The sequence below is a fragment of the Deinococcus aerolatus genome, assembly GCF_014647055.1.
Classification (GTDB): domain Bacteria; phylum Deinococcota; class Deinococci; order Deinococcales; family Deinococcaceae; genus Deinococcus; species Deinococcus aerolatus.
On sequence record NZ_BMOL01000001.1, the window covers coordinates 161,584 to 217,178 of the forward strand.

At 68.2% G+C, this 55,595-nt stretch carries 54 protein-coding genes, 1 tRNA gene and 1 pseudogene (1 of these 56 running past the window's edge); 35 read left to right on the top strand and 21 right to left on the bottom strand.

Translation table 11 applies throughout. The features are described 5' to 3' along the window. Positions 1–94: 94 nt before the first annotated feature. The 5 genes from IEY31_RS00815 to IEY31_RS00835 all read left to right on the top strand — a co-directional run bounded on the left by IEY31_RS00815 (position 95) and on the right by IEY31_RS00835 (position 5,808). Positions 95–1,114 (top strand): D-alanine--D-alanine ligase family protein, encoded by a 1,020-nt coding sequence (locus IEY31_RS00815; protein ID WP_188968056.1) that lies wholly within the window; start codon positions 95–97, stop codon positions 1,112–1,114. A 93-nt stretch (positions 1,115–1,207) separates the two neighbouring features. Beyond that, complete coding sequence (locus tag IEY31_RS00820; protein ID WP_188968058.1) at positions 1,208–2,941, top strand: sensor histidine kinase; 1,734 nt, start codon at positions 1,208–1,210, stop codon at positions 2,939–2,941. After that, positions 2,938–3,972 carry a DUF4097 family beta strand repeat-containing protein gene (locus IEY31_RS00825; protein WP_229723229.1) on the top strand — a complete coding sequence of 345 codons (1,035 nt, stop codon included), beginning with the start codon at positions 2,938–2,940 and terminating at the stop codon, positions 3,970–3,972. The genes IEY31_RS00820 and IEY31_RS00825 overlap by 4 nt, the downstream gene beginning before the upstream one ends. Before the next feature lie 77 nt (positions 3,973–4,049). After that, on the top strand, positions 4,050–4,703 hold the full coding sequence (locus tag IEY31_RS00830; RefSeq protein WP_188968060.1) for a response regulator: 654 nt from the start codon (positions 4,050–4,052) through the stop codon (positions 4,701–4,703). Positions 4,704–5,019: 316 nt separating this feature from the next. Then, positions 5,020–5,808, top strand: a complete 789-nt coding sequence (locus IEY31_RS00835) for a cytochrome C (protein ID WP_188968062.1) — start codon at positions 5,020–5,022, stop codon at positions 5,806–5,808. A 99-nt stretch (positions 5,809–5,907) separates the two neighbouring features. Here IEY31_RS00835 and IEY31_RS00840 read toward each other — a convergent pair whose 3' ends face one another. Then, on the bottom strand, positions 5,908–6,654 hold the full coding sequence (locus IEY31_RS00840; RefSeq protein ID WP_188968767.1) for a chlorite dismutase family protein: 747 nt from the start codon (positions 6,652–6,654) through the stop codon (positions 5,908–5,910). Positions 6,655–6,743: 89 nt separating this feature from the next. Then, entirely contained in the window at positions 6,744–7,763 is a 1,020-nt protein-coding gene (locus IEY31_RS00845; protein WP_188968064.1) for an aldo/keto reductase, read from the bottom strand. A gap of 202 nt (positions 7,764–7,965) precedes the next feature. On the opposite strand from IEY31_RS00845, the gene IEY31_RS00850 reads away from it, so the two are divergent. Both IEY31_RS00850 and IEY31_RS00855 read left to right on the top strand, forming a co-directional pair. Next, positions 7,966–10,302: an NPCBM/NEW2 domain-containing protein gene (locus tag IEY31_RS00850; RefSeq protein WP_188968066.1), complete on the top strand. Its 2,337-nt coding sequence runs from the start codon at positions 7,966–7,968 to the stop codon at positions 10,300–10,302. Positions 10,303–10,357: 55 nt separating this feature from the next. Beyond that, positions 10,358–10,729, top strand: coding sequence for a VOC family protein (locus tag IEY31_RS00855; protein WP_188968068.1), 372 nt, complete (start codon positions 10,358–10,360; stop codon positions 10,727–10,729). A gap of 131 nt (positions 10,730–10,860) precedes the next feature. Here IEY31_RS00855 and IEY31_RS00860 read toward each other — a convergent pair whose 3' ends face one another. Together IEY31_RS00860 and ndk are read right to left on the bottom strand one after the other, a co-directional pair. Further along, positions 10,861–11,934 (bottom strand): GGDEF domain-containing protein, encoded by a 1,074-nt coding sequence (locus tag IEY31_RS00860; protein ID WP_229723230.1) that lies wholly within the window; start codon positions 11,932–11,934, stop codon positions 10,861–10,863. Between the two features lie 239 nt (positions 11,935–12,173). Next, positions 12,174–12,590, bottom strand: coding sequence for a nucleoside-diphosphate kinase (gene ndk, locus IEY31_RS00865; protein WP_188968070.1), 417 nt, complete (start codon positions 12,588–12,590; stop codon positions 12,174–12,176). Positions 12,591–12,735: 145 nt separating this feature from the next. Here ndk and IEY31_RS00870 point away from each other — a divergent pair, with 145 nt between their 5' ends. The 4 genes from IEY31_RS00870 to dnaG all read left to right on the top strand — a co-directional run bounded on the left by IEY31_RS00870 (position 12,736) and on the right by dnaG (position 18,738). Next, entirely contained in the window at positions 12,736–14,715 is a 1,980-nt protein-coding gene (locus IEY31_RS00870; RefSeq protein WP_188968072.1) for an ABC transporter permease, read from the top strand. Continuing rightward, positions 14,715–15,629 (top strand): ABC transporter permease, encoded by a 915-nt coding sequence (locus IEY31_RS00875; protein ID WP_188968074.1) that lies wholly within the window; start codon positions 14,715–14,717, stop codon positions 15,627–15,629. Before IEY31_RS00870 ends, IEY31_RS00875 begins: the two co-directional genes overlap by 1 nt. Positions 15,630–15,659: 30 nt before the next feature. Beyond that, positions 15,660–16,748, top strand: a complete 1,089-nt coding sequence (locus IEY31_RS00880) for a RodZ domain-containing protein (protein ID WP_229723231.1) — start codon at positions 15,660–15,662, stop codon at positions 16,746–16,748. A gap of 199 nt (positions 16,749–16,947) precedes the next feature. Further along, positions 16,948–18,738, top strand: coding sequence for a DNA primase (dnaG, locus tag IEY31_RS00885; RefSeq protein ID WP_188968076.1), 1,791 nt, complete (start codon positions 16,948–16,950; stop codon positions 18,736–18,738). A 114-nt stretch (positions 18,739–18,852) separates the two neighbouring features. On the opposite strand, the gene IEY31_RS00890 is transcribed toward dnaG, so the two are convergent. After that, on the bottom strand, positions 18,853–19,986 hold the full coding sequence (locus IEY31_RS00890; protein ID WP_188968078.1) for a citrate/2-methylcitrate synthase: 1,134 nt from the start codon (positions 19,984–19,986) through the stop codon (positions 18,853–18,855). 96 nt (positions 19,987–20,082) lie between these two features. Between IEY31_RS00890 and tsaB the strand changes: the two genes are divergently transcribed. Further along, a complete protein-coding gene (tsaB, locus tag IEY31_RS00895) occupies positions 20,083–20,637 on the top strand; it encodes a tRNA (adenosine(37)-N6)-threonylcarbamoyltransferase complex dimerization subunit type 1 TsaB (protein ID WP_188968080.1) in 555 nt (184 codons plus the stop codon). A 19-nt stretch (positions 20,638–20,656) separates the two neighbouring features. Here tsaB and IEY31_RS00900 read toward each other — a convergent pair whose 3' ends face one another. From IEY31_RS00900 to fba, 4 genes are all read right to left on the bottom strand, one after another. After that, complete coding sequence (locus IEY31_RS00900) at positions 20,657–21,073, bottom strand: CBS domain-containing protein (RefSeq protein ID WP_188968082.1); 417 nt, start codon at positions 21,071–21,073, stop codon at positions 20,657–20,659. 104 nt (positions 21,074–21,177) lie between these two features. Then, positions 21,178–23,853, bottom strand: a complete 2,676-nt coding sequence (locus IEY31_RS00905) for a S8 family peptidase (RefSeq protein WP_188968773.1) — start codon at positions 23,851–23,853, stop codon at positions 21,178–21,180. Positions 23,854–24,057: 204 nt separating this feature from the next. Then, positions 24,058–24,783, bottom strand: coding sequence for a hypothetical protein (locus IEY31_RS00910; protein ID WP_188968084.1), 726 nt, complete (start codon positions 24,781–24,783; stop codon positions 24,058–24,060). Between the two features lie 178 nt (positions 24,784–24,961). Beyond that, on the bottom strand, positions 24,962–25,879 hold the full coding sequence (fba, locus tag IEY31_RS00915) for a class II fructose-1,6-bisphosphate aldolase (protein ID WP_188968086.1): 918 nt from the start codon (positions 25,877–25,879) through the stop codon (positions 24,962–24,964). A gap of 163 nt (positions 25,880–26,042) precedes the next feature. Here fba and IEY31_RS00920 point away from each other — a divergent pair, with 163 nt between their 5' ends. The 7 genes from IEY31_RS00920 to dusA all read left to right on the top strand — a co-directional run bounded on the left by IEY31_RS00920 (position 26,043) and on the right by dusA (position 30,979). Beyond that, positions 26,043–27,254 carry an aminotransferase-like domain-containing protein gene (locus IEY31_RS00920; protein WP_229723232.1) on the top strand — a complete coding sequence of 404 codons (1,212 nt, stop codon included), beginning with the start codon at positions 26,043–26,045 and terminating at the stop codon, positions 27,252–27,254. Further along, positions 27,254–27,520: a hypothetical protein gene (locus tag IEY31_RS00925; protein ID WP_188968088.1), complete on the top strand. Its 267-nt coding sequence runs from the start codon at positions 27,254–27,256 to the stop codon at positions 27,518–27,520. Before IEY31_RS00920 ends, IEY31_RS00925 begins: the two co-directional genes overlap by 1 nt. Then, the gene (murI, locus tag IEY31_RS00930; RefSeq protein ID WP_188968090.1) at positions 27,517–28,326 is read left to right on the top strand and encodes a glutamate racemase; all 810 of its coding nucleotides are present in this window, start codon (positions 27,517–27,519) and stop codon (positions 28,324–28,326) included. Before IEY31_RS00925 ends, murI begins: the two co-directional genes overlap by 4 nt. Before the next feature lie 10 nt (positions 28,327–28,336). Beyond that, positions 28,337–29,086 carry a ribonuclease PH gene (rph, locus tag IEY31_RS00935; RefSeq protein ID WP_188968092.1) on the top strand — a complete coding sequence of 250 codons (750 nt, stop codon included), beginning with the start codon at positions 28,337–28,339 and terminating at the stop codon, positions 29,084–29,086. Positions 29,087–29,180: 94 nt separating this feature from the next. Beyond that, on the top strand, positions 29,181–29,540 hold the full coding sequence (locus tag IEY31_RS00940) for a DoxX family protein (protein WP_188968094.1): 360 nt from the start codon (positions 29,181–29,183) through the stop codon (positions 29,538–29,540). A gap of 79 nt (positions 29,541–29,619) precedes the next feature. Then, positions 29,620–29,868, top strand: coding sequence for a hypothetical protein (locus IEY31_RS00945; RefSeq protein WP_188968096.1), 249 nt, complete (start codon positions 29,620–29,622; stop codon positions 29,866–29,868). 70 nt (positions 29,869–29,938) lie between these two features. Beyond that, positions 29,939–30,979, top strand: a complete 1,041-nt coding sequence (dusA, locus tag IEY31_RS00950) for a tRNA dihydrouridine(20/20a) synthase DusA (RefSeq protein ID WP_188968098.1) — start codon at positions 29,939–29,941, stop codon at positions 30,977–30,979. A gap of 8 nt (positions 30,980–30,987) precedes the next feature. Here dusA and IEY31_RS00955 read toward each other — a convergent pair whose 3' ends face one another. The 3 genes from IEY31_RS00955 to IEY31_RS00965 all read right to left on the bottom strand — a co-directional run bounded on the left by IEY31_RS00955 (position 30,988) and on the right by IEY31_RS00965 (position 33,927). Continuing rightward, positions 30,988–31,995 (bottom strand): hypothetical protein, encoded by a 1,008-nt coding sequence (locus IEY31_RS00955; protein ID WP_188968100.1) that lies wholly within the window; start codon positions 31,993–31,995, stop codon positions 30,988–30,990. A gap of 191 nt (positions 31,996–32,186) precedes the next feature. Continuing rightward, entirely contained in the window at positions 32,187–33,539 is a 1,353-nt protein-coding gene (gene sufD / locus IEY31_RS00960) for a Fe-S cluster assembly protein SufD (protein WP_188968102.1), read from the bottom strand. 28 nt (positions 33,540–33,567) lie between these two features. After that, positions 33,568–33,927, bottom strand: coding sequence for a VOC family protein (locus IEY31_RS00965; protein ID WP_188968103.1), 360 nt, complete (start codon positions 33,925–33,927; stop codon positions 33,568–33,570). Positions 33,928–34,072: 145 nt separating this feature from the next. Here IEY31_RS00965 and IEY31_RS00970 point away from each other — a divergent pair, with 145 nt between their 5' ends. Further along, positions 34,073–34,405, top strand: a complete 333-nt coding sequence (locus tag IEY31_RS00970; RefSeq protein ID WP_188968104.1) for a hypothetical protein — start codon at positions 34,073–34,075, stop codon at positions 34,403–34,405. A 62-nt stretch (positions 34,406–34,467) separates the two neighbouring features. Here the strand turns inward: IEY31_RS00970 and sufB are convergent, their stop codons facing one another. Together sufB and sufC are read right to left on the bottom strand one after the other, a co-directional pair. After that, a complete protein-coding gene (gene sufB / locus IEY31_RS00975; RefSeq protein WP_188968105.1) occupies positions 34,468–35,874 on the bottom strand; it encodes a Fe-S cluster assembly protein SufB in 1,407 nt (468 codons plus the stop codon). 72 nt (positions 35,875–35,946) lie between these two features. Continuing rightward, entirely contained in the window at positions 35,947–36,717 is a 771-nt protein-coding gene (sufC, locus tag IEY31_RS00980; RefSeq protein WP_188968106.1) for a Fe-S cluster assembly ATPase SufC, read from the bottom strand. Positions 36,718–36,998: 281 nt separating this feature from the next. Between sufC and IEY31_RS00985 the strand changes: the two are divergent. The 6 genes and pseudogenes from IEY31_RS00985 to IEY31_RS01010 form a co-directional block, all read left to right on the top strand. Beyond that, a pseudogene (locus tag IEY31_RS00985) lies at positions 36,999–37,610 on the top strand (MotA/TolQ/ExbB proton channel family protein); the annotation flags it as partial. A 299-nt stretch (positions 37,611–37,909) separates the two neighbouring features. Further along, on the top strand, positions 37,910–38,329 hold the full coding sequence (locus IEY31_RS00990; RefSeq protein ID WP_229723233.1) for an ExbD/TolR family protein: 420 nt from the start codon (positions 37,910–37,912) through the stop codon (positions 38,327–38,329). Between the two features lies 1 nt (position 38,330). Then, positions 38,331–40,427 carry a hypothetical protein gene (locus IEY31_RS18875; protein ID WP_188968107.1) on the top strand — a complete coding sequence of 699 codons (2,097 nt, stop codon included), beginning with the start codon at positions 38,331–38,333 and terminating at the stop codon, positions 40,425–40,427. Positions 40,428–40,527: 100 nt separating this feature from the next. Next, the gene (locus IEY31_RS01000) at positions 40,528–41,358 is read left to right on the top strand and encodes a hypothetical protein (RefSeq protein ID WP_188968108.1); all 831 of its coding nucleotides are present in this window, start codon (positions 40,528–40,530) and stop codon (positions 41,356–41,358) included. A 114-nt stretch (positions 41,359–41,472) separates the two neighbouring features. After that, complete coding sequence (locus IEY31_RS01005) at positions 41,473–42,249, top strand: type III pantothenate kinase (protein WP_229723234.1); 777 nt, start codon at positions 41,473–41,475, stop codon at positions 42,247–42,249. 37 nt (positions 42,250–42,286) lie between these two features. Further along, a complete protein-coding gene (locus IEY31_RS01010) occupies positions 42,287–43,210 on the top strand; it encodes a cobalamin-binding protein (RefSeq protein ID WP_188968112.1) in 924 nt (307 codons plus the stop codon). Positions 43,211–43,284: 74 nt separating this feature from the next. Here the strand turns inward: IEY31_RS01010 and IEY31_RS01015 are convergent, their stop codons facing one another. Both IEY31_RS01015 and IEY31_RS01020 read right to left on the bottom strand, forming a co-directional pair. Next, positions 43,285–44,283: an inorganic phosphate transporter gene (locus IEY31_RS01015; protein WP_188968114.1), complete on the bottom strand. Its 999-nt coding sequence runs from the start codon at positions 44,281–44,283 to the stop codon at positions 43,285–43,287. Between the two features lie 10 nt (positions 44,284–44,293). Then, on the bottom strand, positions 44,294–44,932 hold the full coding sequence (locus IEY31_RS01020; protein ID WP_188968116.1) for a DUF47 domain-containing protein: 639 nt from the start codon (positions 44,930–44,932) through the stop codon (positions 44,294–44,296). A gap of 159 nt (positions 44,933–45,091) precedes the next feature. Here IEY31_RS01020 and IEY31_RS01025 point away from each other — a divergent pair, with 159 nt between their 5' ends. Beyond that, the gene (locus IEY31_RS01025) at positions 45,092–45,376 is read left to right on the top strand and encodes a DUF427 domain-containing protein (RefSeq protein ID WP_188968118.1); all 285 of its coding nucleotides are present in this window, start codon (positions 45,092–45,094) and stop codon (positions 45,374–45,376) included. 27 nt (positions 45,377–45,403) lie between these two features. Here the strand turns inward: IEY31_RS01025 and IEY31_RS01030 are convergent, their stop codons facing one another. Then, a complete protein-coding gene (locus tag IEY31_RS01030) occupies positions 45,404–47,083 on the bottom strand; it encodes a PEGA domain-containing protein (RefSeq protein WP_188968120.1) in 1,680 nt (559 codons plus the stop codon). A 165-nt stretch (positions 47,084–47,248) separates the two neighbouring features. On the opposite strand from IEY31_RS01030, the gene IEY31_RS01035 reads away from it, so the two are divergent. The 4 genes from IEY31_RS01035 to IEY31_RS01050 all read left to right on the top strand — a co-directional run bounded on the left by IEY31_RS01035 (position 47,249) and on the right by IEY31_RS01050 (position 49,925). After that, positions 47,249–48,325: an Mrp/NBP35 family ATP-binding protein gene (locus tag IEY31_RS01035; protein ID WP_188968122.1), complete on the top strand. Its 1,077-nt coding sequence runs from the start codon at positions 47,249–47,251 to the stop codon at positions 48,323–48,325. Next, on the top strand, positions 48,322–48,987 hold the full coding sequence (locus IEY31_RS01040) for a helix-turn-helix transcriptional regulator (RefSeq protein ID WP_188968124.1): 666 nt from the start codon (positions 48,322–48,324) through the stop codon (positions 48,985–48,987). Before IEY31_RS01035 ends, IEY31_RS01040 begins: the two co-directional genes overlap by 4 nt. Positions 48,988–49,070: 83 nt before the next feature. Beyond that, entirely contained in the window at positions 49,071–49,658 is a 588-nt protein-coding gene (locus tag IEY31_RS01045; RefSeq protein WP_188968126.1) for a 2'-5' RNA ligase family protein, read from the top strand. A gap of 191 nt (positions 49,659–49,849) precedes the next feature. Continuing rightward, positions 49,850–49,925: transfer RNA gene (locus IEY31_RS01050), tRNA-Trp, on the top strand. A 71-nt stretch (positions 49,926–49,996) separates the two neighbouring features. Here the strand turns inward: IEY31_RS01050 and IEY31_RS01055 are convergent. The 3 genes from IEY31_RS01055 to IEY31_RS01065 all read right to left on the bottom strand — a co-directional run bounded on the left by IEY31_RS01055 (position 49,997) and on the right by IEY31_RS01065 (position 52,749). Next, positions 49,997–51,352, bottom strand: coding sequence for a sensor histidine kinase (locus IEY31_RS01055; protein WP_188968779.1), 1,356 nt, complete (start codon positions 51,350–51,352; stop codon positions 49,997–49,999). Positions 51,353–51,449: 97 nt separating this feature from the next. Then, positions 51,450–52,112, bottom strand: a complete 663-nt coding sequence (locus IEY31_RS01060; protein WP_188968128.1) for a response regulator transcription factor — start codon at positions 52,110–52,112, stop codon at positions 51,450–51,452. A gap of 274 nt (positions 52,113–52,386) precedes the next feature. Continuing rightward, entirely contained in the window at positions 52,387–52,749 is a 363-nt protein-coding gene (locus IEY31_RS01065; protein ID WP_188968130.1) for a YkvA family protein, read from the bottom strand. 395 nt (positions 52,750–53,144) lie between these two features. On the opposite strand from IEY31_RS01065, the gene rplU reads away from it, so the two are divergent. The 4 genes from rplU (at position 53,145) to IEY31_RS01085 (ending at position 55,038) form a co-directional block, all read left to right on the top strand. Next, positions 53,145–53,447 carry a 50S ribosomal protein L21 gene (rplU, locus tag IEY31_RS01070; protein WP_188968132.1) on the top strand — a complete coding sequence of 101 codons (303 nt, stop codon included), beginning with the start codon at positions 53,145–53,147 and terminating at the stop codon, positions 53,445–53,447. A 16-nt stretch (positions 53,448–53,463) separates the two neighbouring features. Beyond that, the gene (rpmA, locus tag IEY31_RS01075; protein WP_188968134.1) at positions 53,464–53,748 is read left to right on the top strand and encodes a 50S ribosomal protein L27; all 285 of its coding nucleotides are present in this window, start codon (positions 53,464–53,466) and stop codon (positions 53,746–53,748) included. Positions 53,749–53,971: 223 nt separating this feature from the next. Then, on the top strand, positions 53,972–54,190 hold the full coding sequence (gene rpmE, locus IEY31_RS01080) for a 50S ribosomal protein L31 (protein WP_151847630.1): 219 nt from the start codon (positions 53,972–53,974) through the stop codon (positions 54,188–54,190). 185 nt (positions 54,191–54,375) lie between these two features. Next, entirely contained in the window at positions 54,376–55,038 is a 663-nt protein-coding gene (locus tag IEY31_RS01085; protein ID WP_188968155.1) for a thymidine kinase, read from the top strand. Positions 55,039–55,180: 142 nt separating this feature from the next. On the opposite strand, the gene glgC is transcribed toward IEY31_RS01085, so the two are convergent. Next, positions 55,181–55,595, bottom strand: the end of a protein-coding gene (gene glgC, locus IEY31_RS01090) for a glucose-1-phosphate adenylyltransferase (protein WP_188968157.1). 827 nt of this gene lie beyond the right edge of the window; only the last 415 of its 1,242 coding nucleotides appear in the window; the start codon falls outside the window, past its right edge — the gene reads right to left on this strand; its stop codon occupies positions 55,181–55,183.

The window sequence follows — 55,595 nt, forward strand, 5'->3', positions numbered from 1 at the left end:
TCACGGCCTGTCTGCCCTCCCGTCCCGACTCCCGGTAGACCTGTCTTGCATGGCCGCAGGGCAGCGCACCGTCCCCATGACATACTGCGCCCCGATGAAGAAGCGCATTCTGCTGCTGGCAGGCGGCCAGTCCGGGGAACACGAGGTCAGCCTGAGTAGTGCCCGCAGCGTCCTGGCGGCCCTACCGCGTGACCAGTTTGACGTGACGCCGGTGGCGATCAGCAAGCAGGGGCGCTGGCTGCCGCCCACCGACACCCGGCAGGCGCTGGAAAACGGTGCGGCAGAGTCGGGCGGTGACCTGGTGCTGCACCGCGTCGCCAGCGCCGAGGGCTACGACGCCGTGTTTCCCCTGCTGCACGGCCCGATGGGCGAGGACGGCACGGTTCAGGGCCTGCTGACGCTGGCGGGCATCCCGTTTGTGGGCAGCGGCGTGCTGGGCTCGGCCGTCAGCATGGACAAGGTAATGACCAAGCAGGTGCTGGCCTCGGCGGGCATTCCGCAGGTGGACTGGCGGCTGGCCGTGCGCCGCGAGTGGCAGCGTGACGCCCAGACGGTGCGTGCCCGCGCCGCCGAACTGGACTTTCCGCTGTTCGTCAAGCCGGCCAACCTGGGGTCCAGCGTGGGCATCAGCAAGGTGGGTGGCCCGCACGAACTCGACGCCGCCCTGGACCTGGCCTTCAGCCTGGACCGCCGCGTAATCCTGGAGGCCATGACCACCCACAAGCCCCGTGAGCTGGAGGTGGGCGTGCTGGGCAACGACGCCCCCACCGCCAGCCCGGTGGGCGAGCTGCGCTTCGCGTCCGAGTTCTACGACTACGAGACCAAGTACACCGAGGGTCTGGCCGAGATTCACATTCCCGCTCCCATCAGTGGGGACGTGGCCCGGCGCGTGCGCGAACTGGCCCTGAGCGCCTTTCTTGCCCTGGACTGCGCCGGGCTGGCCCGCGTGGATTTCTTCTACGTTGAGGAAACCGGCGAGCTGCTGCTCAATGAGGTCAACACCATGCCGGGGTTCACCCAGACCAGCATGTACCCCAAGCTGTGGGAGGCGGCGGGCATCGGCTACAGCGAGCTGGTCACGCGGCTGGTGGAGCTGGCCCTGGAACAGCGCTAGGCGGCCCACCGCCGCCCTGTCCTGTCCACCCACCACCCCCGGTTCCCCCTTTCGGCGGACGCGCCCGTGCCGTGGGGGCCGTAGCTTCGTCGCATGATGGTGCGTGTGAGGGCACACCCGGACAGACAGGGGCGGCGCGAGGGCGTGCTGTCCGATCTGCTGGACCCCCACACCTACCGCGCGGCGCTGTACATCCTGCTGGCGCTGCCGATGGGCACGTTCACGGCGGGCCTGATCACCGGGGGCGTGGTGGGCGGGCTGCTGACGCTGGCGCTGCTGGTGGGCGCAGCCTTCCTGCTGGCCTCGCTGTGGCTGGTGGGCGGCCTGGGCGACGTGCAGCGGGCGCTGGCCGGGGTGCTGGGCGTGAGCTTCGCGCCGCCGCCGCTGACGCCCGTCCCACGCGGCACGCTGGCGTGGCTGCGCGCCACGCTGGCGGACCCGCTGACCTACCGCACGCTGCTGTTCCACGTGGTGCAGTTGCCGCTGGCGGTGGTGTGCTGGCTGGTGCTGGCCGCGCTGCTGGGGCTGACGCTGCTGGGGCTGCTGTCGCCGGTGTGGGCGCTGTACCCGCAGACCTTTCCAGTGGTCTGGGGCGAGCAGACGCTGCTGCCCGGCTCGCTGTCCACCGCCGGGCTGATGGTGCTGGGCGTGGGCGGCCTGCTGATCTCCGCGGGTGTACTGAACCTGATGGGCCGGATGTGGACCCGCCTGGCCGTGGCCCTGCTGTCGCGCGATCCCGGCTACGAGGCGGCGCGGCGCGAGGTGGTGGCCCTGCGCCGCGCCGCTGGCCGGGTGGCCCTGGGCGACGATCTGGACACCACCCTGGCAGACCTGACGGCCCAGGCGCGGGCGGCCAGCACCGCGCTGGCAGTGGCGCTGACCGCGCCTGACGGCACGCTGCGCGCCGTCAGCGGGCCACTGGGGCCGGGGCTGTCGGGGGCCCTGGACCGCCTGCCGTCCCAGGGCGAGGCGGACGTGCGGCTGATTCAGGGCGGCGGCGCCCTGGCCACCCTGCCCGTCACGCTGCCGGCCTCGGCAGGCGCCCTGGAGGGCGGCACCCTGCGCGCCCTGTACCCGGCAGGCGTGCGCCCCGGCGCCGACGAGCTGGCCTTTCTCCTGAGCATTGCCGATCACGCCGGAACCGCCCAGCACGCCGCCCAGCTGATCGAGCGGGCCGGGGCACGGGCCGGGGAGCTGGAACGCGCCCGGCTGGCCCGTGAGCTGCACGACAGCGTGGCGCAGGCGCTGTACGGCATCTCGCTGGGTGCCAAGACCGCCCGCGCCACCCTGGACCGAGACGCTGAACGCACCCGCGCCAGCCTGGACTACACCATCCGGCTGGCCGAGGGCGGCGTCTCGGAGATGAAGGCGCTGCTCTTTAGCCTGCGCCCCGACGCGCTGGAAGAGGGCGGGCTGGTGGCGGCCCTGGCGCAGCACGCCCACGCGCTGGAGGCCCGCCACGGCCTGACGGTCCACGCCCGTCTGGACTTTGAACCGCCGCTGTCCCCCGACGCCCAGGCCGCCGCCTACCGCGTGGCGCAGGAGGCGCTGCACAACGTGGTCAAGCACGCCCGCGCGCAGAACGTCTGGCTGGAGGTGGCGCAGGACGGACCGGCGGTAACGGTCAGCATCCGCGACGACGGGCGCGGCTTCGACCCCTCGGCAGCCGGGCGCGGCACGCTGGGCCAGCGCAGCATGCGTGAGCGTGCGGCGGGTGCCGGAGGCACGCTGGAGGTCAGGAGTGGGGCGGGCGAGGGCACCGCCGTCACCCTGCGCCTGCCCGCCGCTCCAGTCGCCCTGCCCAGACCGGCGGGGGTGGGGGCGTGACCGTCAGTCCCGAGACCCGCCCGCTGCTCCCGGTGCTGGCCCGTATGGCGCTAGGCCTGCTGCTGGCCGGTGCGGGCGCGCTGCTGGCGTGGCAGGGCGTGACGGTCAGGCCCACCCCCGGCATGGGCACCGTGACCACCCCGGTCCGGGCGGCGCTGGACGGCCCCCTGCCCAACGATCTGGCGCGGACGGCGAAGCTGAAGATCGACGGGGACCGCACCAATCTCAGCGTGGGAGCGCTGCCCGCCGGCAGTGCGCTGGTGGTGGGCGGTCAGGTCACCCACCGCGCCCGCAACCCGGTGCAGCTCAGCACGGGCCGCAGCGCCGGGCAGACCGGCACTCAGCTGAACTTTGGCCTGACCCTGCGGGTGCAGGCGCTGCAGCGGAACGGCGTAACCGTCGCGTCGCCCGAACCCGTGCAGCACGTGATCGACCTCCGCGCCAGCCGCAGCCTGCCACTGACGCTGGGCATCCATACCCTGAGCGGGAACCAGACGCTGGACCTGACGCCGCTGCGGCTCCAGGCACTGAATGCCCGCAGCGTCAGCGGAGGGCTGCGGGTCACGCTGCCCGCGCAGACGGGCGGGCCGGTCGCCCTGGTCAGCACGTCGGGCAACATCCGGGTTCTGGCCCCTTCTGGCGCAGCGCCCGAGGCCCTGCGCGTCAACACGGTCAGCGGTGACCTAGACTTGGACCTGGCCGGGGCCACCACAGGCACGCTGGGGGCCGGAACGGCCAGCGGCAACGTGCGCCTGACCCTGCCCGCCGCCTTCTCGCGCGGCACCCTCACCACGGCCAGCGGCGATGTGGCGGTCACTGCCCTCGCGGGCACGCGCGGCAATCTGGACATCCGCAGTCAGAGCGGCGACGTGACCCTGCGCGCCGCCCCCGACCTGACCCTGCGCGTGCGCTTCACAGACCGTGACACGCTCAGCCTGCCTGCCGGACAGCCGCCCGCCAGTGCCCCCGATCTGGACGTGTTCATCGACGCGCCGGGCGACAGGTTCACCCTCGAGCCCCTCTCCCCGTAAGTCCTGTCCCGTCACCACCCTGTCCCGGTCGATTTCCGGTCAATACAGCGCCACCACGGCAGCCCTAGGAGGCCCCCATGTCCACCCCAACCACGCCCACCGTTCGCGTTCTGCTTGTAGATGACCACGCCGTCGTGCGTCAGGGCCTGCGCCTGTTTCTGGGCCTGGACCCCGACATCGAGGTGGTGGGTGAGGCGGGCAACGGCGAGGAAGCCCTGGCCGAGGCGCAGCGGCTGACCCCGGACGTGGTGGTCATGGACCTGATGATGCCCGTGATGGACGGCATCACCGCCACCAGGGCGCTGCGCCGCGCCCTGCCCGACACCGAGGTAATCGCCCTGACCAGCACCCTGGAGGAGCACAAGGTCAACGGCGCCATTGAGGCTGGGGCCATTTCGTACATGCTCAAGGACGCGTCGAGCGACACGCTGGCCGAGGCCATCCACGCCGCCGCACGCGGCGAGGTCCGGCTGCACCCCGAGGCCGCCCGCCGACTGGTGCGCGACTTCCGCAGCGCGGAGATGCGTGAGACGCTGACGCCCAAGGAAACCATTGTGCTGCAGCTGATTGCGCGTGGCCGCAGCAACCGCGACATCGCCGCCGATCAGGGCGTCAGCGAGGCCACCGTGAAAACGCACGTGTCGCGCCTGCTGAGCAAGCTGGAACTGGACAGCCGCACACAGGCGGCACTGTATGCCCTGAAGCATGGAATCGCCACGCTGGAGGGCTAGGTACGGCCGGAGTCAGAGCCGCCGCGCGTGGACATAGGCGACGACGATAGCGGAGGTACCTATTGAGAACCGGGAACACATATTACGTGTTCATGAAGTGTTCTCAGGTACTTTGGCAACGGTTCGTAAAGTATAATTTGTTACAAAGCTCAGGCCAGGTGTTGCCACGGCCTGTCTGCAGAACTGCTGGGCTCTGGCCCGCTTCATCTGGGAGCGGCCCCGCCACAGCCACGTCGCACACTCTGCTGACCCTGCCTGCCGTCCCGCCCGACACATGCCTGGGCTTGAGGCCCACGTTTGGGCCGGGGGGGAACGTATGGACCGTCACGACCTTTGGCACGCCGCCGCCCGCACTGGAATGCTCCTGGGGACCGCGCTGCTGGGCGGCTGCAGCATGCTGGGCGGGGGACCGCAGACCCTCAAGGGCGAGAGCGGAAGTTTTAATGGGGCCACCGTCAGCACCTGGGCCAGGATGGGTCCGGATGGACAGGTGAGCACCCTGGGCTTTACGCTGCCCATGTCAGCGGTGAACCACGAGCCCATGGCCGGTCACCACCAGTCCGTCACCTTGAATTTTCCCAAGGTGGCGCAGGACAGCACGTTCATCAACTTTCTGGCGCTGGACTTCATGCCGCAGGGACACGACCCGCTGGGGCGTTACGGCACCCCGCATTTCGACGTTCACTACCATCACCTCACCAAGGCGCAGGTGCAGGCCATCGATTGCAAGGACGCCACCCAGGGCGACCCGTCGAAGGTGCCGGCCGGCTGGCTGCCCCCGGTCCCGCCGGGCGTCCCGCCTCAGGACGTCTGCGTTCCCACCATGGGCTACCACGCCCTGCCCCTCACCGAGTTCAAGGCTCCTGGCGAGATGAAGGACGGGGTGTTCGATCAGGTCATGATCGCCGGGTATTACGGTGGCAAGTTCATCTTCGTGGAACCGATGGTGAGCCGGGCCGCGCTGCAACGTCAGGCCTCGTTCAGCCTGCCCGTGCCCGCCGGGCCAGCCCAGGCCACCCTGTACCCCACGACTTTTGAGGCCACCTACAACGCATCCACGCAGGCCTACGACTTTGTTCTGGGCGGCTTCAAGCCTGTTCAGTAGACGCCCGTAACGCGTGAGCGTGCCGGGCAGGGCTGGAGAAAGAGGCTCCCCCTGACCCAGCCCGGCACGCTCAATTTGGATGTACCCAGTGTTGTCGGCTCAGCCCAGATCGTCCAGCACGCCCGCCAGTTCCTTTTTCACGCACGTGAACATCGGCGTGTCCTGCAGGGTGTACATGCTGGCCTCGGTGTAGCGCAGGCGGTGAACGAGGTCCACGAACTCCTGCGGGTAGTCGCTGTCGAAGGACACCACGAACTCCTGGTCATCGATGCCGTAGCTGTAGCTGGTGTTGATCCGCACGCCCTTAAACGGCACCGAGGCGTGGATATGCTCGTCCATCATCCCCTGGCGGCTGTGCGGCGTCAGGTCATACCATGCCCGCGTCTTGACGAAGGGGTAGATAAAGAGGAACTGCCCCTGCCCCGGCAGCACCTCCAGCCCGTGCCCGCTACCGTCCACGCGGTTGACATACTGGCTGCGCTTGTTCATGGAGACGAAGTTGTACGGCTGCGTCAGGTAGCCCATCAGGCGGGTGCGGTTCAGCCGGGCCTGCGCCTCGGTGAACTCACGCACGTCGAAGGCGATGCGCCACAGCATGAAATCCACGTCGCCGCGCACGCCCACCAGCGAGTACGGGCGCAGGATCAGGCCCTTGGGGGCGGGCGCGTCGCTGACCCAGCCCTCGGCGGCGGCCAGAAATTCGGCCTTCAGTTCGTCGCGCTCGGCCTGCGGCAACCGGCGGAAGGCGGGGTCCAGCTTGAAGAAGGCATAGTTCATGAACTGGCGGTTGCTGCGGTCACCCTCGCGCCCGGTGACCTGTCCGCTGGGATCGAGGTCCACCATCATCCTGGGACGGCCACTGGCTGATCCGGAGCTGGCGGCGGGGCGTCCGGCAGGCGGAGTCGCCTCGGTCTGGGGCGTCTGCTGTTCGTCGCTCATCGGGCCACCGCCTGTCCGCGCAGGTCGTGGGTCAGGCCGAAATTGTCGCGGTAGAGCCTCTGGATCGCGTTGTATTCATCGTCAGTCAGGGGCGCGGCATCGAAGGCGGCGACGTACTCCTTAAGGCCCTTCTCGTCGTAGATGTTGGGCAGGACTGAGGCCATCATCGGCGAGTGCAGCGCGAACTGCAACGCAAGCTGCCCGATGGTGCGGCCGGCTACGAAGGGCTGCAGATCCTCCACCTTCTTCAGCCCGTCTTCCATCCAGGCCTTCTTCTTCGCGTTGGTGGTCATACGCCAGTTGCGGTGGTCGCCGGGCTCGAACTCGGTGTCCAGCGTCATGTAACCTTCCAGCAGCCCTGAGGCGTGCGGCACGCGGGCCACGATGCTCACGCCCTCGGCCTCGGCCACCGGCAGAATCTTTTCGCCCAGTGCCTGCTCCAGCAGGTTGTAGATGATCTGGGTGGGGGCGTGGCGGTCCCGTACGGAGGCGATGCCTTCCTCGATCTGCCGCTCGTTCAGGGCCGGTCCCAGCGCGGTGCCGTAGGCGCGGATCAGGCCCTCGGCTTTCAGGGTGTCCAGTTCCGCCCACAGGTCGTCGAGGGCGATGGCGTCCACGCGCGGGTTATGCAGCTGGTAGAAGTCGATGTAATCGGTGCCCAGCCGTTTCAGGCTGCCTTCCAGCGCCTTGCGGAGGTACGCCGGAGACCAGTCGTGCGGGCGTTCCTGCTGCCCCGGACGGTCTGGATTGTTGTAGATGTCGTAGCCAAACTTGGTACCGATCACGATCTTCTCGCGCACGTCGCCCAGGGCCTCGCGCTGCATTTCCTCGGCGCGGCCGGAGGCGTAGGTGTCGGCGTTGTCGAAGTACGTCACGCCCGCCTCAAAGGCCTCGCGCAGCAGCCGCTTGCCCATCCCCTCGTCCTTGACGCCCCACCAGGTCGTGCCCACCGTCCACACGCCGAAGCCCACGGCACTGACAGTCAGGTCTGTTCCTTTCAACTCGCGGTATTCCATGTGGATACTCTTTCACCGCGCCGGGGGAGGGATGACCCCGAACGAGCGGTCAGGTCGCCTGGAAAAGCACGCTGCTGGTGTGCTGTCATACGAACTGAACCTCTGTTTTAAGCATTCCACGTGTCAGAGAACTGTCATACTGAGGCATCCTTCTCACGCATCAGTCCATTATTTGCCCATTGCCCGATTGACCTGGAGATCCATGACTGGAAAGTTCAAATTCCTGACGCTGGGCTGCACGGCCCTCGTGCTGGCTGCCTGTTCCCAGACCCCCGCACCCACGCCCGCCTCAGGCGGCAGTCTGACCGCAGGCAGTCCCTACGCTGGTGGCCAGCAGTTTCCTTGGAGTGACCGGCTGGATGCCCCCAGCGCGAATCCCTACGCGGACGGCCGCGCCTATCCCTGGGCCTCCCCCATCGCCGCCTCCAGCCTGAACCCCCAGGCCCTGAACGCGGGCTGGACGTTCCTCTCCGAGCTGCAATGGACCTCCGCCACCAGCGGCTGGGGTCCGGTGGAACGGGACGGCAGCAACGGCGAGCAGGACCAGCAGGACGGCACGCGCCTCAGCATTGGTGGGCGGGTGTTCGCCAGTGGGCTGGGCGTCCATGCTGCCTCCGAGATCCGCTATGCGCTGGGCGGCCAGTGCAGCACCTTCAGCGCCCTGGTGGGCATCGACGACGAGGTGGGCCAGCGGGGCAGCGCGCAGTTCAGGGTGTACGGCGACGGCACGCTGCTGTTCGACAGTGGCCTGCGGCGCGGCGGGAACCCGGCCCTGGCGCTGAACGTCAGCGTGGCCGGCGTCAAGGAATTGAGATTGTCGGTTTCCGACGGCGGCGACAACAATTATTACGATCACGCCGACTGGGCTCAGGCGGCAGTGGAGTGCGCGGCCGCACCGCCCACCGGCGACGTCTTCCTGAGTGACCTGCCGTACGTGTCGGCCACCAACGGCTGGGGGCCGGTGGAGTTCGACCGCAGTAACGGCGAACAGGGGCTCGGAGACGGCCGGGCACTGACCATCGGGGGACGGATTTTCGATAAAGGTCTGGGTGTGCACGCCTTTTCCGTCCTCAGTTATGACCTGGGCGGGCGCTGCAACACCTTCTCGGCCAGCCTGGGCCTCGATGACGAGGTGGGCGACCGGGGCAGCGTGGTGTTCCAGGTGTACGGCGATGACCGCAAGCTGTACGACAGCGGCGTGCTGCGCGGCCACGACGCCGCCAGAAGCGCCGAGGTGGGGGTCAGCGGCGTGAATGCCCTCCAACTTATCGTAACCGACGCAGGTGACAGCATCGATTACGATCACGCCAACTGGGCCGACGCCCGGCTGACCTGCGCCCCGGCGGCCCCCACACAGTCCGGCGCCCTGGACCCCAGTTTTGGCAGCGGGGGCCGGGTGGACGTGGGCGGCGTGGACGTGGTGGCCGAGGAGGGCGGCGCCGCCGTGGTGCTGGGCGCGGACTTCAAACTGACTCGGCTGTCGCCGTCCGGCGCGGTGCTGGCCCAGGGCGCGGCCCTGTCAGATGGCGTCGCCCATGCCCTGGCCCGGCAGGTCGACGGCAAGCTGGTCGCCGTGGGACAGATCGACGGCGAGATGGCCGCCGTGCGCTACCTGAGCAGCCTGACGCTGGATTCCAGCTTTGGCGCAGGCGGCGTGGTCAGGCTGCCCCTGAGCCAACCGGGACCTCCGGTGTACACCAGCAGCGGAGCCTCAGGATCAGGCGCGCGGGACGTGGCTCTGCAACCCGACGGCAAGATTGTGCTGGGCGGCCATGCCCATCGGCTGTTCGCCGCGCCCGCCTCGCAGTCCACGGCCCTGGACTTTGCGCTGGTCCGGTTGCAGGCCGACGGCTCGCCAGACGCCAGTTTCGGCCAGGGCGGTACGGTGTTCACGGCTTTTGAGACGCTGCCCGGCTTCGGCAACGCCTCCTATTTCAACGACGATATCTACGGCCTTGCCCTGCAAGACGACGGAAAAATCGTGGCGGCAGGGCTGTCCGAGACCGCAGGCTCCTCCCCCGCCCTTCTGGCCCGGTATCTGCCAGACGGACGGCTCGACGCCACCTTCTCGGGTGACGGGATTGCCCTGGGCGGCAGGAGTGGGTACGCCATCTTCCGCGCGGTCGCAGTCCGGCCCGATGGCCAGATCATCGCGGGCGGCGCAGATGCCCGGTTCTTCACCGCCGCGTTCCTTCAGACATTCGGCCCCGACGGCACCGACGGGCCAGCCACCAGATTCCAGTTCAGTGACAGTGAGGAGGCGAATTTTCAGCAGACCCTTGTCACCTCACTGGTCGTTGACAATGACAGTGCCGTCCTGGTTGGCGGCCTCAACGCAGGGGACGCCTACGTCGCCCATTTCACGCCTGCATTGCGGCAGGACACCACATTTGGCGGGGCCACTGGCGGCAATGTTCGTCTCGGCACGGGCAACATTATTTCGCTGGTCAACAGCGCCGACAACACGATTCTTGTCACCACGGCCAGCCGAACCGCAACGGGCGCCCAGGACCAGGGCACCTACCGTCTGTATCGGTAGAACGCCGCCCTGGTTATTGACCCGTCCGCCGCCCCCAATCCATTAGGCTGCGGTCATGCTCAAACACGTGTCGTTCGTCACCGCCGATCTGGACGCCACCCTGAACTTCTACGGGCAGCTGGGCGGCGTGACCGAGAAGAACCTGACCACCGCTGAGGGCTACCGGCGCGGGGTCCTGCGGCTGGGGCCGGGGCGGCTGCAGTTTTTCCAGATTCCGGACGGGTCGCCGCGTCCTCACCCGCACTGGGCCGAACACATCGCCGTGCATGTCACGGGCCTGCGCGCCCTGCTGGCGGGGCTGCGGGAGGCGGGCGTGACGGTCAGCCGGGAGCTGGAACTCAGTCCTGGCGGACGCGACATGGCCTTTGTGCTGGACCCGGACGGGCGGCAGGTGGAACTGCTGGAGGCCGGGGAAGGCCACGGCTAACTCAGGTCACGTTTCTCTGTGCCACAATCCCGGCAGGAGCAGACGCCCGTGAGGAGGCCCGCCCGCCTAGCTTTCCGGAGGCGTTCAACACCTCTTCATCCGGGTTAACCGCCTTCCCTACCTGACTGCCCCTATCTGACCGCGTTGCGGCCCGCATTCTTGGCCTCGTACATGGCCTGGTCGGCGCGTCCGAACAGCTGGTCCGTGGTGTCGTTGGCCCCCCGGTAGGAGGCCACCCCGAAACTGGCCGTGACGTTCAGGTCAGCCAGCGGCTGATCGCAGATTTCCCGCCGCAGCCGCTCGGCAACCGCCTGCGCGTCGGGCTTGGCCACGCCCGGCAGCAGCACGATGAATTCCTCGCCCCCCCAGCGGCCCACCACGCCGCCGCCGCCGCCCACCGTGCGCCGCAGCCGCTTGGCCACCGCCCGCAGCACATCGTCGCCGGTGGCGTGCCCGTACCTGTCGTTGACGCTCTTGAAGTGGTCAATATCAGTCACGATCACGCTCATGGGCGTGTTGTGCCTGCGCGAATACCCCATGGCCCGTTCCAGCTCTTCCTCGATGGCGCCGCGCCCATAAACCATGGTCAGGGCGTCCTGCCGGGCAGCGAGCAGCTTGCCCTGGTCCTGCTGATGCACCAGCAGATTGCCCTCGATAAAGACCATCACCAGGTGCGAGATGTAGGCAGTAATGGCCAGCGTCAGGCACACGGTCATCCAGTCGACCAGCTGAGCTTGCCGCAGCGGCCCCTGGAGCGACAGTGTGCCCAGCAGGGTCAGCAGGGTCAGCAGGCTGACGCCCATGCCCACGCGCGACCCCAGAATCAGGAAGGAGATCAGGACATTCACGCTTTGCCACACATACAGTTGCAACAGGTTCGATTCGGAAGCCAGCAGGTGTGGCACTTCGAAGATCAGGCTCAGCAGGCCGCCGCCGTAGGCCAGCAGATAGATCCAGCGAAGCCACTGCGGCGCCGCCCACACCGCCAGGCAGGCCACGAGCACCACCAGGGCAACACCGAGCCTCGGCGTCTGAAGAACATGGGAAAAGGGCACAGGCGGATCAACCAGCGTCACCAGCAACACAAACAGCACGTAGGTCAGTCCTGCCGCGTAGACCACGTATTGCTGGCTCCTGAACAGCCGATTTTGAAGTGAACTCTTGCGCCTGTCCATGAACTCGCAACATCCTAGTGGACGGGTCATAACACGAAAGTTGCAATCTTTCGCCTGGCCCAAACTCAAGGGGACTTAATCATGGTGGAGCTTGCCCGCGCCGGCAGGCACCACAGTGCAAAAAAGGCGACAGCTGCGTGCTGTCGCCAGGAATTGTCACTGCTGAGCAGTTCAGAATGCAGGCGGCCCGTTACCCCGGCAGGTCCGCTTCCCCCCCAGCGGGGGCGTCCATCTGGGCAGGCCGTGCGGGCGGTGGGAGAGCAGCGGCGTTATGCCAGCAGCTCGTCCGCCGCGAAGAACAGGCCCAGTTCGCGCTCGGCGCTCTCAGCGCTGTCGCTGCCGTGGGTCACGTTCTCGCCAGTGGTGGTGGCAAAATCGGCACGGATAGTGCCGGGCGCGGCGTTGGCCGGGTTGGTGGCTCCCATCATGGCCCGCCAGCCTGCGATGGCCTCGTTGCCTTCCAGCGCAATGGCCACGACTGGCCCACCGGTGATGAAATCCACCAGTTCGCCGAAGAAGGGGCGCTCCTTGTGCTCGCCGTAATGCGTCTCGGCGGTCTGGCGAGAGATCGTCATCTGCTTGAGGCCCACCACGCGGTAGCCCTTGCGGGCGATGCGGGCGAGAATTTCGGGGGTCAGGCCGCGGCGCACGCCGTCGGGTTTGATCATTGCAAAAGTCCGTTCCATAGCGTCAGCGAGCATAGCAAAAAGGGAACGTCACCCGGCGTCCCGTTCAACGGCGGACGCGGCGTGCGGCAGCGGGGTGCACCCACGAAGTGTCGCAGGCCCGCGCAGGCCCGCCCACAGGTCGTCTGGCCCTTACAATGGCCGCGTGACCCACAACACCCAATCTCGTCCATCCGGGGATGCGTCGCGCGTCGCGCTGATCGCGTGCGCGGTGGCCGCCGCAGGTATGCTGCTCTTTCCGCTCGCCGCGCTGGGCCGCGGCTTCAGTGCCGACGCCGTGCTGCTGCACCTGACCGGCTCGGTCCTCAATCTGGCCAACAATCAGCAGGCCCCGATGGCCGATCCTGGCAGCGCACTCCTGCTGGGCTGGGCCACGCTGGCGGCCCTGATCGTCACCGTGATCGGGGCCCTGCGCCGCACCAACTGGTTCTGGATCACCGGCCTGCTCGCCTTCGGGCTGGCGGTGGCGGCGGTGCTGGCGCTGAGCAGCGGCCTGACCGTGCAGATCGAGCGGGTGACCAGCGACACCAGCCTGCGTGCCGGGGCCAGACGCCAACTCCGCAACTTCTACGACGGCGGCGGCATGAACCTGGGTCTGTTTCTGCCCATGCTGGCCGGGTTGATCGCGGCGGGCGCGGGCCTGAGCGCCCGCGAGTGGGTCTTGGACCGTTTCAACCGCCTGCGCGGGCTGCTGGTCCCGGTCTCGGCCATCACGCTGGCGGTGCTGGTGGGGGCCGTCGTGGTGCTGGTGGTGCAGCCCATCGTCAACCCCTCGGGCCGCGAGCTGAACCTGTGGCAGGCCTGGCTGGCCAAAAGCGACGTGGTGTATTTCGTGTACTCCACGCTGTTCGCGCCGGTCACCCGCCTGTCGCCGCTGCTGTCGAGCCTGAAACTGGCCACCCCGCTGATCTTCACCGGCCTCAGCGTGGCCTTCGCCTTCCGCACCGGCCTGTTCAACATCGGCGCGCCGGGGCAGCTGACCATGGGGGCTGTTGGCGCGATGCTGGTGGGCGTGTACGGTCCCCCCAGCCTGGGCTGGGCGTTGCTGCCCCTCTCGGTGCTGGCGGCGGCGGCGGGCGGGGCGCTGTGGGGCGCGATTCCGGGGCTGCTCAAGGCCAGATTCGGCTCCAGCGAGGTCATCAACACCATCATGCTCAATTACGTGGCCTCGGCGGTGTTCATCTTCATGATCGGCTCCGAGACCTTTCCCTTTCTGGGCAAGACCTACACCCTGCCGTTCAAGGCGCCCGGCTTCGAGGCCAAGAGCGAGGAGTTGCAGCAGGCGGCGCAGCTGCCCACGCTGCTGGACCTGTTCAACGTGGGTCCGGCGGGCGGCGGCTACGTTCTGAGCATCGGCATCGTGGTGGCGCTGATCGCGCTGGTGCTCGCGCGGTCCCTGCTCAAGGCCGTCAGGAACGGCGGGCTGATCGCCGTTGTGGTGGCCCTGACGCTGGGCGCGCTGACGTGGCGCATCGGGATTCCGGCAGACGTGAACGGCAGCCAGCTCAACGCGTCGTTCCTGATCGCCCTGGCCTGCGTGGCGCTGTTCGGTACGCTGATGTGGCGCACCGCCACCGGCTACGCGCTGCGGGCCGTGGGCCTGTCGCCCCGCGCGGCAGAGTACGGCGGCATCAGCGTGGCGCGCGGGACCATCCTGGCCATGACGCTGGCGGGTATGTTCGCCGGACTGGCCGGCACGCACTACGTCAACGGCGGCGCACTCGACGAGTACCGCCTGAAGGGCAACATGCCGGTCAACGTGGGGTTCGACGGCATCGCCGTGGCGCTGATGGGCCAGAACACGCCCACCGGGGTCGTGTTCGCCAGCCTGCTGTTCGGCACGGTGGACACCGGAGGCGTGGACGTTGACCAGCAGCTCGACGGCGTGAACAAGGACATCGTGACGGTCCTCAAGGCGCTGATCGTGCTGTTCATTGCCGCCGGGGGCTTCCTGAGCCGCCGACTGGTGGACCCGCCGCCACCGCAACTGGTGGCCGCCACCGACAAAACCGGCAACGACGGGGGCGGCACACTCTCGCCCGGCGTGGCCGCGCAGCAGGCCGGAACGCCCAACCCCAACGTGGGCTCCAGCAGTGAAGAAAACACCCGTGAAGGGGGCAAATAATGGACGGGCTGTTCGCACAACTCCTCACGGCGGCGTTTCTCGCCACCTTTGTCCGCAGCCTGGTGCCGCTGCTGCTGACCGCGCTGGGCGGCCTGTTCAGCGAGCGCAGCGGCGTGGTGAACATTGCGCTGGACGGCCTGATTATCTTCGGGGCGCTGGGCGGGGCCGTCACAACCCTGCTGCTGCAACCGGTGCTGGGGCCGGCGGCGCCGTGGGCCGGCTGGGTGGGCGGGGCGCTGGTTGGCGGCCTGATCGCCTGGATTCACGCGGTGGTCAGCATCAAGTACCGCGCCGATCAGGTGATCAGCGGCACGGCCATCAACCTGCTGGCGACCGGCGTGCCGGCCGTGATCCTGACCGCGCTGTACGACAGTTCTACCGAGAGTCCCAAGGTGGCCAACGCGCTGCCGCTGTGGGGCATTGGTGAGCTGCGTTTCTCGCCGCCGGTGTATTTCGCGTTCCTGGCCGTGGCAATCACATGGTACGTGCTGTACCGCACGCCGTTTGGCCTGCGCCTGCGCGCCACCGGCGAGCAGCCCGGCGCGGCGGCCAGCATGGGCATCAATGTCAGGCGCATGCGTTACACCGCCGTGATTCTGTCGGGCGTGCTGGCGGGCACGGCCGGGGTGTTCCTGAGCATCGGCAATCTGGATTCCTACGTCCGCAACATCAGCGCAGGGGGCGGCTTCATCGCGCTGGCCGCGCTGATCTTCGGGCAGTGGAAGCCGCTGGGCGTGCTGGGGGCCACCGTGCTGTTCGGCTTCCTGCAGGCGCTCTCCATTGCCCTGGGCGGCGGCGACCTGCTGCCGCCGACCCTGGTGCAGGCGCTGCCGTACCTGATCACCATCCTGGCGCTGATCTTCACCGGCCGAAGCCGCGCACCCAAGGCGCTGGGCAAGCCCTATGAGGGCTGAGGCCAGCAGCAACAGCAGCAGCGGTTGAGCATGGATCCCACATTCACCCCGGACCCGGCTGCAGCACCGCCGGAGCGTCCGGGCCTGACCTTTGGCCCGGCGCTGCGTCAGGCGCGTGAGGCCCAGGGACTGACGCTGCGGGAGATGACCCAGCGCACCGCCATCCGCCGCGACTACCTGCAGGCCCTGGAGGACGGACGGCTGGACGGCCTGCCGGAGCCCACCTTTGCCCGCGCCTACCTGCGGACCTACGCCCGCGAACTGGGGCAGGACCCGGCGCCGCTGCTGGCAGATTTTGACCGCCTGCTGCGCCCCGGCGGGCCGGAGCTGCAGGTGAGTGCGCCCCCAGAAGCCGTGCTGGACGACACGCCGACGCTGGGGCCGGGGCGCGTCGCCCTGATTGCGGTGCTGCTGGTTCTGCTGCTGGCTGTTGGCGTGCTGCTGCTGCGCCGTGCGGCTCCAGCGGTCGTCACGCCCGCCGCGCCCGTGCCCAGCACACCAGCGCCCGTTCAACCGCCGGCACCAGTTCAGCCTCCCGCTGTGCCGGTCCAGCCCCCGGCCCCCCCACCCGCCAGCCCGCAGGGCACCGTCCGCCTGACCATCAAGAGCGTGCCGGACGGCGCCATGGTCTACCTGGACAATCGCAACCTGGGCCAGGCCCCCGTGCTGTCATTCCCCGTCGACGCCCGCAGGAGGGCCGAGTTACGCGTGGAGGCAGCTGGCCGCACCCCCCTGAAACAGACCATCGACCTGGGTCAGAGCCGCAATCTGATCGCCACGCTGCCCCCCGCTGGCGGTGAGACCAGTTCCCTGACAGACCTGAACACCGGGGTCAGGACGCTCACGCCGCCAAAGTCGCCCCCGGCCTCTGCCTCTCCTGACACCTCATCCGCCACCAGCACCGTCACGGTCCGCTTTGTGGGCCAGTCATGGGCACGGGTGACCGACGGCGCGGGCCGGGTGCTGTACGAGGGGGTTCCAGCCGTGGGCAGCGTCCAGACCTACCCGGCAGGCGTGAGCATCCGCGCCGGCGATGCGGGAGCGGTGCAGGTCAGCGTGGGCGGCGCAGCCGGGCAGGCCATGGGTGAGGCCGGGATGGTGGTGACCCGGCAGTACTAGCCCGCCGCCCCGTGCGGAGGCCCGCGCACGTCTGGCAGCACGCCATTCCATGCTCTCATCTTTTTTGCTGTGCAGGACGGCATTTTTGCCCTCTAGCACGGAGGCACCCTGGAAGCGTACACTACGAGATCATGCCCGGACGGCGGCCCCTCTTTGCAGGGTGGAGACGTCTGCGGCTGGGCGGAGGAGGTGAGGACACATGGGGACCAAGGAAGACGTTCGTTCGCGGCTGAACATCGCGGAAGTCGTCGGTGAGTACGTGCGCCTCACCCCCGCCGGGAAGGGCCGCATGAAGGGCCTGTGTCCGTTCCACAACGAGAAGAGCCCCAGCTTTCAGGTGGACACCGATCAGGGCTACTTCTACTGCTTCGGCTGCAAGGCGGGCGGCGACGTGTTCAGCTTCGTGCAGCGCAGCGAGAACCTGAGCTTCGGCGACGCCCTGCGCAAGCTGGCCGAGCGCGTGGGCATTCAGGTGGAGGCCAAGTACGGCGAGCGCAGCAACCGCGACCTGTACGACGTGAACGCCTTCGCCCTGGCGTATTTCCGCGAGCACCTGCCCGGCCCGGCGCTGGACTACCTCCGGCGGCGCGGCCTGACCGACGAGACCATCGCCGCCTTCGAGCTGGGCTACGCCCCCGACGGCTGGGACGGCCTGCTCAAGCACGCCCGCACCAAGGGCCTGAGCGAACGTCAGCTGCTGGAGGCGGGCCTGCTCACCGAGAACGCCGAGAACGGGCGGGTATATGACCGCTTCCGGGGGCGGGTCATGTTCCCGATCCGTGATCACCTGGGCCGCCTGGTGGGTTTTGGCGGGCGCGTGCTGGACGACACCAAACCCAAATACCTGAACACCCCGGAAACCGACGCCTTCCGCAAGGGCGAGGTGCTGTACGGGCTGGACAAGGCGCGTGCGGGGCTGGGCAAACTGGAGACGGGCAAGGCGGAGGGCGGCGACAGCGACCTGATTGTGGTGGAAGGCTACATGGACGTGATCACCATGCACCAGCACGGCTTTACCGGGGCCGTCGCCAGCCTGGGAACCGCCCTGACCGCCGAGCACGCCACGCTGCTGGAGCGGCTGGGCGCCCGCAGCATCTCGCTGATGTTTGACCACGACGAGGCGGGCCTGAAGGCCATGCTGCGGGGTCTGGATCAGGTGCTGGGCGCGAAGTTTCGGGTGCGGGCCACCTCCGTCCCCAGCGGCAAGGACCCCGCCGACGCGCTGCTGGCCGGCGACGACGCGGGCATCCGGCAGGCGCTGGCCCAGGGCCTTGACGAGGTGCAGTACCGCGTACAGGCCGCCATCGAGACGCACGGCACCGCCACCGCCGAGGGCAAGAGGCGCATTCTGATGGAACTGCTGCCGCGCATGCAGAACCTCGATCCCCTGGACGAAATCGCCGAGGGCGTCAGGGGGGCCGCCTGCGAGACGCTGGGCATCAAGCCCGAGGCGCTGCTGGAATGGATCGGCTCCAAGGCCAAGCGGCGCACCCTGACCGACACCCACCTGGCCGGCATGAGCAGCGGGCGCGGCGAGGAGGAAAACGAGCTGAAGCTGCTGCGGCAGCTGCTGATCGATCCCAGCCTGCTGGCCAAGCTGGACGGCAGCACGCCTTGGCGCAACGAATCCATGCGCAAGGTGATGCTGGCCGTGCAGGGCGCGCAGAGTTCCGACGCGATTCTGGACGTGTTCCGGGGCCAGCCCGAGGAACAGCTGCTGATCCGCCTGCTGTTCGAGGGCCGCGACTCCGGCGGCCATTCGCGGGCCACCAACGATCAGTACGACCAGAAGGTGAACGCCTACGCTGCCGCCGCCGTGGACGACATCCAGGCCACCCTGAGCATCGACGCCATGCGCGCCGAGATCGGCCTGCTGAAAAAGCAGGTGGCTGGGGCCGCGCCCGCCGAGCAGCTGGGCATCTTGAAGCAGATCGGGGAGCTCCAGCGCGCAGTGGAAGCCGAGAACCGGGGCCGGCGCGGCATCGCGTAGGTCAGATGGGGGTGAAGGCTGGCAGACAGTCCACTTTCCAGTCCAGCAACCACCGCGACCCATAAAAATTCCCCCTCCAGAGCTGGAGAGGGAGGCAGGGCAGGTGTCTTGCGCTTACTTGCGGTCCTGCAATTTCACGTACTCCGCGTCCTTCTCGCCGGTGTAGACGCTGCTGGGGCGCAGCAGGCTGTTGTCGCGGCTGTACTCGATCACGCTGGCGCACCAGCCGCTGATGCGGGCCAGGGCGAAGATCGGGGTGAAGAACTCCTTCTTGATGCCCAGGTCGCTGTAGACCGTGCCGCTGTAGAAGTCCACGTTGGGGTAGATGCCTCGGTCCCCCAGACGGTCCACCACGGTCTTCTCGATGGTTTCGAGAATCTGGTAGTAGGTGCTCTTGCCTTCCTTGTTGGCCACAAGCTCAGCGTAGTCGCGCAGCACGCGGCTGCGGGGGTCAAAGTTCTTGTAGACGCGGTGCCCCACGCCCATGATCTTTTCCTTGTTGTCCAGCTTTTTGCCGATGTACGCTTCGGCCTTGTCGGGCGTGCCGACCTCGTCGAGCATGTCCATCACGGCCTCGTTGGCGCCGCCGTGCAGCGGGCCCTTCAGCGCGCCGATGGCCGAGGTGATGCACGAGTACAGGTCGCTGAGGGTGCTGGACGTGGCAATCGCCGTGAAGGTGCTGGCGTTCATGCCGTGATCGACGTGCAGCACCAGCGCGATGTCGAACAGGCGCGACTGCTCGGCGGTGGGCTCCTGACCGGTCAGCATGTACAGGAAGTTGCCCGCATGGGTCAGGTCCAGGCGCGGCGCCACCATGTCCTGCCCCTCCTGCGTGCGGCTGATGGCCGCGATGATGGTGCTGAACTGCGCGATCATCCGGATGGTGATGGCCCGCTGGGCTTCCGGGGTGATGTCTTCGGACTGCGCGTCAAGCAGGCCCAGGTAGGAAACGGCGGTCCGCAGCGCCTGCATGGGGTTGATGCCGCGCGGCATGTCCTGGATAACCTGCTGAAGCTGCTGCGGAATGGCGCGGTTTTCCTTGAGGTGCGCGTCGAACGCGGCCAGTTCGCTCGCCGTGGGCAGCTTGCCTTCCAGCAGGGCCAGCGACAGTTCCTCGAAGGTGCTGTTCTCGGCCCATTCCTGAATCGGAATACCCAGGTGCAGCAAAATGCCTTCCTCGCCGTTGATGAACGTCAGCTTGCTCTCGGTGAATTTAACGCCTGCCAGGCCCTTGGCGATTTCAGTCATGATAGCCGAGGATAGCACCGCCGCCCCCTGCGGTCAGACCCGCGTCACGTTCCTGAAGGGGTGACAACCTTGAGCGTGGCCCTACAATGCCCGGCGATGACTGCCCCTGCACAAGTGGTTCTGGCCCTGGACACCGCCACCCCCTGGCTGACGCTGGCCCTGCGCTGGGACGGCGGCGGGACGGCCCTCTCCAGGGAAGTGGGCCGGGCGCACGCCGAGGAATTGCCCGCCGCCACGCGCGACCTGTTCGCGCAGGCGGGCCTGCCCTTCCAGGCTGACGTGATCATCATCGGCACCGGCCCTGGCTCGTACACCGGCGTTCGTGTGGGCGCAAGCTACGCGCTGGGGCTGGGCCGGGTGTGGGCCGCACCGACCCTGGGCGTGTCCACCCTGGAAGGACTGGTGCGCGGCGACGGTCTGCAGGCCGTATCGCTGGACGCCCGCAAGGGCAACGTCTACGGCGCAGTCTACGAGGTCAGGGGCAGCGCAGTCGACGCCGTACGACACCCGCCCCAGAAACACAGCTTGGAAGCGTTCGAGAGGCTGGCTGGCCCATTGCCCCACCACCAGGGCGCAGCGCCGGACGGTCTGGCCCTGCTGGTAGCCGGACTGCGGCACGGGGCAGCGGACTGGGCGCTGGCCTACCTGTAGCGGCGTCCGTGGAAGGGGGTCAGCTGGTCGGCTGGCTGATGCCCTGCAGGGCCGTCTCGTCGGCGCCGGTCCGCGCGCGCACTGCCAGGTCGCCCAGACTGACGATGCCCACCACCCGGCTGCCCTCGGTGACGGGCAGGCGGCGCAGCTGGCGCTGGGACATCTCACGCGCGGCCTCGTCGACCTGGGTGTCGGCGGTCATGGTGAACACGTCGCCGGTGGCGTAGTCGCTGGCGGGCGTGCCGAAATCGTGGCCGTAGGCAACGGCGCGCACCACGATGTCGCGGTCCGTGATGATGCCGGTCAACTGATCGCCGTCCATGATCAGCACGTTGCCGATGCCCTGCTCCTTCATGTGCGTGGCCACCTCTTTGAGGGTGGCGCGGGTGTCCACAGTCGTCAGGTCCGGGGTCATGATGTCTCTGAGGGTTGTCATGGGTCACCCTAGCCTGCCAGCGTTGGGGAGCCATGGGGAGGCATTAAAGAAATGGAAAAGGGAGAGCGCCGCTGGCCTCTCCCCCACTTTCTGCAGCTTAGCCCCTAGCGCATCAGCCAGTCGAAGGCCGTCTTGACCAGGATGTTGCGGCTGCCAGGGGTCAGCCCCTCGAGGCCGAAGCCCATGTTGACGGTGCGGTAGCGGCCCGCGTCGTTGGCGACGATGGCCCCGGCGTTTTCCCCGGCGCTCTGGGCACTGACCCGGCCGCCGCGTGCAGGTTGACTGGCCTGGCTGTTGCCGAAAATCTGGCCCAGGGCCGCGCCGACAATCCTGCCGGCCAGCTGCTCAACCAGACCACGCGGGTCCTGCTGCTTCTGGGCGGCGCGGCCCCGGTTGGAATCCACCTTGATGCTCTGGGCGGTGATGGTACCGGCGTTGGCATTCGCGCTGCCCCACGAGGCAACGGTGGCGCTGCCGCCCAGATCGGCAATCACGTCGGGGTAGACCTGATTCTGGGCGCTGCCCGCCGCGTTGAGGGTAAAGGCGGTGTTGCCGAACGCCCCACTGGTCACGAACTTGGCGGTGCCACTGCTGTCGGCCACCAGCCGGGTCTTGAGGATGCTGCGGTAAAAGTCGCCCTCGCCGATGTCGTAGCCAATGTCCTGGCCAGTCACCAGCAACCGGCCACCCGCAGCAAGGTACTGGCGCAGGGTGTTCTGATCACTGGCCGTGATGGTGTTCTGGTACTGCTCGCCGCTAGCCCAGACCACGATGTCGGCCTTGCGCATCTCGCTCAGGGGCACGGCGCCCTGCGCCTGCACATTCCACACGAAGGCGCCGCCGCTGGCCGCGTTGGCCTTGAGGGCGTCGCGCAGCGCGCTGGTCACGTCCGCGCCCACGCCCATGTCGTCATCCACGAGCAGCACGCGGGGCTTGCCCGCACTGGGTGCCGGTGCGGGGGCCGGAGCAGGCGTGGGGGCCGGGGTGGGCCGCGGCGCCGGAACCGAGGCGCCCGGCACCGGCTTGATAAAGCAGCCCTTGAATTTGCCGGGAGCCGGGTCGCGGCCCCACTCGGCCACGGTGCAGTTGAAGCCGTCGGTGCCGGTGCCGGTGGCGTACTGGCCCTCGGTGCCGAAGGCGGCCAGCCGCTGCCCGCTGAAGTTGCACTTCTGGCCTTCCACGGCGCACAGGTCGTAGCCGGCGGGTCCGGTGGGGGTCTTGTTGCCGCTGGGCGGAGGGGTGGGGGTGGGCTTGGGCGCGGGCGGTGGGGTGGGCGTGGGGGCAGGGGGCGGCGTCGGCGTCGGCGTGGGGGCCGGTGGTGGTGTTGGCGTGGGGGCAGGAGCCGGAGTGGGCTTGGGCGCCGGGGCCGGGGTGGGCGCGGGCGGTGGGGTGGGGGCAGGCGCCGGAGCGGGCGCGGGGGTCGGCTTCGGGGCCGGGGCAGGCGAGCCCACACTGGCCCCCAGCTTGCCCAGGGCGCCAGGCACGCTGATCAGGCCAAAGCCCACGTTGTTGTTCTTTGCCCCGGCGTTGCTGGCGCTGGTGTATAGCGCATTCTTGATGGCGTCCACGCTGCTGCCCGGCTTGGCCGAGAGCAGCAGGGCGACTGCGCCCGCCGTGATGGGGCTGGCCTGCGAACTGCCGCTCTTGGCCCCGTACTTGTTGCCGGGAATGGCGCTGGTGATGTCCTGCCCCGGCGCGGCGATGTCCGGCTTGGTAAAGACGCCGCTGATCCTGCCGCTCCAGGCCACCGGGCCACGGCTGCTGAAGCTGGCCACGTTACCGCTCTGGTCCACCGCGCCCACGCCAATGGCGTCGGGCAGGTTGCCGGGGCTGCCGGTGCTGCTGCTGGCCGGGCCGAAGTTGCCGATGGCGAACACCGGAACCACGTTTGCCTTGAGCATGTTCTCCACCGGCACGATGAACTCATCGAAGGTGCCGGGAATACCCAGGCTCATGTTCACCACGTCGGCGCCGTCGTCGGTGTCGGCGTTGTTGTCGGGGTCCAGCACGTACTGCATCCCGGCAATCACCTGGGCAAAGGTGCCCTCGTTGTTGGGCAGCACCAGCGCGCTGATTACCCGCGCGCTGGGAGCCACGCCCACCGTGTCCCCCACCAGCAGTCCCGCCGTGTGGGTGCCGTGATCGGTGCTATCGTGCACCGAGCTGCTCTTGCGGTTGCCCTCGCCGTCGAACTCGGCAAATGAGGCAATCTTGCCGGCCAGCTGCGGGTGGCTGGGGTCAATGCCGCTGTCCAGGTGCCCGATCTTGATGCCCTGGCCCTTGAACCCGGCGGCCCAGGCCTGCGGCGCGCCGATCTTGGCCAGATGCCACGGCTCTCCGGCGGCGGCGGCCGAGGCGCTCAGGGCCACGGCCCGCTGCGGCTTGGGAATCTGCACCTTGAAGTTCTCGAACACGTCGGTCACGAAGGGCAGCGCGGCCAGGGCGCGGGCCTGCACCGGGGTCAACGGCAGGTACACACTCTGGTCCAGCCACAGCGAGGTGGCCTGACCGCTCTTAATCGCGCTGGCCAGAAAACCCGCCGCCGAGCCGAGCTGATCGAGACGCCCGTTAAGCTGTGAGCGCAGGTTCTTGAGCTGGGCACGGCCCCGCGCGTCGTTGCCGAACTGGAAGCGCACAATCACGCCCACCTTGCTCTGGTCACCGCGCTTGGCCCGCTCCAGCAGGGTGGGCGACAGGCCCGCCGCGCCTGCCGAGGAGAGGGACAGGCCGCCCATCAGCAGGGCCGCCCCCAGTAACAGGCTGTTTTTCTTTGTGGGCATCTTCATGGGGATCAGCGTATCCGTCCGCCCATGACGGCCCCTGAAGGGTGCGTGAGGAAACCTTAAAGTGCCGTCAGGGCTGCGTCAGCCTGGCGCGCAGGACTTCGGAGGCGTCCGGGACTGCGCAGCCCGCCGGCCCGGCGCCCGTGCCGGGCCATTTGCCCGCTCTTGGCCCTTTGCTGAGACAGCGGTAGGGGGGGGTGCTCAGCGGTCGTAGCCGATGATGATCTCGCCCTCGGTCAACCTGCGGTTGATCATGCTGGTGCGGCTGTAATTCAGGATGATCAGGCCGCTTTCCAGTTCCAGCAGGTTGAGGGTCGCCTTGACGCCGTTGCCGGCGGTGGCGTCGCTGCCCAGCAGTTTCCACTGAAATCCGTTTCTGACCGGCAACACCCGGTCGGGGGCGGTACTGGGCACCACCAGGGTTGGCAGGGCGCTGTATCCCTCCGGGCCGCGCAGCTCGCCGGTTCGCAGATTGATACTCAGGCCGTCCAGCACGTTGTTGAGCCCTGGCGTGTTGCCGAACAGCACGCGGTTCGAATCCCGCAGCAGCCCCAGCCTGACGGTCTTGCTGGTGGAAACCAGCACCTCCTGGAAGACCAGATAGCGCCGGTAGTCTTCCTCGGAGATGCCCAGCCGGGGGTCATAGGGAGCGCGGACGCCGCGGCTGGCGCTGACAATCACCTGATACAGCGCCTCGGGGCTGCCGCCCACCCGCTCCACCCGCATCCGCAGATCGATGGTGGACAGGCTGGGCCGCTTCTCCATCACCGTGACCACCTGCCCTGACAGCGGCAGCAGGCCCGCGAGTCGGGTTAATCCGCCTCCGGTGAGAGGCGGCGCAACCTCGGATTTCGCGGCGGCCCCCAGGGACGCCACAAGCAGGAGAAATGAGAGAGAACGCGCCGCCTTCATAGCATGGTCGAGCATAGGGCCAGCGGGTGAGAATTCCCGTGTGGAACGCTCACCTGCCAATCAGCCGCCGCGCCCGTTTCAGTACAGGATGCCGCCTTCGTCACAGGCCCAGAAACACAGCCAGCGGGAGCTGGGATGGGCCCAACGGGAAGGGGCGGACCCAGCTGGCCCGCCCCCTTCGTGAGTGCTGCGCTCAGGCCTTACCGACGCTGCCCAGCACGCCCATCTTGTGCTCGATGATCTGCGACATCACTTCTCTGGCGCGGCCAAAGATCTTGCGCGGATCGAATTCCTTGGGCGTCGCCAGCAGCACCTCGCGGATGCCAACGGTGCTGGCCAGACGCAGGTCCGTGTCCACGTTGACCTTGGCGATGCCGAACTGCGTGGCCCGCTGCAGGTCCTCGTCCGCAATCCCTGCCGCGTCACCGATCTCGCCGCCGGCGGCGCGGAAGCGTTCCACGATTTCCTGCGGCACGCCGCTGGAGCCGTGGGCGACCAGGGGAATGCCGGTCATGCCCGCGATCTTCTCGATGCGCGCGTGATCGATGTAGGGGCGGCCCTTGCCCTTGAACGCGCCGTGGCTGGTGCCGATGGCAATCGCCAGGAAATCGGTGCCGGTCTGCTCGATGAACTGCACGGCTTCCTCGGGATCGGTCAGGAAGGCGTCCTTCTCGTCCACAACGATGTGCTCCTCAATGCCGCCCAGACGGCCCAGCTCGGACTCCACGCTGATGCCCATGGCGTGCGCGGCCTCCACCACCCGGCGGGTTTCCCGGACGTTGCCCTCAAAATCGTGGTGCGAGGCGTCGATCATGACGCTGGTAAAGCCCATGCGGATGGCATTCAGGGCCGACTCGTAGGAGGAGCCGTGGTCCAGATGCAGGGCAACGGGCACGGTGGCCCGCTCGGCCAAGTCACGGACGATGTTCGCCAGATCCTGCCCGCCGTACTTGATGGCGCCCTCGCTCATCTGCACCATCACCGGGCTGCGCAGCCGCTCGGCGGTGTGGATGATCGCCTGCGTGATCTCCATGTTGTTGGTGTTGAACGAGCCGACGCCGTACTTGCCAGCGCGGGCGGGAACCAGAATGTCTTTGCCGGTCACGAGCATGGTTGCCTCCTTTATAAGCCCCTCTACTGTAACGGCCTGACCGGAAAAGAGGCCAGCACGTTTGGACACGGTAAGGGGACACGGGCTGGAGGCCCGGTTGGGAGGCACAGGCACAGCCTGGCCCCCCGGAGCTGGCCGCCGGCCCCGGCGTAGCATGACGGCCATGACCCCCGCCCACCCTGGCCCCGACTTCACGGCCCTGTTCTCGGACCGCGCGCGGCGCATGAACGCCAGCGCCATCCGCGAGATTCTGAAGGTCACGCAGCAGCCGGACGTGATCAGTTTTGCCGGGGGCCTGCCTGCGCCGGAACTGTTTCCCCTGGAGGACGTCCGGCGGGCCACCGACGCCGCGCTGACGCGCTACGGTTCCGCCGCGCTGCAATACAGCACCACCGAGGGCCACCCGCCGCTGCGCGAATGGCTTGGCCGCCGGGCCGGGATTCCCGCCGCCAACGTGCAGATCGTGACCGGCAGCCAGCAGGCGCTGGACCTGCTGGGCAAGATCCTGATTTCGGAGGGCGACACCGTGCTGGTGGAAGCCCCCACCTACCTGGGCGCGTTGCAGTCCTTCCAGCCCTACGGTCCCCGCTACGTCCAGCTGCCCACCGACGACGGCGGCATCGACGTGGACGCACTGGAAACCATCCTCAGGACCACGCCGGCCAAACTGCTGTACGCCGTGCCCAACTTCCAGAACCCCACCGGCCGCACCCTGAACGCGGAGCGCCGCCGCCGACTGGTGGAACTGACCGGACAGCACGGCGTGCTGGTCATCGAGGACGATCCCTACGGCCAGCTGCGCTTTTCCGGCGAGGCCGCCCCCAGCCTGTACACGCTGGGGCTGGAGTATGCCGGGAGCGTGGACGCCAATCACATCATCTACTGCTCCAGCTTTTCCAAGACGCTGGTGCCGGGCCTGCGCGACGCCTGGGTGCAGGCCGCCGCCCCGATCATCGCCAAGCTGGTGCAGGCCAAGCAGGGGGCGGACCTGCACACGCCCACGCTGAACCAGATGATCGTCACCGAACTGCTGGACGACGTGTTGCCGCGCCAGATCGAGACCGTGCGCCGGGCGTACGGCGAGCGGGCCGCAGTTATGCTGACGCACATCGAACAGGAATTTCCCGGCGGCGTGGGCTATACCACCCCCGAGGGCGGCATGTTCCTGTGGATCACGCTGCCCCAGGGCCTCGACAGCACACGGATGCTCCAGCGTGCCCTCGACCGCAACGTGGCCTACGTGCCGGGCAGCCCGTTCTTTGCGCTGGGCGGCGGCGAGAACACCCTGCGCCTGAGCTACAGCAGCGCCACCCCGGGGCAGATCGAACGCGGCATCGCGGCCCTCGGGGAAACGATCCGCGAGGCGCTGGACTGATGGGTAACGCGACAGAAGCCGTGCTGCCCGAGCTTCTGGCCGAACGGCGGCGACAGGCCGCCCGCTGGGGCCAGACGGACCACGCTCCGTCCACCAGGCTGATGGTACTGGCCCAGGAGGTGGGCGCGGCGAACCAGGCCCTGCTCGAGCACCTGTTTCCGGGGGACGACAGGCAGCCCCGCGTGCGGGGGCTGCGCGGCCTGGACGATTACCGCCGGGAACCCCTTCAGGCCGCAGGCGCGGCTGACTTATCATCCTCAGCATGAGTCGCGCGGCCCCCATCGGAGTGTTCGACAGCGGCGTCGGCGGCCTGAGCGTGCTGGCCGAGTTGCGCCGGGCGCTGCCCCACGAGGACTTCGTGTATCTCGGCGACACCGCCCACCTGCCCTACGGGGCGCGGCCCGGCGAGGAAATCCGCGAGTTGACCGGGCGGGCCGTGGCCGACCTGCACGCACGCGGGGTGGGGGCGGTGGTGGTGGCATGCAACACGGCCTCCGCGTACAGTCTGGAACACCTGCGCGCCCGCTTCGAGATGCCGATCATCGGGCTGGTGCCTGCCCTCAAACCCGCTGTGGCGGCCACCAGAACGGGCGTGGTGGGCGTCCTCGCCACCCCCGGCACGCTGCGCGGCACGCTGCTTCAGGACGTGATCCACACCTTCGCTGAGCCGGCCGGCGTACGCGTGCTGACCGCCGTGAGCGCCGAACTGGTGCCGCTGGTGGAGGCCGGACAGGCCGACGGGGAACAGACGCGGGCAGTACTGCGCGAGGTGCTGGCACCCCTTGTCGAGGCGGGGGCGGATCAGCTGGTGCTGGGCTGCACGCATTACCCGTTTCTGGCAGGCAGCATCCGGGCCGAGTTCGGCGACACCTTTGCCCTGCTGGACAGCGGAGCGGCGGTGGCCCGGCACACCCGCAACGTGCTGCACCACGCGGGCCTGCTGGGTGACCGACAGGAGCGGGGCAAGGTGGCCTACCTCGTGACCGGTGACGTGGATGCCGCCCGCCCGGTGTTTGACGCACTCAGCGCAGACCGGGCCGAACCGCTGCATCTGGCCGGCACCGGGGGGTAAGCTGCGGGCCATGTCGTCTGCTTCCGGCCTCCATAAACTTCCCCCCCGTGAGGGACGTGACCTCCTGCACCCCCGCCCTCTGTCGGTGCGGCGCGGCGTCAATCCGTACGCGCCGGGCAGCGCCCAGTTGCGGCTGGGGCGCACCGAGATCCTGGCGACGGTCACGCTGGAAGACAAGCCCGCCCCGCACATGCGCGGCAAGAAGGAGGGCTGGCTGACTGCCGAGTACGCCATGCTGCCGCGCGCCACCCATGACCGGACACCCCGCGAGCGCGGCCTGCAAAACGGGCGGCGCCACGAGATTCAGCGCCTGCTGGGCCGGGCCCTGCGCGCCAGCATGGACCTGCGGCCCTTCCGGAATCAGACCATCTACGTGGACTGCGACGTGCTGGTGGCTGACGGCGGCACGCGGGTGGCCAGCATCCTGGCGGCGCACGCGGCCCTGCACGACTTCTGCGACCGGATGGTCAGAAATGGCACCCTCAGCGAGTGGCCGCTGCGGCACGCGGTGGGCGCAATCAGCGTGGGGTACGTGGGCGCGGAACTGCGTGTGGATCTCGACTACGCCGAGGACAGCACGGCGCGGGCCGACCTGAACGTGGTGGCCACCGACACGGGGCTGATCATCGAGGCGCAGGGCGGCGCGGAGGACGGCCCGCTGAGCGTGGCCGACTACGTGGCCCTGCTGGAAGCGGGCACGGCGGCGGTGCAGGGCGTGCTGGGCGACCTGGGGCGGCAGCTGGCCGCGCCGAACGTTTAGGGCGACGCGGGGCATGTCCCGGCCTGTCTTCATGGCGGCCCCCTTTCCGGCTGGCCCCCTGCGCTAAACTCCGGACATTCCCAAGGAGGATCACATGAGCGTAACGAAGTTTATCGGGCGGGCGCTGCTTGCCAGCATCTTTATCAAGAACGGCCTGGAGCATCTGCAGAACCCCGAACCCGTGGTGCGTGCCGCACGCGGGGCCGAGGTGCCGCAGCCCGATCTGGCCGTCAAGATCAACAGCGGCGTGATGGTCGGCGCGGGCGCGTTGCTGGCGCTGGGCGTGTTTCCCCGGCTGGCCGGCACTGCGCTGGCCACCAGCCTGATTCCCACCACCGTCGTCGGCCATCCGTTCTGGGACAAGCAGGGCAAGGAACGCGTGCAGCAACAGACCCAGTTTCTGAAGAATCTGGCGCTGTTCGGCGCGCTGATCTACATCAGTGGCCACGACTGAAGAGAAGGCAAACGTCCACGCAAGGCTGGGTAAGCGCCCAGCTTGCCCTCCCGCGTCTCCCGTTGCCTAGACTCACGGCATGACGAAAAATCCAGACGCCAGCACACCCGATGACCAGTCCAGGACTCGGCAGGGCGGCCTGCCCGACGGTCTGGGCAACGACATGAGCGAGCGCAGCGGGTACTACGACGAGTCCGAGACGGGCATGACCGACACGCCGATCGGGCAGTTGCGCGAGTCGCCCGACGCGGTGCCAGACCGCCCCAAGGACACCGACGACTCGGGCACAACGTTTGACGCGGATACCGGGACAGGCCGGCAGCCCTAGCAACGGACCGGAGGGGGAGGCGCGGGCGGCACTTTTGGCCCCCGCGCCTCCCTTTACACTGCGCGTTGCCATGCCCGCTTCTCCCCTGCCCCCCCACACCCTGTCCGTCGCCCCGATGATGGACTGGACGGACCGTCACTGCCGGGCTTTTCACCGCACGCTGACCCGCCGCACGCTGCTGTACACCGAGATGATCACCACGGGCGCGATCCTGCACGGGGACCGCGACCGGCACCTGTCGTTTGGCGAGGCCGAGCATCCGGTGGCCCTGCAACTGGGCGGCAGCGACGCGGCGGCGCTGGCCGAATGCGCCCGCATCGCCACGGGATACGGCTACGACGAGATCAACCTGAACTGCGGCTGCCCCAGTGACCGCGTCAGCAGCGGCTCCTTCGGCGCGTGCCTGATGGCCTCACCGGACGTGGTGGCCCGCGCAGTGGAGGCCATGCGCGGCGCGACCACGTTGCCGGTCACCGTCAAGCACCGCATCGGCATCGACGATCTGGACCGCTACGAACACCTGGCCCACTTTGTGCGGACAGTGGCGGCGGCCGGCTGCGAGACCATGATTGTCCACGCCCGCAAGGCGTGGCTGTCGGGCCTCTCGCCCAGGGAGAACCGGGAGATTCCACCGCTGCGCCACGACGTGGTGCGCCAGCTTAAAGCTGACTTTCCAGGGCTGACCATCGTCCTGAACGGCGGCCTGCTGACCCTGGAGGACGCGCAGAATGCCCTGGCCTGGGCCGACGGCGCGATGATCGGGCGGGCGGCCTATCACACGCCGTTTCTTCTGGCGGCGGCGGACCGCGACGTGTTTGGCGAAGCCGTGACGCCCCCCACCCGCCGCGAGGCTATCGAGGCGTTCCTGCCCCACGTGGCCGCCGAACTGGAAGGGGGACAACCCCTGAACCGCATGATGCGGCATACGCTGGGGCTGTTCGCCGGACAGCCCGGAGCACGGCACTGGAAACGGACCCTCAGCGAGCAGGGGCACAAGCCAGGCGCAGGCCTGCCGGTGGTGCGCGAGGCGCTGGCGGGTGTGCCGAACGGGGTGCTGGACGCTCGCCCCGGCACGCCGGAGGGTCAGGAAACGCAGCCTGTGGCAGGCTAGCCTTCCGGCTACTTCAGCGTGACCGTGCCGCCAAAGGTGGCCGAGACATTGAATTGCTCGGGCAGCACCTCTTCGAAGCTGGCCAGGTTGCCCGACATGGCCGTGATCCAGCCCTCATAGGCCCCGGCAGGGACAGCGGCCCCCACCTGCAAGGTGGTTGGCAGCGCCGTGGCGTAGACCGAGACCGCCATCGGGTCGTCTGACTGGGCCGCCACCTGCCCGCGCAGGACCGGGCCGCTGCCCATCCGCTGACCGGCCAGTGAGGAGGTCTCCAAGCGGCGGTTCCCCACGTAGGCGTAGAGCCATCTGGAGTTCGCTGGAACCTCGCCAGAGAAAGTGACGTCCCGCCCGTTGCCGCTTGCCGTGGGTCCTTTTACAAAGTCCAGCACCGCTTCAGGCGCAGGCAGGGACGCCGTGGTTTCGTAGCTCACGCCGTTCTGGGGCAGGCTGGCCCGGTATTCCCCCGCCGGGTACTTTGAGGCGTCCGGCAAGGCCCACCAGCACGCCCGCTCTACCGCGTTCTGCGACAGCGCGCAGGTCAGGGTCTCGTTGCCAGGGGCCGTGACCGTGTACGTCGAGGCCTGGGCCTCCCCACTTTCCGGGCGGTACCGGACGGCGACAAAGCGCCCCGGCGTGGCTCCGGCAGGCTGGAGGTTCCACACGTAGGTTCCCACCGCCAGTTCCAGACCGTAGGTCGAGACCGCCAGGGCGGCCTGCCGGCCATCCGCGCTGGCCGTGAGTACCACCGGGCGGTCCGTAGCCGTCAGGCGTTTGACCGTCAACTGGCCCTGGGCATCCACGGCGATCACGTCGGGCTGACTGGAGGTATACGTCGCTGTAGTGGGCAGAGCATTGCCACTGGGACCGCGCAACGTGGCCGTCAGGCTGGCCGGTGCACCGACGGCCAGCGATGTCTGGCCTGCCAGATCCAGCGTGGCAGAAGTTGATGGAGCGCCGCCACAGGCGCTGAGGACGGCGGTGAGAAACAGGGCAGCGGACAACAACACTCTGGGCATGCGGGCTCCTTGATTCCGCCCAGCATAGAGCGGTCCAGACGGTCCGCAGCACCCCAGCACCCCACCCACCCCGTTGGGGGGGAGGGCAGGTGAACCGGCCTCTGTCCTTCCAGCACAGAGAAGTGGACAGCCCATGCAGGAGCCGTCCACGACATTCAAAAAACCGAAGTCAAGCTTTCAGGCCACGAGGCTCAGGCCGCGCCCACCTTCTCGGCGATGATGCCCTCGATGTACCCCACGACGCTCTTGAGCGGTACACGCGTCAGCACGTCTTCCAGGAAGGCCGTGACCAGCATCTTCTCGGCCAGTTCCTGCCGGATGCCGCGCGAGCGCAGGAAGAACAGCTGCTCCTCATCCACCGGACCCGTGGTGCTGCCGTGGCTGCAACGCACGTCGTTGGCATTGATCTCCAGCTGCGGCACGCTGAAGTTGCGGGCCTCGCTGGACAGCATCAGCGTGCGGTGCTTCTGGTAGGCGTCGGTCTTCTGCGCGCCCAGATCCACCTTGATCATGCCGCTGAATACGCCCACGCTCTGATCGTCGCCCACGCCCTTGTACAGCAGATCGCTGTAGGCATTGGCGGCGGCGTGGTGCTGCAGGGTGTAGTGGTCAAAGTGCTGGTCCTCGTTGGCAAAGTACAGCGCCAGCATCTCGGAGTTGGACCCCTGACCCAGCAGGTGGCTCTGCATTTCCGTGCGGCTCAGGGTGCCGCCCATGGTGACCACCAGGCTGTTGAGGGTGGCGTCCCGGCCCACCTGACCGCGCTGGCGCTGGATGTGGGTCACGCCCTTGCCCCAGTTCTGAATGGACACGTAGCGCAGGCGGGCGCCGTCCTTGACCACCAGTTCCACCGCGCCAATCGCGTAGGTGCCGGGCAGCTCCTCGGAGTCCTGCTCGTCGATGAATGTGACCTGGGCGTTTTCCTCGGCCACCACCAGCGTGCGGGTCGCCGTGAAGGTGCCGGCCTCGCTCATCACGCGGAACGAGCCCAGCGGCAGGTCCACTTCCACGCCGCGCGGCACGTACACGAACGCGCCGTTGGTCCACAGGGCGGCGGCCAGCGCGGAGAACTTGCCCTCGCTGGGGTCGGGGGACTTGCTGGGGGTGGTGCCGGGAGCGGCGATGGTGGTGTCGTCCGGCACTTCAGCGGGGACCACGCTGTAGAGGTACTGCTGCACCTTGTCGGCGTGCTGCTCCACTGCGGTCTTGAGATCGGTGAAGATCACGCCCTTGGCGGTCAGTTCGGCAGGGAGTTCGGTGCGATAGACCACGTCCGGGCCGTCCAGCACCAGGAACGCGCCCACATCCGTACCCTTCAGGCGCTTTTGCACGCTGGCGGGCAGCCTGGAAATGTCGGAAACGACCTCGCGCTTGGGGTGGGGATGCAGCTGGCCGAAGTCCACGTTGACCTGGGTGTACTTCCAGGCCTCCACGCCGCTGTGCGGCACTTCCAGGGTGTCGAACAGTTCAAAGCTGGCCTTGCGCTTGGCGGTCAACCATTCGGGGCCGCTGTGCTGGGAGAGTTGTTCGCTGAGTTGGGTCATTGTTCCTCCTGAAGGTCAAAGGCCGGACTTACCGGAAAAAGGATTCGACTTCTAAGACGAAGCCGCCCGGTGTATGGAAGTAAAAGGTCAGCCGCCCATGGTTCTCGCTGGGAGGCGGGATGGTGTAGCCACCGTCCGTGAGTTGCTGGTAAATGGCGTGCACCTGCTCGGGCGTGTCCTGCAGAAAGCCGATGTGAAAGACCCTGGGGTACACCACGTCTTTGGCCTGGAACACCGAGATCAGCGAGTCGTTGTCGTCGCGCAGGAAGGCCATGCGCTCATCCATCGGCATGCCGTCACCCGCCGGACGCAGGCCAAAGTAGGTCTGGAACAGCTCCACGGTGGCGGGCACATCGGTCACGCCCAGGTTGATGTGGTTGAGTTTCAAATACCCTCCTCTCGCTTTCGGCCAACAACGTCAATTCGCTGCCCGGCGGGTCAATCATGCGGGATGTCCACACCGGGATCCCGTCTGTCAGTTCTCTAATTTCCCATACCTGTTGTTGTAGGTTTTGCCTTCAGCCTTCAACTGGATGGGTGACTTTCAGAGCGAACCAGAGGGCATCAGTACTGAGGCATCTGCTTTTCACAAGCCCACGCTAATAGCCAAGTTCAATGACTTTCATCAAGGTCAGATCGGTGGAAAGCTATCCGCCTTTCGGCCAGGAAACCCGCAGACTGCCTTTCAGATCCAGGTGGGTGCTGGGTTGCAGGAAACCTGCCTCAAATTCATCGACCGTCCTGACAAACAGGTGGATGCAGTCGAATTCACCCTCAAGGTGTTGGGCAACCTGAAGCGGTGGCAGGTTCATGGCCTCCAGGGCAGCGGCAGGCGCGTCGATGAAGAACGCGCGCGCCTGCCTTGATTCCCATCTTCACTGCCGTGGACTTTCTGGTCACGCTCAACACCGGAGGCAGAAATGAGGGCTCAGCCGACCGAGCCTTCCATTTCCAGCTCGATCAGACGGTTCAGTTCCACCGCGTATTCCAGAGGCAATTCCTTGGCAATCGGCTCGATAAAGCCGCGCACGATCAGGCCCGCTGCCTGGTCCTTGCTCAGGCCCCGGCTTTGCAGGTACATGATCTGATCGTCGTTGATCTTGGACACGGTGGCCTCATGGCCCACGCGGGCGGTCTTTTCCTCGATCTCGATGTAGGGGTAGGTGTCGGTGCGGGCTTCCTCGTCGAGCAGCAGGGCATCGCATTCCACGTTGGTCTTGGCGTACTTGGCCCCCTCGTAGATCTTGACCAGACCCCGGTAGCTGCTGCGGCCCGAGTCCTTGCTGATCGACTTGGAGACGATCGAACCGCTGGTGTGCGGCGCAAAGTGAACGATCTTGGCCCCGGCATCCTGGTGCTGTCCGCGTCCGGCCATGGCGATACTCAGCACCTCACCGCGTGCACCCTCTTCCAGGAGGTAGCAGGCGGGGTACTTCATGGTGACCTTGCTGCCCAGGTTGCCGTCCACCCATTCCATCACGCCGTTGCCGTACACGGCGGCGCGCTGGGTCACGAGGTTGTAGACGTTGTGGCTCCAGTTCTGGATGGTGCTGTAGCGGAAGCGTGCGCCTTCCTTGACCACGATCTCGATCACGCCGGAGTGGAACGAGTCCGAGGAGTACGACGGCGCGGTGCAGCCCTCGATGTAGTGGGCCTGCGCGCCCTCATCGATGATGATCAGCGTGCGCTCGAACTGGCCGCTGCTCTCGGCGTTGATGCGGAAGTACGTCTGCAGGGGGATGTCCACCTTGACGCCCTTGGGCACGTACACGAAGCTGCCGCCGCTCCAGACCGCGCTGTTGATGGCCGCAAACTTGTTGTCCTCAGGCGGCACGATGGTGGCGAAGTGCTCGCGGAACAGGTCCGGGTACTCTTTGAGGCCGTCCTCGATGCTCAGGAAGACCACGCCCAGCTTTTCCCACTCCTCCTTGAGGTTGTGGTACACCATCTCGGACTCGTACTGCGCGCCCACACCGGCCAGCGCGGCGCGTTCGGCCTCGGGGATGCCCAGACGCTCGAAGGTGTTCTTCACGTCTTCCGGCACGTCGTCCCAGGAGCGGGTGTTGAAGCCTTCGGGCTTGATGTAGTAGTAGATCTCGTCCAGATTCAGCCCGGACAGGTCCGCGCCCCACTCGGGCATGGGCTTGGAGTTGAAGATATCCAGCGCCTTGAGGCGGAAATCGAGCATCCACTGCGGCTCGTCCTTGGCCTTGGAGATCATCTCGACGACGTCGCGCCTCAGGCCCTTGGGGGCCTTGACGGCGTACTTCTCGGGGTTGCTCCAGCCGTACTCGTAGCTGGCGTTGATGTCATTGACTTCAGGGTTGATGGTCATTGGGACTCCTTGAGGAGGGTTGAGGGGGCTGAGGGGCAGGCGGGGTCAGAACTGAAACCCCTGGGCGCCGCTTCAGGCCGTCGCCAGTTCCTTGACCCAGTCGTAGCCCTGGCTGTCCAGCTTCTTGGCCAGTTCGGGGCCGCCGCTCTGCACAACCCTGCCGTCCACGATGATGTGGACCTTGTCGGGCACGATGTAGTCCAGCAGGCGCTGGTAGTGGGTGATGATCAATCCGCCGAGGTTCTCACCGCGCATGGAGTTGACGCCGTTGGCAACAACTTTCAGGGCGTCGACGTCCAGGCCCGAATCGGTCTCGTCCATGATGATGTAGGTGGGTTCCAGCATCAGCATCTGCAGAATCTCGTTGCGCTTCTTCTCGCCGCCGGAGAAGCCCGCGTTCAGGTAGCGCTCGACGATGCTCTCGTCCCAATCCAGGGTCTTGAGGGACGTCTGCAGCTTGCCGTAGAACTCGGTGAAGCTGACTTCCTCGCCCTCTTCCTTGCGGGCCTGCATGGCCAGACGCAAGAAGTTGGCGATGGTCACGCCCGGAATCTCGACGGGGTACTGGAAGGCCAGAAACAGGCCCATGCGGGCGCGCTCGTCGGGTTCCATCTCCAGGATGCTCACGCCGTCCACCAGAATGTCGCCCTCGGTGACGGTGTATTCGGGATCGCCCACCATGACCTTGGCCAGCGTGCTCTTGCCGTTGCCGTTCGGCCCCATGACGGCGTGCAGCTCGCCGCGCGGAATGGTCAGGTTGATGCCCCTGAGGATGGACAGATCGTCCACGGAAACGTGCAGATTGCGGATCTCGATCTGGTGTGGCTGGTCGGTCTGGGTCATACTGGTCTCCTTGTCCGGAACTTCTCTTGGGCGCAGGATGAGAGGCCCTGCTATTTGAGAATGATTCCTACTTACCTCGCCAGTTTAGCCTTTTGGCCGATTAAAGTCGAGTGCTTTGGTGTGGATTGACCGGCAGGCGGGGGCGCTGTCCCCCTCACCGAGACTGCGGGCAAAGCAGCGTTGGCGTATGCGGCCCGGCGAACCGCCCACACCAGACACGATGAGGCTCCGGCACCGCGTTTTCATGCTTGTCACGCGCGTGCGTGCTAACCGTGTGAGCAATGAATGTTCCCGATCTCCTGCGCGCCGCCGGTCCCCTGCTGTGGGTCCTCCTGGTCCTGTCCCTGTACGTCGTTTACCTGACTGTGGCGCGGGCCCAGGTGCTGGCCCGGCTGGGGCGCAACGCCGACGCCCTGATTGAGCGGGCGCGGGCCGTGACGGCGGAAAGCGGCCCGGCGGCGGCGCTGGCCGAGGTGGACCGCGCCGACCACCCCTCGCCCGCCGCCAACGTGCTGCGCGCCGGGCTGGGCCGCGCTGACCGGGGCGTGGACGCCGCCGGAGCCGCCATGCAGTCCGCGCTGCTGGCCGAGGACGCCCGGCTGTACGCGGGCCTGAGTGCGCTGGGCACTGCCGCGCAGATCGCGCCGCTGCTGGGGCTGCTGGGCACGGTGATCGGCATGGTGCGCTCGTTCCTGGTGTTCAGCAGCACCACGGCGCCCACGCCCGCGCAACTGGCGACGGGCATCAGCGAGGCGCTGGTCAACACCGCAGGGGGCCTGATCGTGGCAATCATCGCCTACGTGGCCCGTAACGCCCTCAAGGCCCGCGCCGACCGCATTGCCGTGGCCGCCGAGCGGGTGCGCGAGGACCTGCCCGGCTGGCTGGCCCGTCCCGAGGGCCGCCTGCGTCCCGAAGGGCAGCGCGTCATGGACCAGGGTTACCGTGATCGGGACGAGGCCTCCCGGGGGCAGGAGTACAACACCCAGCCCGCCACTACCCAGTCACGCAACGCACAGCCCAATCCGGCCCAGCCGCAGGGCGGCCCGGTTCCCGTGCTGGGCTTCGACTTCGACGAGGCCCGTCAGAGTGCCGAGAGCATCAGCAGTGGGCCAAACAATACCGGAATCTTCCGCACCACGACGCCCCCCAGAGCGGCCCCCAACCCAAGCGGTGACGGCGCAGGCAAGACCCGATGAACCGTGCCCCCACCCGCCGCCGGATGCGCGACAGCGGGGACGGCGTGACCTTCGACTTCGCGCCGATGGTGGACGTGGTGCTGCTGCTGCTGATCTTCTTCTTCCTGACCAGCAGCCTGGGCGCCCGCCAGAACGCGCTGCCGCTGGACCTGCCGCGGGCCAGCACCACCGTGCAGGAAACGCCCGCGCTGCCCATCGTGAGCGTGGACCGCGCCGGGAAGCTGTTCCTGAACGGCCAGGAAACCACCCTGACCAAACTGGGCGGGCAACTGAAGCCCCTGCTGGGGCCGTCGGATGGCGTGGTGGGCCTGCGCGCCGACGAGCGCGGCAGCTACGGCACGGTGGTGCGCGTCATGGACGTGATCAAGAAGGCAGGCGGCGAACGTCTGGCGCTGGGCACGAGGCCCAGCCAGTGAGATGACCACTTCCCCGCCCCCACGGACCCGGTCGGGATTTTCCACCGAGGGTCTCGAACGTTACCGGGCGCTGGCGGCCACCATCGGGCTGCACGCAGTTCTGTACTCGGGTCTGCTGATGCTGCGCCCCGGCACACCGGAGACATTCCAGACCACGCCTGATCCGCTGCGGACCCCGCTGGAAGTCGTGACGCTGGCCCCGCCGCCGGAGCCCGTGCCCGTGCAGGCCACCGCGCCGCTGACGCCGACACCTGCTGCGCCCAGGCCGGTACCTCCCAAACCCATCACGGCCAAACCGGTCACGCCGCCCCGACCGACGCCGACACCCACCAGACCGGCCCCTACCCCGGAGCCAGCACCGACGCCCGCACCGGCACCTGTGCCTCAGCCCAGACCGCCGGAGCCTGCCCCGACCCCCGCCGCACCGCCCACCCCGCAGCCCTCGCCGCCTGCGGCCCAGGTCATGGCTCCCTCGCCTGCCCCAGCGCCCAGGCCGGCCGAGACGCCGGCCGAAACGCCCCGTCCGGCGCAGCCTGCCGCAGCCCCGGCCCCCACGCCCAGCCCCGCGCCTCAGCCGGTCCCCGCCGACCGGACCCCGGTCACCCAGCCGGCACCCGCCGCGCCTGCCCCGGCCCGCACGGCGGCAACGGTACCCGAGGCCCCGTCGCCGCAGCCCACGCCCGAGATTGCCCCGGAGCGCGTCGCCACGCCGCAGGTGGGCAGCGTGGAGCCCCAGCCCCGTGCAGCCGCGCCCAGTACACCCGCTGAGCCGGTGCGGGCCGCCCCCGCCGCGCCTGCCCCCCAGCCGGAGGCCGTAACCGCCCTGCCCCGCCGCGAGGACGCCGCGCCTGCCGCGCCTGAGCGGAGTGCGCCTGTGGCCAGCGCCCCGTCCAGAGAGCAGGCCGACACGCCCGACACCTCAGCAGCAGCGCGGCCCAGTACCCCGGCCCCGGCTGCCCAGACGCCTGCGGAGACTGCGCCTGCCGCCCCCGGCCGCAGCGACAGCACCGAGCCGGCCGCCGCCATTCCGGCCCGGCCGCAGACCAGCAGTCCCCCCCAGGCCAGCGCTCCCGCCGCTCCGGTCACGGCGCGTGACACCACGGTTCCCGTGGCCCCACGCGCCGAGGCGGGCCGGGCCGGGGCCGCCACAGACACGCCCGGCACCAGCACGTCGGCCCCGGTTGCCGCGCGCCCCAGTCGAACGCCCATTCCCCCTGCCCCCGCCGCACAGGCAGACGCGGGCCGGGCCGCTCCGGCCACCCCCGTTCCCAGCAGCGCCCCCGTGGCCGCCGCTCCTGCCCGCACTCCGGCTCCGGCAACCGGCAGCGGCGCAGCCGGGGGCAGCGAGGGTGCCCCGGCCAGCCCACGTCCCGCCGACAATGCTGGAAGTGGAACCGGCACCACCCCCACGCCCGGCAACCCCACCGAGGCACCCTCGCGGGGAACGGCGGGCAGCGGTGGGGGCACACCCGCTGCCCCGACCGCCCCACGCGAGTCGGCTGGCGGCACGGGCAGCGGAACCGGGGGCAGCCCCGACGCCGGCACGCCCGTGGGCGGACGCGGTGACGGCGCAGGCCAACCCGGCTCCGGTCAGGCGGGGACCGGGCAGGGCGGTGCCGGCACGGCCCCGGCGGCCTCACGCGCAGGCGCAGCTGGCGGCGCAACCGGCGGCGGCGGGGCAGGCGAAGACGGCGGCGTCAACGCACGCGCCGGCGGTGGGGGCGGCGCAACCGGCGGCAGCGAGGACCGGCTGCTGAACTGCACCGTGGTGGTGGACGTGCGCGGATTTGCAACCTTCCAGCGCGCCCAGTCGAGCTTCGTGTTCGAGCAGGGCGGCGGCCAGCTGTGGCCCGACGCCACCCTGATTCAGGGCGTCAGCAGCCAGCTGGTGCAGGAAGGCAGCCTGCAGACCTACATCACCGGCGAGGGCCAGATCGGCAGCTTCAAGAATGTCACCCGCGTCAAGGCGCAGGCCGTTCGCGCCACCAAGTTCGCCCCCACCAGCAACTACATCACCGACGCTGTGCTGTCTCCGGCCGCCTCGGCGCAGTTCCGCTCGGCGGGCAAGGCGTGCCGGGTGGTGTATCTCAAGGATTGAAGACTGGTAACCGCACGCGCGCCACTCTGCATGGGCCGATTATTGTCCCGGAGCCCGGATCAGTTCCCCGTCAACCACAAGTCCCTAAATGGAGTGCAGTATGCGTAAATCCACCCCCCTGATCGCCCTGTTGACCCTCGTGCCCCTGCTGTCCGGCCCGGCGCTGGCCTGGGTGCCTCAGCTGGAGGAAACCGTCGCCAAGAACGTTATTGACGGCGCATACGGCCGCCGCGCCCCGGTGCCGACCTACCTGACGGTGGACCTGAACGTCAAGGAGGGTCAGTTCGTCGCCGGGCCAGACACGGTCAGGGCCTTCTCCGGAGGGCAGACCTGCGTGGCTGGCTGGCTGGCGGCCCCCACAGATTTCTCGGCTGGTAGCCGTCCCACTACGCTGACCGTGAGCGGACAGGCCGATCAGCTGTTCTTCGCCGCTCAGGACGCCCGCGATAGTTTCAAAAATCTCACTGCCAAAGATGCGCTCGCTGCCTTCGCAGCTGGCTTCCTGCCCAGTTCTGACAATAGTTTTGGCACTGTTTATGTGTCAAAAACGGAAGTCACGCAGAGTGGCACCACCACCACCGCCACGACGACGGTTACAACCGAACCAAAGGTTGCATCCCAGACACCTTCCCTTGCCAACGGAGAACTGCGGATCGACGTGGGCGTGCGCGGCCTGCCCACCGAGTTGGCCCGCAACGCTTATCTGGTGAGACTGAAGGGCAAGGACGGCGCTCTGGTGGCGCCGGTACGTTCTACCTACGTCAATGACTTCAAGAAGGACGGCGATACGTGGAGCGGCACCCTGGTCTACTACTTCGCGCCCCTCAAGGCCGGCCTGGGCGCGGGCGACCGTGTGGAACTGCTGATCAAGTCTGAGGCCGATACCGACTGCGCCTACAGCGTCGCAGTGGACCTGGGCAAGTTTCAATAACACCCAAAAGACCTCAAGCCCATGTCGCCTCCGTCCACCCCAGGGCGGAGGTTTTTCTATGGTGGCCCCACCCTCCCGGCCTCCCCAGGCGTACCAGCCTCTACACTCACGGGCGTGCCAACCTTTCCCCTTCTGGCCGTGGACATCGGCAACACCAGCACCGTGCTGGGTCTTGCGGACGAGACCCAAAGTCTGACCCACACCTGGCGCGTACGGACCAACCGGGACGCGCTGCCGGACGATCTGGCATTGCAACTGCACGGGCTGTTCTCGGTGGCCGGGGCGCAGATGCCGCGCTCGGCGATTCTCAGCAGCGTGGCCCCGCCGGTGGGCGAGAACTACGCGCTGGCGCTGCGGCGGCATTACGGCGTGGAGGCCTTCAGCGTCTCGGCCATGAATCTGCCCGACGTGACGGTGGAACTGGACACGCCCGACGCCGTGGGCGCCGACCGGCTGTGCAACCTGTTCGGGGCCGAGCAGTACCTGGACCGCCACGAGTACGCCGTGGTGGTGGATTTCGGCACCAGCACCAACTTCGACGTGATCGGGCGCGGGCGGCGCTTTGTGGGGGGCATCCTGGCGACGGGCGCGCAGATCAGCGCTGACGCCTTGTTCTCCCGCGCCGCCAAGCTGCCACGCATCACCCTGGAGGCCCCGGCCAGCGCCATTGGCAAGAATACCGTCCACGCGCTGCAATCCGGGCTGGTCTACGGCTACGCCGAGATGGTGGACGGCCTGCTGCGCCGGATTCGCGCCGAGTTGCCCGGCCCCGCCGTCGCCGTCGCTACCGGCGGCTTCGCCCGCACCGTGGAGACCATCTGCCAGGAGATCGACTACTACGACGAAACGCTGACCCTGCGCGGGCTGGTGGAGATGTGGGCCAGCCGCTGACCGACGTTTGTTCCGGCCCACCCGCTACCCTGTGCCCATGACCCATATTCCGGACCGCATCATCAGCCTGCTGCCCAGCGCCACCGACCTGCTGTTTGACCTGGGACTGGGGGAGCGGCTGGCCGGGGTCAGCCACTCGTGCGACCATCCCGGGGCGGCGGGGCGGCCGGTCCTGACACGCTCGGTTGTCGATGCATCTGCCCCCCAGGCCGAGATTGACCGCGCTGTGAGCGAGGCGGTGCGGGCGGGCCAAGCCCTGTACAGCGTGGACGGCGAACTGCTGGACGCCATCGCTCCGGATCTGGTGGTCACGCAGGGCGTGTGTGAGGTCTGCGCGGTCACGCCGGGCACCATCGAGGCGGCGGTGCGCTATCTGCCCGGCTGCCTGCCCGCCGCCCACGTGCTGAGCCTGGAAGGCCGCAGCATGGCCGGGATTCTGGATGACCTGCGTGCACTGGCGAAAGCGGCTGGTGTGACGGAGGTTGGCGAGGAACTGGCCGAAGCCTCTCAGGCCCGCTGGGACGCCGTTCAGACCGTGCAGACCGCGCCGCGCGTGCTGACGCTGGAGTGGGTGGATCCCCCTTTCTACGGCGGCCACTGGGTTCCCGAACAGGTTGAGAAGGCGGGCGGCGTGAATGTGCTGGGTGCGGCGGGAACCGACAGCGGACGCACGGGCTGGGAGGACATCGCCGCCCTGGACCCCGACGTGATCGTGGTGATGTGCTGCGGCTACGGCCTCCAGCAGAACGCGGAGTTTGCCCACGGGTTGCTGGCGAGGACCAACTTGCGGGCGGTGCGCGACGGCCAGGTGTGGGCCGTGGACGCCAATGCCCATTTCTCCCGCCCCGCGCTGGGCGTCTTTCGCGGCGCGGAGGTGCTGGCCGAGCTGCTGCGCGGGCGCGAATGCGCGGAGGAAAGCCTGCAGCTTCAGGCTGCCCCCGCAGCCCACACCCAGGCATGAACAAGCAGAAGTGAGAGAGGGGGAGGCGACCGTAAGGTCAACCTCCCCCTCTCCTCAGCTGAAGCAGCGTGGGACTACACCCCAATCGCCAGCAACACCTTATGAATGGCCCAGCTCAGCGCGATGCAGGTGGGAATGGTAAAGACCCACGCACTGACGATCTTGCCGGCCACCTGCCACTTGACCTTCCGGAAGCCCTTGGTGGTGCCCACACCCATGATCGCGGTGCTGATGGTGTGGGTGGTGCTGACCGGAATGCCCAGGCGGCTGGCCGTCTCGATGATCAGCGCCGCACTCGTCTCGGCCACAAAGCCGTCGACAGGCTTGAGGTCCACCACCTTGAAGCCCATGGTCTTGATGATGCGCCAGCCGCCCACGGCTGTGCCCAGGCCCATGGCCGCCGCCGCCGACAGAATGACCCAGAGCGGCACGATATCGATCTGCGTGCCGAAGTACGCGCTGAGGGCGAAGGTGATGATGCCCATGGTTTTCTGTGCGTCGTTGCCACCGTGCGAGAAGGCCATAAAGGCGGCGCTCAGAATCTGAGCCCAGCGGAAGGTGCGCGTGACCGTGCGCGGCTTCATCCATTTCAGAACCAGCCATGCCAGCAGGAACATCAGCAGAATCGGAATGATGAACCCCAGGGCTGGGCTGGTCAACAGTCCAGTCAGCGTTTTTCGCACGCCCTTGGGAATGATGATGCCCCAGCCCCCGGCAGCCACGCCCGCACCCACCAGACTGAAGATCAGCGCGTGGCTGGAACTGCTGGGCAGCCCCTTCCACCACGTGAACAGGTTCCAGCCGATGGCGCTGATCAGGGCCGCGCCGACCAGTTCCAGCGTGGCGAACTCCTGCGGCACGATGTCGGCACTGACGGTTTTGGCGACGGCCGTTCCGGTCAGGGCGCCCACCACGTTCATGATGGCGGACATGGAAATGGCCTGGGCAGGCGTCAGGACCCGCGTGGCCACGGAAGTGGCAATGGCGTTGGCCGTGTCGTGAAAACCGTTGATGAAGTCGAAGATCAGCGCCAGCGTGACGATGACGAACAGGCCGATAAGTGCAGGTTCCATGGGCGTGCCTCTAAGCGTTCTTCAGGAGAATGCTCTCCACCGTCTTGGCCACGCGCTGGGCCTGGTCCGAGGCGTTCTCGATCAGGGCGACGATCTCGCCGCTGCGCATCGCCACAATCATGCCCGGCACGTCGCTCACCCCGTCGTACAGGGTGCGCTGCACTTCGTCGCTGATGGTGTCCCCGTCATCTTCCAGCTTGCGGATCTGCTGGGCGATGTTCGCGAGTTCCTTCAAGCGGCCGGTGTCCTCGATCAGTGGCATGCCCTGGGCCAGCAGTTTACACTGGGCTTCCACGACACGGGCGAGTTGGGCCATCTGCGGCAGCGGCCGCTCGATGCGGTACAGGCTGAGCTTGCGCGCCGCGTCCTCCATGTCGTCCACGAGATCGTCGAGTTCATCGTTCAGGGCAATGATGTCCTCGCGGTCAAACGGCACGATGAAGGACTCGGCCAGCAGGTTGGTCACCTCCAGCGACAGCCGATCCCCGACGTGTTCTAGGTCGCGCACGCGCTGAACCTTGGCCTCCACGTCGGTGTAGTTTTCCAGCAGGTCCACCAACGCCTGGGCGGTGGCGTGGGCGTTGCGGGCGGCCTCGGCGAAGCGGGCGCTGAACTTGGGGTTGCTGGGCATGAATTTAGATAGAACCATAACAATCCTCCGTATTGTCCTCCGTTATGTCATGGATTTGTCAGGCGTGCGGGACAGCGGGCACCGCAGAGGCCGCCGCGTCGCCTGCCACATCCGCCTGCGGGCCACAAGTGAACGCCCGGCAACGGTCCAGACGCCCGCGCCGCCGTAGCCTGAGGCATGAAAGCCACCTGGAACGGAGCAGTCATCGCGCAATCGGACGACACGGTGGTCGTGGAGGGCAACCACTACTTCCCGGCAGACAGCGTGAAGGCCGAGTACCTGCGCCCCAGCGCCACGCACTCGGTCTGCCCGTGGAAAGGCACCGCCAGCTACCACACGCTGGAGGTGGGCGGCCAGCGCAACCCCGACGCGGCGTGGTACTACCCCCAACCCAAGGACGCGGCCCAGCAGATCCGGGACCGCGTGGCCTTCTGGAAGGGTGTGGACGTCACGGCGAACTGATCTGTCCGCTGATCTGCCTGCGGAAACTCAGTTGCCCAGGTCGATGGTCACCGGCTGGGTGCGCGGCACCGTGACCTCCAGGGTGGCCGGCTGGTAACCCTGGGCCAGCACCTTGAGCTGATAGGTACCCTGCACCGGAAAACTGATCTTGCCGGGAATCACGCCCAGGGCCTGATCGGCCTTCAGGTTCGCGCCGCTGGGGGCCGACACCACGCTGAGGCGGGCCGTGACGCCCGCCGCGCCGCGCAGGGTAAAGACCACGTCGCTACTCACGCTTGCCGCAGTTCCGGCGGGTGTCGGCGTACTGGCCTCGGGACGCAGCGCCCACAGCAGACCCGCCCCCAGCAGGGCTGCCACCGCCAGCACGATGGGAATCAGCAGCAGTCTGGACGGACTCTGGCCCGCTTTCGGGGCGGCCCGGACTACCCGCCAGGAGTCGTCCTCGTCCCAGCCGATCCGGATGGGGGCAAGGTTGCGGGCCGCGGGGCGGGGCGAGGCCGAATCGCCCCCGGGCAGACGCTGAACCGCCGCGTCCGTCTGGCGCGCCGCTGGTCGACGCAACGACGCAGGCAACCGCTCGACCTCACGCGCCCGCAGCCCAGATGGGGAAGCGTTCGTGGCCGCCTCGCCGCCCTCCCCTTCCAGGTCAAAGCCCATCTGGAAAGGTTCGGGGACCGGGACACCCAGCGCGCTCAGTTCGGCGGCCCTGGCCATCTCGCGCTCTTCCTCTTCCCGCTGCGCCTTGAGCCGGGCGGCCTTGCGCACGGCGGCGGCCTGGCTGTCCAGCAGGGCCTGTTCGCGGCGCTCGTCGTTCTGGCGCTTGCGGCGCTCCTGCGGCGTCTCGGGCTGGCCCGCCGGGGCATTGGAAAAGGGAGAGACGGCAGCGGACGGTGGTCCCGTGTCGGTCCCGGCCGTTTCGGTCCGGGGGGCCCCGGAGGATTCCCCGGTGGACGGTGACCCGGCGGCGGGTGATGGCTGTACGTCTGGCGCGGCTGTGCCGTGGGGCTGGGTGGCCGCAGCCTCCCGTACCGCCGGGGACACACTGCCGGCCGGACCTGCGCCCGAAGCCCCCGCCGGGAGCGGGCGGACGCGGGCACCCTCCACGGGCGGGGCGGGCTGGTCCGGCGGCGGCATGGCTCCGGCTTCCCGGCCCACCGCGCCGCCGAGCAGGGCCAGCGCTGCGTGCGCGCTGAGGGTGCCGGGTCGGTCCCGCAGGGGGCGCAGAACCTCGGGCAACGCCCCCAGCGCCTGCAGGGTCACGGCCAGATCGCTCAGGTCCGCCTGGGGTGTGGCGTCCTTGCGCCAGGGCAGACCCGCCCCGGCCAGCGCGACCCCGCCGTCATGGTTCCACAACTGCGTCCCGCTGACGCCGCCGTGCGCCAGCCCCTCCTGATGCAGGGCGCTCAGGGCCGCCAGAGCGCCGCGCGCACTCAGCAGCGGGTCACTGGCCGGGTGGGCCTGCAGCGGCAGTTCGGTGACCAGATACGTCACCTCACCGTCAACGCCGCTGTCCACCACCGGCAACAGGTGCGGCGAGAACGGCAGCTCGGGCAGACTCTGGGCGTGGGGCAGCAGGTGCAGCAGCACGGGAATGCCGGTCAGCCGGTCCGTGGCCCGCAGCGTCTGCACGGAACTGTCGGCCGCCGCCACACCAGTCGCCGGGGGGGGCAGGGCCTGAACTGCCACGTAGGGACCAATGGGCTTCACGCGGCCCAGTATAAACGGCTGCCCACCGGGCGCGGAGCGTAACCAGCGCGGGGAGGGCCGCGCCGCGCCCCCGGACCCGCAGCTTCGCGGCAATGCCGCCGCTTCCCGGTCCCACTGTGAGCGCGTGGCTTGCCCCCCGCCCGCCTTTAAGGTCTACTGACCCCTATGCATGACGCCGTGATGGCCGCCCTCAGCACAGTCAACGACCCGGAGTTGCACCGCGATCTGGTGTCGCTGGGCATGATCGAGCGCGCCGAGGTGGTGGGCGGTGTGGCCCAGATCAAGGTCAACCTGACCACCCCCGCGTGCCCGCTGAAAGGCCAGATCGAGCGCGAGGTGCGCGAGGCGGTGCTGACCGTGCCAGGAGTCAGCGACGTGGCCGTGACCTTTGGCGCAACGGTGCGGGTGGCCGCGCAGCCCGCGCTGCCGGGGGTCAAGCACGTCCTGCTGGTGGGCAGCGGCAAGGGCGGCGTGGGCAAGAGCAGCGTGGCGGTTAATCTCGCGGCCTCGCTGGCGGCGGACGGCGCGCGGGTGGGCCTGCTGGACGCCGACGTGTACGGCCCCAGCGTGGCGCACATGATGGGCCAGGGGGCGGCCCGCGTGACCGCCAACGACGAGCGCAAGATGCAGCCCCTCGTGGCGCACGGGCTGAAATTCATCAGCATGGCCAACCTCTCGCCCGCCGGGCAGGCGCTGGTGTGGCGCGGGCCGATGCTGCATTCGGCGGTCCAGCAATTCATCAAGGACGCGGCCTGGGGCGAACTCGACTACCTGATCGTGGACCTGCCGCCCGGCACCGGGGACGTGCAGCTGTCACTGACGCAGACCGTGCAGGTCACGGGGGCCGTGATCGTGACCACCCCGCAGGACGTGGCCCTGATCGACGCGGCGCGGGCCATCGACATGTTCCGCAAGGCCAGCGTGCCGGTGCTGGGCGTGGTGGAAAACATGAGTTACTTCGTGGCGCCGGACACCGGCAACGTCTACGACCTGTTCGGGCGCGGGGGCAGCCGCAAGCTGGGCGAGCAGTACCCGCTGCTGGGAGAGGTGCCCATCGACATGGACGTGCGCCAGGACGCCGACGCCGGGGTACCCGTCGTGCTGGCACACCCGGAGACCCCCGCCGCGCAGGCCCTGATCGCGGTGGCCCGCAGGCTGGCCGGACAGGTCAGCGTCCTCACGGTGAACAAGGAACTGGCGCAGTCGCTGGCGGAACTCCCGGACCAGTTGACCGTCGTATGAACGCCGCGTCCGCCCGCGTCCCGGTTCAGGGCCCGCCGCCCGCCGCCCCGGAGCGCACCAAGGTGCGGCTGCTGGAACTGGTCCGGCGTCATGGCCCGCAGACCGCGCAGGATCTGGCCACCCGGCTGGAGGTCAGCGTGCCGGCCGCGCGCCGTCACCTGGGCGACCTGCAGGAGCAGGGGCTGCTGCAGTCGCGCACCGAGCGGCCCGGCGGACGTGGACGCCCCCAGCACGTTTTCAGCCTGACCGAACAGGGCGAGGCGGCCTTTCCGCGCACCTACTCCGGGCTGTGCGTGGACGTGATGCGGCACGTCGAGAACCTGTTCGGCGAGGGCGCGGTCCTGAAGGTCCTCGACGCCCGCAATGTCGAGATCGCGCAGCGCATGCGGACCGAGTTGCCGGACGATCTGCCGCTGCCCGACCGCGTCCAGCGCCTCACAGTGCTGCTGACCGAGATGGGCTTTGACCCCGTGGTGGAACAGGACGGCCCGGACCTTGTGCTGACCCAGCGCAACTGCCCCAACCTGACCGTGGCCCGGCAGTACGCCCAGCTGTGCGGCGCCGAGCTGAACCTGTACGCCGAGCTGCTGGGCGCGTCGGTGGTCCGCGAGACCCGCATCGTGTGTGGGCAGGGCGCGTGCCGTTACCGCATCGTCGGCTGAGCGTTTCCGGACCAGGGGCGCCGCGACCCCTGCCAAGCTGACCGGAACATGAGACGCTACAGTAGGCCGAGGACTGCCCTGACATGACCCATCTGCCGCCCGTTCCCGAACCTCCCAGACCGCTGTTCAGTCTGGTGGCGTGGCCCCCGCAGGCCCTGGACACCTGGATGCGCCGGGCACAGGCCACGCTGAATGTCAGCGGCTTTGGCCTGCCGCACCTGAACCTGCGTGCCCCTTTTCAGACCACGCTGGACACAGGCGCACTGGTGGCGGCCTTCCGTGAAGGGCTGCGCGGCGAACCGGCGCTGGAGGTGCGGGTCCGGGGCTGGAAACGCCTGAGCGGCGTGATCTTTCTGGAATTCGAGCTGGACCCGGCGCTGGCCGCCCTGCATGCACGGGTGCTGGAGATCGGGCCGTCGAGCCGCGCGCCCTATGACGGCGCCGAGTACCGCCCGCACCTGACGCTGGCGCTGGGCATCCTCCCGTGGGCCGAGGACCTGCTGTGGGGGCAGGTACAGGCCCTGACGCCCCCGCTGGATCACTTCACCGTGCAGGCCCTGAGCCTGACCCGCGAGGAGCGGGGCGAGGTACAGGAACTCCACACCTTTCCGCTGGTGCTGCCCCCGGACGAGGACGCGCCCAGGCAGGAGACCGGGGCTGCGCCGAGCTAGCGCATTTTTCAGCCGCGTCGTCCACTGTCGACTAGATCAAGGGTGACTGGATGAAGTCAGTGAATCTCACTGGACCCAGGTCCGTAAGGGTCATGCCGTGCCTTGCACCGGTTCGCGCGCTCTGCTAACCTGTACAGGCCCGCGAGAACGCCTCGCGCTTCGGCGGGTGCTGGACCGTTCCACCCTGGCAAGGGTTCTTAGCTCAGTTGGTAGAGCATCGGTCTCCAAAACCGAGGGTCGTAGGTTCAAGTCCTGCAGGGCCCGCCAGACAAAACCCCGCATGGTGCGGGGTTTTTTGTTGTGCCGGGTCCATCGTGCCTGCCGCGATGCTGACCCCATCACGTGGGCAGCCGCAACGTCGCCGTGAAGCCCTGGCCCGGCGCGCTGGTCAGCGTCAGTGTGCCGCCGTGCAGTTCGGCGACGCGGCGGGCCAGCGCCAGCCCCAGACCGTGGCCCTCTCCGCTGCGGCTGGCATCCGGGCGGTAGAACGCCTCCCCCAGCCGGGCCAGCACGTCACCGTCCACACCGGGGCCGTCGTCGTGAACGGCCACGGTCACCCAGCGGTCTGCGGCTTGCAGCGTGACGGTCACGGTGGCGCCGGGGGCGTGACGCACGGCATTCATGGTGAGGTTCCACACCGCCTGTCCCAGCAGCACCCGGTCCCCCAGCACCGTGGGGGACTGCCGGGCCACCAGGTCCACGTCCGCCTCCGGGGCCAGTTCGCGGGCGCGGTCCACAGCGTCGGCAGCCAGTTCGCGCAGCGGCACCGGCGCGTGGGCCACCTGCGAGGCGTCGCGGGCCAGCAACAGCAGGTGGTTGGTCAGCCTGGACAGCCGTGTGAGGTCAGTACCGATCTCCTGCAGGTCCGCGCGGTAGCGCGCGGGGTCACGGTCACGGGCCAGGCTGCCCTCCACGCGGGCGGTCAGGGCGGCCAGCGGGGAGCGCAGATCGTGCGCGGCGGCCCGCATAAAGGCCTGCTCGCGGTCACGGGCGTCGGCCAGCCGGGCAAAGGTGCCCTGCAGGGTCAGCGCCAGCCGCGACAGTTCGTCATCCCTGCCTGCGCCGGGCAGGGGGCGGCGCAACTCGGCCCCCTCGCCCACCTCCCGCGCCGCGTTTTCCAGCGTCCGCACTGGCCGCAGCAGCCGCCCCGCCACCCACCAGCCCACCCCCAGCGCCAGCAGCAGCGCCAGCGGCAGCAACCACGTCAGCGCCCGCGTGAACGCTTTCCGCGACTCGTCCAGCGCCCGCGCGTCCGAGATCACCGTCAGGTGCAGGTTGCTGCCGCGCAGGGCCCGCACGGTCAGCAGCTGATCGCCGCGCACCCCCACGCCCTCCTCCAAGTTCAGCGGCACCCCTGCCGGAAAGCGGGTGGTGTGAATTTCCGAGTCCTCGCCACCCTGCTTTCCCTCGATGCGGACCTCGAAGGCCCGGTTCTCATCCCGCGTGCCGGCCAGTTCTTCCAGGTCAGCCTGCCGGATCGCCACCCCAAACGGCCAGTTGCGGTCCTGCGCCCGCTGCAGGGCTGCTTCCAGCCGCACCGCGATCACCGCGCTGGTGGTCAGCAGCCGCTCTACCTGAGCCTGCCGCAGAAAACTGTTGACCGCAAAGAACAGCCCCGTCGCCACCAGCAGCACCGCCACCCCCGTGGCCAGCGCCGAGACCAGTGCCAGCCGCAGCCGCAGGGTCAGCCGCATCGGGGGCGCGGCAGGTGGGGCGCAGAACCCCAGAAAGCTGGGCCAGAACGCGGGCCGGGCCGGCTGACCCTGCCCCCCACCCGGTGCCTGCGGCCCCTCACCGTTCCACCCGGTAGCCGCGCCCACGCTCGCTGGTGATCACCTCGGGGGCCAGCTTGCGGCGCACGTAGCGGACATAGACGTCCACGATGCGGGCCTCGCCGCCAAATTCCGGCCCCCACACCCGGTCCAGCAGTTCCTCACGGGTAAACCAGCGTTCGGGGGTCAGGGCCAGGGCCTCCAGCAGCGAGTATTCACGGCCCGTAACCGCCACCTCCGCACCGTCCCAGGTCACCGTGCGGGCCACCGTGTCCAGCGTGCCGCGCCCCCCCGCAAACGACACCTGCGGGGCGGCCTGCCCCCGTTCGCGCCTGGACAGGGCGCGCAGGGTGGCCAGCAATTCCGGCACCGCAAACGGCTTGACCAGGTAGGCGTCCCCGCCCAGGTCCAGCCCCTGCACCCGGTCGCCCACATCGCCGCGCGCGGTCAGGAACAGAATGGCTGCCTCGACGCCGCTGCCGCGCAGTTCCCGCGCGATTTCAAAGCCGTCCAGGCCGGGCAACATCACGTCCAGCACAATCAGCGGAAAGTCGCCCAGCAGCGCAGTCTCCAGCCCCTCGGGGCCGGTCTGCGCCCAGGTCACGGCGTAGCCTGCCTCGCGCAGCGCGTCCACCGTCGGCTCGGCAATGCGCGGATCGTCCTCTACCAGCAGTAAGCGCATATGGAGGCCAGTCTACGGGGAGGGGTTAAGTGGAGGTTAGGCGGGCAGGACAAGGCCCTCAACCTGACGGTAGGCCACTGGAAGAAAAGAGAGGCTGTGAGCCTCAGCGGCTGGGCAGTCCTTCCGCTCAGCCACCCTTATTACGGCTCCGAGATTGCCATCTCGTGCAGGGCCTGACGGTCAAGGGAACTAGGGCCATCAGTTTGGCGGGGGTTGCCAGTGTGCGGAAGTAGATTTGCGGCGGTCCCTGCTGGTCTCTCCAGCCCGTTCCGCGCTATCCGCCTAAACCCTGCCACAGCGCCCAGACCAGCAGGCCAGCGCCAAGAATCAGGCCAACACCCAGCGCGGGCAGCAGCCACGGCAACCGGCGTTGCAGCTCCGCGCTGCGGGCACGGGCGCTCAGCAGCACCGGGGCGGGCAGGGCACGGGCCGCCAGCGCCAGAATTGCGGGCACCACCAGCAGATCGTCGCCCAACCCCAGCACGGGAACCGCGTCGGGAATCAGGTCGATGGGACTCAGGGCGTAGGCCAGCGCCAGCACCGCCCCCAGCCGCGCCGTCAGGGGGGTGCGGGCGTCCCATACCGCGAACAGCAGGGCCAGCGCGTCGCGCCAGATGGGCTTGAGACGGCTGATCACGCTCCTGTATACGCGGCGGGGCGAAATGAAGTTCCGCCCTCTGGCCGAACGCGGCCCTCCTTTGCTATGATGTGTCTTCGCAGCGGCTTCAAAGCAGGCCGCGCCGGAGGACAGAGAAAGCGCGGCTCAGCAATGAGTCCAGGTGTACCGCGAGGACACCTCCACAGACACGGGAACATGCACACCACACTTTTATTGCCCCCATCGCCGGGGCGTGTGACCTGTGCCACCCCGCTGTCTGGAAGAGCCCTTCTCTTTGCCGGCAACGGGGCGTTCCCGTTTGTGCTAAAGTTCCAAGTTGGTGTGCGGCGCCCTGCCCAGAGGCAGACGCAGCAGCAGAAAAGGCCACGTCCGGCAGCGTTCCAGAGGCGGCGGCAGCACAAGGAAGGTAGACGATGTTTGCAATTATTCAGACCGGCGGCAAGCAGTACCGCGTGCAGGAAGGCGACGTGATCCGCGTGGAAAGTCTGGCGGGCGAGGCCGGCGACACGCTGGACCTGACCCCCATCTTTGTGGGCGGCGACAAGGCCCTGTTCGGCGACGCCGTGAGCAGCTACGTGGTGAACGCTGAAGTGGTCGAGCACGGCCGCGGCCCCAAGATCTACATCCGCAAGTACAAGAGCGGCGTGCAGTACCGCCGCCGCACCGGCCACCGCCAGGATTTCACCGCGATTAAGATCACCGGGATCAAGGGTTAAGGGGAGGTAGAGCGACATGGCACATAAGAAAGGCGTAGGTTCGTCCAAGAACGGACGCGACAGCCAGCCCAAGTACCTGGGCGTCAAGAAGTTCGGCGGCGAAGTCGTTAAGGCCGGCAACATCCTGGTTCGCCAGCGCGGCACCAAGTTCAAGGCCGGCCCCGGCGTGGGCATGGGCCGCGACCACACCCTGTTTGCGCTGGAGCACGGCCGCGTCGTGTTCACCAACCGGGGGGGCACCGGCCGCTTCATCAGCATTGAGACCGTGGCCGCCGCGCCCACCGAAATCGCCGCCGACTGAACATGGTCTGCAGTGAGGAGCCGGTGGCCTGCGGGCTTCCGGCTCTTTTCCGTCTGCGACACTGCGACTGCTGACAATCAAGCGTGGCGTCCGCAGACTCGCCCGATGTAGCAGGCGTCAAGCGCATTCCACCTGCCGGCCCGTCTTCCCCTGACGCCCCTTGCGGGTGTATACTTCTTCGGTTGCCCGCTACGCACCGAGACGTGGCGGCGGAGGCACGAACATGAAAAAAGACATCCACCCCAAAGCGGTTCCCACCAAGATTATTTTTCAGGGCAAGGTCATCATGGAGACCATGAGCACCCGCCCCGAGATCCACGTTGATGTCTGGAGCGGCGTTCACCCCTTCTGGACCGGTGAGGAACGTTTCCTGGACACCGAAGGCCGCGTGGACAAGTTCAACAAGCGCTTCGGCGACAGCTACCGCACCAAGAAGAAGTAAGCCCACGGTTTCTGAACGTGCCCTGCCCCTGTGGTGGGGCGCTTTTTTTTGCCGTGTCATCCAGATCGCGCCATCCGTATTTTTCGCTACTCCTTTCAGTCGGGTTGAGGTCGGCACTTCAACCGCACTCGTGATCAGCTGGGCCGGATCAGCCGCAGTCCGCCGTGGTTTGGCATACTCCCTGGGTGCTGAGATCCCCCTTCCACGGCGGCCACCTTGAAGTGATCGTCGGCCCCATGTTCAGCGGCAAGAGCGAGGAGCTGATTCGCCGCGTGACCCGTTCGCTGATTGCGAGGCAGAACGTGCTGGTGTTTAAACCCGCGCTGGATGACCGCTACCATGCATCCGCCGTCGCCAGCCATGCCGGACGCAGCGTGCAGGCGCTGGCGGTGCGCGGCGTGGCTGACATCCGCGCCCACCTGTCCGGCGAGGACCGCCTGCTGGGCGAGCAACGCCCACCCCTGCCCGATGTGGTGGGCATCGACGAGGTCCAGTTTTTTGGGACGGAGGTGGTGGACCTGGCCCTGGCGCTGGCCGACGCGGGCGTGCGGGTCATCCTGGCGGGGCTGGACCTGGATTTCCGCGCCGAGCCGTTCGGCCCCATGCCGCAGCTGCTGGCCCGCGCCGAGAGCGTGGAGAAGCTGACGGCCATCTGCACGGTCTGCGGCGCCCCGGCCACCCGCTCCCAGCGCCTGATCGGCGGGCAGCCCGCGCGTTACGACGACCCGGTGGTGCTGGTGGGCGCGCAGGAAAGCTACGAGGCCCGCTGCCGGGTGCATCACGAGGTGCTGGGGCTGCCCACGCCACCGGCTCAGGACCCGGCCGAGGGCCAGACGACAGACGTTTAACGGCGCGGCCGGAGGTCTCCTCACCGCCGTTCAAGGCGAACGTCTGTTCGACGCGTCGGCTTCAACGCCACCCAATGAAATGCAGCACGCAAACGGGGAGACACACAGATCGGCATCTCCCCGTTTGCGTGTCTGCCGCTGGTCAGAAGGTGTAGCCCTTCGGCACCACCACCACGCCGCTCTCGGTGACGGTAAACCCACGCGCGCGGTCCTCCTCCACGTCCAGACCAATCTTGGTGCCTGGCGGAATCACCACGTCCTTGTCCACGATGGCCCGGCGCAGGTGCGAGTGCCTGCCGACCTCCACCTCGTCGAACAGCACGCAGCTCTCGACCACCGAGTAGGAGTGGGTGTGAATGCCACGTCCCAGCACGCTGTCGCGCACGGTGCCGCCGCTGATGATGGTGCCCCCCGCCATGATCGAGTTGAACGCCTGCCCCTTGCGGCCCTCGCTCTCGTGGACGAACTTGGCGGGCGGCGAGAACTCGCTGCTGGTCCGCAGCGGCCACTCGGCGTTGTACAGCCCGAATTCGGGGTTGATGCTGACCAGATCCATG

Excerpts from the sequence above, each read along its gene's own strand:
- IEY31_RS00860 (WP_229723230.1), bottom strand. The coding sequence starts at position 11,934 with ATGACCCGTCCACTAGGATGTTGCGAGTTCATGGACAGGCGCAAGAGT.
- IEY31_RS00925 (WP_188968088.1), top strand. The coding sequence starts at position 27,254 with ATGGGTAACGCGACAGAAGCCGTGCTGCCCGAGCTTCTGGCCGAACGG.
- rpmE (WP_151847630.1), top strand. The coding sequence starts at position 53,972 with ATGAAAAAAGACATCCACCCCAAAGCGGTTCCCACCAAGATTATTTTT.
- IEY31_RS01015 (WP_188968114.1), bottom strand. The coding sequence starts at position 44,283 with ATGGAACCTGCACTTATCGGCCTGTTCGTCATCGTCACGCTGGCGCTG.
- IEY31_RS00835 (WP_188968062.1), top strand. The coding sequence starts at position 5,020 with ATGGACCGTCACGACCTTTGGCACGCCGCCGCCCGCACTGGAATGCTC.
- IEY31_RS00920 (WP_229723232.1), top strand. The coding sequence starts at position 26,043 with ATGACCCCCGCCCACCCTGGCCCCGACTTCACGGCCCTGTTCTCGGAC.
- IEY31_RS01040 (WP_188968124.1), top strand. The coding sequence starts at position 48,322 with ATGAACGCCGCGTCCGCCCGCGTCCCGGTTCAGGGCCCGCCGCCCGCC.
- IEY31_RS00940 (WP_188968094.1), top strand. The coding sequence starts at position 29,181 with ATGAGCGTAACGAAGTTTATCGGGCGGGCGCTGCTTGCCAGCATCTTT.
- sufB (WP_188968105.1), bottom strand. The coding sequence starts at position 35,874 with ATGACCATCAACCCTGAAGTCAATGACATCAACGCCAGCTACGAGTAC.
- IEY31_RS00990 (WP_229723233.1), top strand. The coding sequence starts at position 37,910 with ATGAACCGTGCCCCCACCCGCCGCCGGATGCGCGACAGCGGGGACGGC.
- IEY31_RS18875 (WP_188968107.1), top strand. The coding sequence starts at position 38,331 with ATGACCACTTCCCCGCCCCCACGGACCCGGTCGGGATTTTCCACCGAG.
- murI (WP_188968090.1), top strand. The coding sequence starts at position 27,517 with ATGAGTCGCGCGGCCCCCATCGGAGTGTTCGACAGCGGCGTCGGCGGC.
- IEY31_RS00890 (WP_188968078.1), bottom strand. The coding sequence starts at position 19,986 with ATGACTGAAATCGCCAAGGGCCTGGCAGGCGTTAAATTCACCGAGAGC.
- rpmA (WP_188968134.1), top strand. The coding sequence starts at position 53,464 with ATGGCACATAAGAAAGGCGTAGGTTCGTCCAAGAACGGACGCGACAGC.
- IEY31_RS01045 (WP_188968126.1), top strand. The coding sequence starts at position 49,071 with ATGACCCATCTGCCGCCCGTTCCCGAACCTCCCAGACCGCTGTTCAGT.
- IEY31_RS00970 (WP_188968104.1), top strand. The coding sequence starts at position 34,073 with ATGGGTGACTTTCAGAGCGAACCAGAGGGCATCAGTACTGAGGCATCT.
- IEY31_RS00945 (WP_188968096.1), top strand. The coding sequence starts at position 29,620 with ATGACGAAAAATCCAGACGCCAGCACACCCGATGACCAGTCCAGGACT.
- IEY31_RS01010 (WP_188968112.1), top strand. The coding sequence starts at position 42,287 with ATGACCCATATTCCGGACCGCATCATCAGCCTGCTGCCCAGCGCCACC.
- IEY31_RS01035 (WP_188968122.1), top strand. The coding sequence starts at position 47,249 with ATGCATGACGCCGTGATGGCCGCCCTCAGCACAGTCAACGACCCGGAG.
- IEY31_RS00830 (WP_188968060.1), top strand. The coding sequence starts at position 4,050 with ATGTCCACCCCAACCACGCCCACCGTTCGCGTTCTGCTTGTAGATGAC.
- dnaG (WP_188968076.1), top strand. The coding sequence starts at position 16,948 with ATGGGGACCAAGGAAGACGTTCGTTCGCGGCTGAACATCGCGGAAGTC.
- fba (WP_188968086.1), bottom strand. The coding sequence starts at position 25,879 with ATGCTCGTGACCGGCAAAGACATTCTGGTTCCCGCCCGCGCTGGCAAG.
- IEY31_RS00840 (WP_188968767.1), bottom strand. The coding sequence starts at position 6,654 with ATGATGGTGGACCTCGATCCCAGCGGACAGGTCACCGGGCGCGAGGGT.
- ndk (WP_188968070.1), bottom strand. The coding sequence starts at position 12,590 with ATGGAACGGACTTTTGCAATGATCAAACCCGACGGCGTGCGCCGCGGC.
- sufD (WP_188968102.1), bottom strand. The coding sequence starts at position 33,539 with ATGACCCAACTCAGCGAACAACTCTCCCAGCACAGCGGCCCCGAATGG.
- tsaB (WP_188968080.1), top strand. The coding sequence starts at position 20,083 with ATGACTGCCCCTGCACAAGTGGTTCTGGCCCTGGACACCGCCACCCCC.
- IEY31_RS00845 (WP_188968064.1), bottom strand. The coding sequence starts at position 7,763 with ATGGAATACCGCGAGTTGAAAGGAACAGACCTGACTGTCAGTGCCGTG.
- rph (WP_188968092.1), top strand. The coding sequence starts at position 28,337 with ATGTCGTCTGCTTCCGGCCTCCATAAACTTCCCCCCCGTGAGGGACGT.
- IEY31_RS00910 (WP_188968084.1), bottom strand. The coding sequence starts at position 24,783 with ATGCTCGACCATGCTATGAAGGCGGCGCGTTCTCTCTCATTTCTCCTG.
- IEY31_RS00855 (WP_188968068.1), top strand. The coding sequence starts at position 10,358 with ATGCTCAAACACGTGTCGTTCGTCACCGCCGATCTGGACGCCACCCTG.
- IEY31_RS00875 (WP_188968074.1), top strand. The coding sequence starts at position 14,715 with ATGGACGGGCTGTTCGCACAACTCCTCACGGCGGCGTTTCTCGCCACC.
- IEY31_RS00955 (WP_188968100.1), bottom strand. The coding sequence starts at position 31,995 with ATGCCCAGAGTGTTGTTGTCCGCTGCCCTGTTTCTCACCGCCGTCCTC.
- IEY31_RS01025 (WP_188968118.1), top strand. The coding sequence starts at position 45,092 with ATGAAAGCCACCTGGAACGGAGCAGTCATCGCGCAATCGGACGACACG.
- IEY31_RS00815 (WP_188968056.1), top strand. The coding sequence starts at position 95 with ATGAAGAAGCGCATTCTGCTGCTGGCAGGCGGCCAGTCCGGGGAACAC.
- IEY31_RS00850 (WP_188968066.1), top strand. The coding sequence starts at position 7,966 with ATGACTGGAAAGTTCAAATTCCTGACGCTGGGCTGCACGGCCCTCGTG.
- IEY31_RS00900 (WP_188968082.1), bottom strand. The coding sequence starts at position 21,073 with ATGACAACCCTCAGAGACATCATGACCCCGGACCTGACGACTGTGGAC.
- IEY31_RS01020 (WP_188968116.1), bottom strand. The coding sequence starts at position 44,932 with ATGGTTCTATCTAAATTCATGCCCAGCAACCCCAAGTTCAGCGCCCGC.
- dusA (WP_188968098.1), top strand. The coding sequence starts at position 29,939 with ATGCCCGCTTCTCCCCTGCCCCCCCACACCCTGTCCGTCGCCCCGATG.
- IEY31_RS01055 (WP_188968779.1), bottom strand. The coding sequence starts at position 51,352 with ATGCGGCTGACCCTGCGGCTGCGGCTGGCACTGGTCTCGGCGCTGGCC.
- IEY31_RS00820 (WP_188968058.1), top strand. The coding sequence starts at position 1,208 with ATGATGGTGCGTGTGAGGGCACACCCGGACAGACAGGGGCGGCGCGAG.
- IEY31_RS01060 (WP_188968128.1), bottom strand. The coding sequence starts at position 52,112 with ATGCGCTTACTGCTGGTAGAGGACGATCCGCGCATTGCCGAGCCGACG.
- sufC (WP_188968106.1), bottom strand. The coding sequence starts at position 36,717 with ATGACCCAGACCGACCAGCCACACCAGATCGAGATCCGCAATCTGCAC.
- IEY31_RS00905 (WP_188968773.1), bottom strand. The coding sequence starts at position 23,853 with ATGCCCACAAAGAAAAACAGCCTGTTACTGGGGGCGGCCCTGCTGATG.
- IEY31_RS00880 (WP_229723231.1), top strand. The coding sequence starts at position 15,660 with ATGGATCCCACATTCACCCCGGACCCGGCTGCAGCACCGCCGGAGCGT.
- IEY31_RS01000 (WP_188968108.1), top strand. The coding sequence starts at position 40,528 with ATGCGTAAATCCACCCCCCTGATCGCCCTGTTGACCCTCGTGCCCCTG.
- rplU (WP_188968132.1), top strand. The coding sequence starts at position 53,145 with ATGTTTGCAATTATTCAGACCGGCGGCAAGCAGTACCGCGTGCAGGAA.